Source organism: Halobacillus sp. Nhm2S1 (assembly GCF_019599545.1).
Lineage (GTDB): Bacteria > Bacillota > Bacilli > Bacillales > Halobacillaceae > Halobacillus.
The window spans coordinates 1-49,579 of sequence record NZ_JAIEZV010000008.1 but is presented as its reverse complement, the minus strand read 5'-3'; the positions used below and the strand labels follow the sequence as shown (position 1 = coordinate 49,579).

General features: G+C 44.2%; 50 protein-coding genes, 2 tRNA genes and 2 rRNA genes. 3 read left to right on the top strand and 51 right to left on the bottom strand.

Annotation, left to right across the window (positions count from 1 at the left end; translation table 11 throughout):
• From K2225_RS19875 to spoIIE, 14 genes are all read right to left on the bottom strand, one after another.
• Window positions 1-73: ribosomal RNA gene (locus K2225_RS19875) — 16S ribosomal RNA — on the bottom strand; the annotation flags it as partial.
• A 377-nt stretch (window positions 74-450) separates the two neighbouring features.
• Complete coding sequence (gene lysS, locus K2225_RS19870) at window positions 451-1,941, bottom strand: lysine--tRNA ligase (protein WP_220586293.1); 1,491 nt, start codon at window positions 1,939-1,941, stop codon at window positions 451-453.
• A 217-nt stretch (window positions 1,942-2,158) separates the two neighbouring features.
• Window positions 2,159-2,659, bottom strand: coding sequence for a 2-amino-4-hydroxy-6-hydroxymethyldihydropteridine diphosphokinase (folK, locus tag K2225_RS19865; RefSeq protein ID WP_220586292.1), 501 nt, complete (start codon window positions 2,657-2,659; stop codon window positions 2,159-2,161).
• Window positions 2,656-3,021, bottom strand: a complete 366-nt coding sequence (gene folB, locus K2225_RS19860) for a dihydroneopterin aldolase (RefSeq protein WP_220586291.1) — start codon at window positions 3,019-3,021, stop codon at window positions 2,656-2,658. The genes folK and folB overlap by 4 nt, the downstream gene beginning before the upstream one ends.
• Window positions 3,014-3,787, bottom strand: coding sequence for a dihydropteroate synthase (gene folP, locus K2225_RS19855; protein WP_370632790.1), 774 nt, complete (start codon window positions 3,785-3,787; stop codon window positions 3,014-3,016). The genes folB and folP overlap by 8 nt, the downstream gene beginning before the upstream one ends.
• A gap of 183 nt (window positions 3,788-3,970) precedes the next feature.
• Window positions 3,971-4,897 (bottom strand): cysteine synthase A, encoded by a 927-nt coding sequence (gene cysK, locus K2225_RS19850; RefSeq protein ID WP_174787839.1) that lies wholly within the window; start codon window positions 4,895-4,897, stop codon window positions 3,971-3,973.
• 151 nt (window positions 4,898-5,048) lie between these two features.
• Window positions 5,049-5,939, bottom strand: a complete 891-nt coding sequence (gene hslO, locus K2225_RS19845) for an Hsp33 family molecular chaperone HslO (protein ID WP_220586290.1) — start codon at window positions 5,937-5,939, stop codon at window positions 5,049-5,051.
• 5 nt (window positions 5,940-5,944) lie between these two features.
• Window positions 5,945-6,736 (bottom strand): type III pantothenate kinase, encoded by a 792-nt coding sequence (locus K2225_RS19840; RefSeq protein ID WP_220586289.1) that lies wholly within the window; start codon window positions 6,734-6,736, stop codon window positions 5,945-5,947.
• A 130-nt stretch (window positions 6,737-6,866) separates the two neighbouring features.
• On the bottom strand, window positions 6,867-8,891 hold the full coding sequence (ftsH, locus tag K2225_RS19835) for an ATP-dependent zinc metalloprotease FtsH (RefSeq protein WP_220586288.1): 2,025 nt from the start codon (window positions 8,889-8,891) through the stop codon (window positions 6,867-6,869).
• A gap of 117 nt (window positions 8,892-9,008) precedes the next feature.
• Window positions 9,009-9,548: a hypoxanthine phosphoribosyltransferase gene (gene hpt, locus K2225_RS19830; protein ID WP_115824762.1), complete on the bottom strand. Its 540-nt coding sequence runs from the start codon at window positions 9,546-9,548 to the stop codon at window positions 9,009-9,011.
• 11 nt (window positions 9,549-9,559) lie between these two features.
• Entirely contained in the window at window positions 9,560-10,954 is a 1,395-nt protein-coding gene (gene tilS / locus K2225_RS19825; RefSeq protein ID WP_220586287.1) for a tRNA lysidine(34) synthetase TilS, read from the bottom strand.
• 157 nt (window positions 10,955-11,111) lie between these two features.
• On the bottom strand, window positions 11,112-12,032 hold the full coding sequence (locus tag K2225_RS19820; RefSeq protein WP_220586286.1) for a protein kinase domain-containing protein: 921 nt from the start codon (window positions 12,030-12,032) through the stop codon (window positions 11,112-11,114).
• A complete protein-coding gene (locus tag K2225_RS19815; RefSeq protein ID WP_220586285.1) occupies window positions 12,013-12,750 on the bottom strand; it encodes a vWA domain-containing protein in 738 nt (245 codons plus the stop codon). Before K2225_RS19815 ends, K2225_RS19820 begins: the two co-directional genes overlap by 20 nt.
• Window positions 12,751-12,814: 64 nt before the next feature.
• On the bottom strand, window positions 12,815-15,262 hold the full coding sequence (gene spoIIE, locus K2225_RS19810) for a stage II sporulation protein E (RefSeq protein ID WP_220586284.1): 2,448 nt from the start codon (window positions 15,260-15,262) through the stop codon (window positions 12,815-12,817).
• Window positions 15,263-15,539: 277 nt separating this feature from the next.
• Here spoIIE and K2225_RS19805 point away from each other — a divergent pair.
• Both K2225_RS19805 and K2225_RS19800 read left to right on the top strand, forming a co-directional pair.
• Window positions 15,540-15,616, top strand: a tRNA-Met gene (locus K2225_RS19805).
• A gap of 21 nt (window positions 15,617-15,637) precedes the next feature.
• Window positions 15,638-15,709 (top strand) — tRNA-Glu (locus tag K2225_RS19800).
• A 738-nt stretch (window positions 15,710-16,447) separates the two neighbouring features.
• On the opposite strand, the gene K2225_RS19795 is transcribed toward K2225_RS19800, so the two are convergent.
• The 25 genes from K2225_RS19795 to metG form a co-directional block, all read right to left on the bottom strand.
• On the bottom strand, window positions 16,448-16,834 hold the full coding sequence (locus K2225_RS19795; RefSeq protein WP_220586283.1) for a S1 domain-containing RNA-binding protein: 387 nt from the start codon (window positions 16,832-16,834) through the stop codon (window positions 16,448-16,450).
• A 78-nt stretch (window positions 16,835-16,912) separates the two neighbouring features.
• Window positions 16,913-17,296, bottom strand: a complete 384-nt coding sequence (locus K2225_RS19790; protein WP_089654587.1) for an FtsB family cell division protein — start codon at window positions 17,294-17,296, stop codon at window positions 16,913-16,915.
• A gap of 15 nt (window positions 17,297-17,311) precedes the next feature.
• The gene (gene yabQ / locus K2225_RS19785; protein WP_220586282.1) at window positions 17,312-17,899 is read right to left on the bottom strand and encodes a spore cortex biosynthesis protein YabQ; all 588 of its coding nucleotides are present in this window, start codon (window positions 17,897-17,899) and stop codon (window positions 17,312-17,314) included.
• On the bottom strand, window positions 17,896-18,201 hold the full coding sequence (gene yabP / locus K2225_RS19780; protein ID WP_220586281.1) for a sporulation protein YabP: 306 nt from the start codon (window positions 18,199-18,201) through the stop codon (window positions 17,896-17,898). The genes yabQ and yabP overlap by 4 nt, the downstream gene beginning before the upstream one ends.
• A gap of 347 nt (window positions 18,202-18,548) precedes the next feature.
• On the bottom strand, window positions 18,549-18,812 hold the full coding sequence (locus tag K2225_RS19775) for an RNA-binding S4 domain-containing protein (RefSeq protein ID WP_146818725.1): 264 nt from the start codon (window positions 18,810-18,812) through the stop codon (window positions 18,549-18,551).
• 3 nt (window positions 18,813-18,815) lie between these two features.
• Window positions 18,816-20,282 carry a bifunctional methyltransferase/pyrophosphohydrolase YabN gene (yabN, locus tag K2225_RS19770; protein ID WP_220586280.1) on the bottom strand — a complete coding sequence of 489 codons (1,467 nt, stop codon included), beginning with the start codon at window positions 20,280-20,282 and terminating at the stop codon, window positions 18,816-18,818.
• Complete coding sequence (locus K2225_RS19765; protein WP_220586279.1) at window positions 20,279-21,865, bottom strand: putative polysaccharide biosynthesis protein; 1,587 nt, start codon at window positions 21,863-21,865, stop codon at window positions 20,279-20,281. The genes yabN and K2225_RS19765 overlap by 4 nt, the downstream gene beginning before the upstream one ends.
• Window positions 21,866-21,958: 93 nt before the next feature.
• Complete coding sequence (gene spoVT / locus K2225_RS19760) at window positions 21,959-22,495, bottom strand: stage V sporulation protein T (protein WP_220586278.1); 537 nt, start codon at window positions 22,493-22,495, stop codon at window positions 21,959-21,961.
• A gap of 335 nt (window positions 22,496-22,830) precedes the next feature.
• The gene (gene mfd, locus K2225_RS19755; protein ID WP_220586277.1) at window positions 22,831-26,367 is read right to left on the bottom strand and encodes a transcription-repair coupling factor; all 3,537 of its coding nucleotides are present in this window, start codon (window positions 26,365-26,367) and stop codon (window positions 22,831-22,833) included.
• Between the two features lie 49 nt (window positions 26,368-26,416).
• On the bottom strand, window positions 26,417-26,647 hold the full coding sequence (fin, locus tag K2225_RS19750) for an anti-sigma-F factor Fin (protein ID WP_115824771.1): 231 nt from the start codon (window positions 26,645-26,647) through the stop codon (window positions 26,417-26,419).
• A 76-nt stretch (window positions 26,648-26,723) separates the two neighbouring features.
• Window positions 26,724-27,287 carry an aminoacyl-tRNA hydrolase gene (gene pth, locus K2225_RS19745; RefSeq protein WP_220586276.1) on the bottom strand — a complete coding sequence of 188 codons (564 nt, stop codon included), beginning with the start codon at window positions 27,285-27,287 and terminating at the stop codon, window positions 26,724-26,726.
• A gap of 304 nt (window positions 27,288-27,591) precedes the next feature.
• The gene (locus tag K2225_RS19740) at window positions 27,592-28,245 is read right to left on the bottom strand and encodes a 50S ribosomal protein L25/general stress protein Ctc (protein ID WP_220586275.1); all 654 of its coding nucleotides are present in this window, start codon (window positions 28,243-28,245) and stop codon (window positions 27,592-27,594) included.
• Window positions 28,246-28,324: 79 nt separating this feature from the next.
• Window positions 28,325-29,278, bottom strand: coding sequence for a ribose-phosphate diphosphokinase (locus K2225_RS19735; protein ID WP_146818732.1), 954 nt, complete (start codon window positions 29,276-29,278; stop codon window positions 28,325-28,327).
• A 15-nt stretch (window positions 29,279-29,293) separates the two neighbouring features.
• Window positions 29,294-30,673 carry a bifunctional UDP-N-acetylglucosamine diphosphorylase/glucosamine-1-phosphate N-acetyltransferase GlmU gene (gene glmU, locus K2225_RS19730; RefSeq protein ID WP_220586274.1) on the bottom strand — a complete coding sequence of 460 codons (1,380 nt, stop codon included), beginning with the start codon at window positions 30,671-30,673 and terminating at the stop codon, window positions 29,294-29,296.
• A 157-nt stretch (window positions 30,674-30,830) separates the two neighbouring features.
• Window positions 30,831-31,130 carry a septation regulator SpoVG gene (spoVG, locus tag K2225_RS19725; RefSeq protein ID WP_075038302.1) on the bottom strand — a complete coding sequence of 100 codons (300 nt, stop codon included), beginning with the start codon at window positions 31,128-31,130 and terminating at the stop codon, window positions 30,831-30,833.
• Window positions 31,131-31,301: 171 nt separating this feature from the next.
• A complete protein-coding gene (gene purR / locus K2225_RS19720) occupies window positions 31,302-32,120 on the bottom strand; it encodes a pur operon repressor (protein WP_220586273.1) in 819 nt (272 codons plus the stop codon).
• Between the two features lie 53 nt (window positions 32,121-32,173).
• Window positions 32,174-33,046, bottom strand: coding sequence for a 4-(cytidine 5'-diphospho)-2-C-methyl-D-erythritol kinase (ispE, locus tag K2225_RS19715; RefSeq protein WP_220586272.1), 873 nt, complete (start codon window positions 33,044-33,046; stop codon window positions 32,174-32,176).
• 114 nt (window positions 33,047-33,160) lie between these two features.
• Complete coding sequence (locus tag K2225_RS19710) at window positions 33,161-33,340, bottom strand: small, acid-soluble spore protein, alpha/beta type (RefSeq protein ID WP_146818736.1); 180 nt, start codon at window positions 33,338-33,340, stop codon at window positions 33,161-33,163.
• A 168-nt stretch (window positions 33,341-33,508) separates the two neighbouring features.
• Window positions 33,509-33,769, bottom strand: a complete 261-nt coding sequence (veg, locus tag K2225_RS19705; RefSeq protein WP_035511778.1) for a biofilm formation stimulator Veg — start codon at window positions 33,767-33,769, stop codon at window positions 33,509-33,511.
• Between the two features lie 259 nt (window positions 33,770-34,028).
• Window positions 34,029-34,913 carry a sporulation peptidase YabG gene (yabG, locus tag K2225_RS19700; protein ID WP_220586271.1) on the bottom strand — a complete coding sequence of 295 codons (885 nt, stop codon included), beginning with the start codon at window positions 34,911-34,913 and terminating at the stop codon, window positions 34,029-34,031.
• Window positions 34,914-34,982: 69 nt separating this feature from the next.
• Window positions 34,983-35,852 (bottom strand): 16S rRNA (adenine(1518)-N(6)/adenine(1519)-N(6))-dimethyltransferase RsmA, encoded by an 870-nt coding sequence (gene rsmA, locus K2225_RS19695; protein ID WP_220586270.1) that lies wholly within the window; start codon window positions 35,850-35,852, stop codon window positions 34,983-34,985.
• Window positions 35,842-36,405 carry a ribonuclease M5 gene (gene rnmV, locus K2225_RS19690; protein WP_220586269.1) on the bottom strand — a complete coding sequence of 188 codons (564 nt, stop codon included), beginning with the start codon at window positions 36,403-36,405 and terminating at the stop codon, window positions 35,842-35,844. Before rnmV ends, rsmA begins: the two co-directional genes overlap by 11 nt.
• Before the next feature lie 99 nt (window positions 36,406-36,504).
• Window positions 36,505-37,752, bottom strand: a complete 1,248-nt coding sequence (locus K2225_RS19685) for a G5 and 3D domain-containing protein (protein ID WP_220586268.1) — start codon at window positions 37,750-37,752, stop codon at window positions 36,505-36,507.
• 213 nt (window positions 37,753-37,965) lie between these two features.
• Entirely contained in the window at window positions 37,966-38,736 is a 771-nt protein-coding gene (locus K2225_RS19680) for a TatD family hydrolase (protein ID WP_220586267.1), read from the bottom strand.
• Window positions 38,737-38,816: 80 nt separating this feature from the next.
• A complete protein-coding gene (gene metG / locus K2225_RS19675; protein ID WP_220586266.1) occupies window positions 38,817-40,772 on the bottom strand; it encodes a methionine--tRNA ligase in 1,956 nt (651 codons plus the stop codon).
• A gap of 415 nt (window positions 40,773-41,187) precedes the next feature.
• Between metG and K2225_RS19670 the strand changes: the two genes are divergently transcribed.
• Entirely contained in the window at window positions 41,188-41,463 is a 276-nt protein-coding gene (locus K2225_RS19670) for a transition state genes transcriptional regulator AbrB (protein ID WP_075038313.1), read from the top strand.
• Between the two features lie 125 nt (window positions 41,464-41,588).
• Here the strand turns inward: K2225_RS19670 and rsmI are convergent, their stop codons facing one another.
• From rsmI to rrf, 12 genes are all read right to left on the bottom strand, one after another.
• Window positions 41,589-42,464, bottom strand: a complete 876-nt coding sequence (gene rsmI, locus K2225_RS19665; protein WP_220586265.1) for a 16S rRNA (cytidine(1402)-2'-O)-methyltransferase — start codon at window positions 42,462-42,464, stop codon at window positions 41,589-41,591.
• Complete coding sequence (locus tag K2225_RS19660; protein ID WP_220586264.1) at window positions 42,433-42,732, bottom strand: GIY-YIG nuclease family protein; 300 nt, start codon at window positions 42,730-42,732, stop codon at window positions 42,433-42,435. The genes rsmI and K2225_RS19660 overlap by 32 nt, the downstream gene beginning before the upstream one ends.
• Entirely contained in the window at window positions 42,722-43,465 is a 744-nt protein-coding gene (locus tag K2225_RS19655; RefSeq protein WP_220586263.1) for a tRNA1(Val) (adenine(37)-N6)-methyltransferase, read from the bottom strand. The genes K2225_RS19660 and K2225_RS19655 overlap by 11 nt, the downstream gene beginning before the upstream one ends.
• A 255-nt stretch (window positions 43,466-43,720) precedes the next feature.
• Window positions 43,721-44,065, bottom strand: coding sequence for a DNA replication initiation control protein YabA (gene yabA / locus K2225_RS19650; protein ID WP_115824783.1), 345 nt, complete (start codon window positions 44,063-44,065; stop codon window positions 43,721-43,723).
• Between the two features lie 15 nt (window positions 44,066-44,080).
• Window positions 44,081-44,908, bottom strand: coding sequence for a PSP1 domain-containing protein (locus K2225_RS19645; RefSeq protein WP_160916833.1), 828 nt, complete (start codon window positions 44,906-44,908; stop codon window positions 44,081-44,083).
• 7 nt (window positions 44,909-44,915) lie between these two features.
• Window positions 44,916-45,902 (bottom strand): DNA polymerase III subunit delta', encoded by a 987-nt coding sequence (gene holB / locus K2225_RS19640; protein WP_220586262.1) that lies wholly within the window; start codon window positions 45,900-45,902, stop codon window positions 44,916-44,918.
• A gap of 13 nt (window positions 45,903-45,915) precedes the next feature.
• Entirely contained in the window at window positions 45,916-46,356 is a 441-nt protein-coding gene (locus tag K2225_RS19635; RefSeq protein ID WP_220586261.1) for a YaaR family protein, read from the bottom strand.
• Window positions 46,357-46,374: 18 nt separating this feature from the next.
• Window positions 46,375-46,704: a cyclic-di-AMP receptor gene (locus K2225_RS19630; protein WP_146818749.1), complete on the bottom strand. Its 330-nt coding sequence runs from the start codon at window positions 46,702-46,704 to the stop codon at window positions 46,375-46,377.
• Window positions 46,705-46,758: 54 nt separating this feature from the next.
• Window positions 46,759-47,388 carry a dTMP kinase gene (gene tmk / locus K2225_RS19625; protein WP_220586260.1) on the bottom strand — a complete coding sequence of 210 codons (630 nt, stop codon included), beginning with the start codon at window positions 47,386-47,388 and terminating at the stop codon, window positions 46,759-46,761.
• 2 nt (window positions 47,389-47,390) lie between these two features.
• Complete coding sequence (locus K2225_RS19620; RefSeq protein WP_220586259.1) at window positions 47,391-48,806, bottom strand: aminotransferase class I/II-fold pyridoxal phosphate-dependent enzyme; 1,416 nt, start codon at window positions 48,804-48,806, stop codon at window positions 47,391-47,393.
• Between the two features lie 295 nt (window positions 48,807-49,101).
• On the bottom strand, window positions 49,102-49,284 hold the full coding sequence (locus K2225_RS19615) for a sigma factor G inhibitor Gin (RefSeq protein ID WP_220586258.1): 183 nt from the start codon (window positions 49,282-49,284) through the stop codon (window positions 49,102-49,104).
• Window positions 49,285-49,458: 174 nt separating this feature from the next.
• A 5S ribosomal RNA gene (rrf, locus tag K2225_RS19610) occupies window positions 49,459-49,572 on the bottom strand.
• Window positions 49,573-49,579: the final 7 nt, after the last annotated feature.

Genomic DNA, 49,579 nt, shown 5'->3' with positions numbered 1-49,579 from the left:
TCCCGCGCTCGACTTGCATGTATTAGGCACGCCGCCAGCGTTCGTCCTGAGCCAGGATCAAACTCTCCATAAAAGTTAAGTTTGACTTGCTCATTTGCACACCGAATGTGCTTTGTTTCAAATTTCTTCTATAAAGAAGAAATGTTTTGACGTACTGGTTGGTTCGTTCAGTTTTCAAAGATCAAATGTTTTGTTCGCCGCTTCAAAACAGCGACTTAATCAATATATCATGTGTAGTTGTTTTCGTCAACAACTTTTTATGATTTATTTTGTTAAGCCGTTTGCGGCTTGCCGCTCTCTTAACGCGACAAGTAATAATATATCATGGGATCCAAAACCACGCAATAGGTTTTTCGTAAAAAGATAATTCAGATTATTACTCTTCATATAATAAGTGATCCAACGGGTAAAAAACAACCCCACCAGATGCATCTGGTGGGATTGGAAAGCTTATGATTCACGATTTCTCATTTGCGGGAACAGCAGAACGTCACGAATGGAAGGAGAGTCTGTCAGCAGCATAACTAGACGATCGATTCCAATTCCTAAACCACCCGTTGGAGGCATGCCATATTCAAGGGCTTCCAGGAAGTCTTCATCCATCATATGTGCTTCATCATTTCCTTCTTCTCTTTCTTTCAGCTGAGCTTCAAAACGTTCTCTTTGATCGATCGGATCATTTAACTCAGAGAATGCATTGGCATGCTCACGGCCAACGATGAACAATTCAAATCGATCCGTAAATCTTCCATCCTCAGGATTCTTCTTCGCAAGAGGAGAGATTTCGGTCGGGTGCCCATATATAAATGTAGGCTGAATTAACTTTTCTTCTACGCGCTGTTCAAAGAATTCATTTACAATATGACCAAATGTCATCGTATCTTTAATATCTATACCATGTTCTTTAGCAAGATCTTTCGCTTGATCATCAGACATTTGCTCCCAGAAGTCTACACCGGTGTGTTCTTTGATCGCATCTACCATATGAAGTCGAGCCCACTCCGGCTCTAGATCTATTTCTTGTTCATTGTAAGTGACTTTTGTTGTACCAAGAACCTCTTTAGCGATATGAGCAACCATGTTTTCCGTCAGGTTCATGATGTCGTGGTAATCAGCATAGGCTTCATACAGCTCAATCATCGTAAACTCAGGGTTATGGCGAGTGGAGATTCCTTCATTACGGAATACACGTCCGATTTCATATACTTTTTCCAACCCACCGACAATCAAACGCTTCAAGTGCAGTTCGATAGCGATACGCATATACAACTGCATGTCCAACGCATTGTGGTGTGTAATGAAAGGACGGGCGGAAGCTCCACCTGCGATTCCGTGCATCAATGGTGTTTCTACCTCTAAGAAACCTAAACCATCTAGATAGCGGCGCATAGACTGAATGATCTTACTGCGCAGAACAAATGTGTCTCTACTATCAGGGTTTGTAATGAGGTCTAAGTAACGCTGTCGATATCGTTGTTCAACATCCTGCAAACCATGGAATTTCTCAGGAAGTGGACGTAGAGACTTCGTAAGCAATTGGTAGTCTGCTGCTTTCACGGAAAGTTCCCCTACGTTTGTCTTAAACATCACACCGGAAACTCCTACGATATCTCCTAAATCAGCAGATTTAAAAAGGTTGTCGTATGCTTCTTCACCAATTTCATCTTTACGAACATATAGTTGAATTTGTCCAGTCAGGTCCTGAATATGTGCAAAACCTGCTTTTCCTTTTCCACGCTTCGTCATGATTCGTCCAGCGATGGTTGTTGGGAACTGCTTTTCCTCCAGTTCCTCTTTCGTATATTGATCGTACTTCTCTATTAAGTCTTGGGCGTAATCCGTGCGGTCGAATTTGTCACCGAATGGGTCGATGCCCTGCTCGCGGTGAGTATTCATCTTATCGCGACGCACCCGCATATGTTCATTGAGTTCTTCTGTCATTGCTATCACTCCATTCCCTGATCTTTTTTGGGTACTTACCGTTACAATAACAAAAACTGCCAGCATGGGACTGGCAGCATCTAACTATCGTTTAGTATAAAAAAGTACTATGGGCGTGTCAATGTTGAAAGGGTATGGATTCTTGCATTTACACCTCTAGTTCAACTTCCATTGAATACAAATCCGGTGTGCATCGTATCCTTGGGCTTACACTCTATTACTGAATTCTCCCCCACTTGCTCATGCTTCTCACTTCTTCTGAAGGAAGCAACCCAAGAACTTCTCCCGCTGTTTGTTGTAAATGAGGGAGATAAGCTTGAGCATCCACATCTGCTAAAGGAACCATTACAAATGCCCGTTCGTGCATATGGGGATGAGGAATGGTTAATTGTTCTGTTTCCATAAGTTCCTGATTATAAAGCAAGATGTCGAGGTCGATCGTACGCGGTCCCCATTTTATCACGCGCTTTCTCCCTAACTCCTCTTCAATGCCCTGGCAGTACTCCAACAACAAGGAAGGGGATAACTCCGTGTCCACCTGAATGGCCATATTTAAAAAGTCGTTTTGTTCTGTGTAACCAACAGGGGCCGTTTCATAAACCGCCGATTTTTTTAGGACGGTTATATCTTCATGCTCCTCAAGCAGAGAAATAGCGTCTTTGAGAAATGATTCCCGCGGTGAAATATTCGAACCTAAAGCAATATAAGCGATATTCATTTTTCTGGTCTCCGATAGATTTCAATAGCCACGGATTTATAATGCCCCGGAATCGGAGGATCGGGCTTATATACTTTTACGAGGCACCCTTCCAATAGCGGAAATTCCGTGAATAGTTCACTTGCTACCTTTTCCGCTACCGTCTCGACGAGTTTGTGGTGTTTCCCTTCCACTGTCTTCTTCGTCACCTCGTAAATCGCACCGTAATCAATTGATTTGGTCATATCATCAGATTCAGCTGCCGGCTTCAAGTCCAGCTCAAGCTCAAGATCTACATAGAACCGTTGCCCAAGTTTATTCTCTTCCGGAAAAAGACCGTGGTAACCCCAGAACTCCATTTGATTTACATAAATTTTATCCAATTCCTTCACCCTTCCCGAGCATAGCATCCATCATTTTTGTCATTCGCACAATAGGCTTCACATCATGTACCCTCACAATATCCACGCCTTGGGCCACTCCATAACAGACGGTTGCACCTGTCCCTTCCATCCGTTCATCTTTCGGAAGATCCAGGGCTGTACCAATAAATGATTTCCTGGAGGTTCCTAACAAAACCGGGTAGCCGAGTTCCTTTAATGCTGTTAAGTTTCGCATAACCTCCAAGTTTTGGGCTTGGGTTTTTGCAAAACCAATCCCTGGGTCGAGGATGATATTTTCATCTTTGACACCCGCATCTCTGGCTATCTTAATGCTTTTTCGAAGGTCTCTTTTCATGTCCTCCAATAAAGACTCGTAATTTCTGTCTGACCGGTTATGAGTAAGGATAATCGGTACATCATAACGAGCAGCCACTTCAGCAATGGCAGGTTCTTTAATCGCCCCCCAGACATCATTGATGATTGAAGCGCCTGCCACTATAGCCTCTTCCGCAACATCTGCTTTATAAGTATCAATGGAAACAGGAAGGTGAATCGCCTTTTTGACGGCCTGGATGGCAGGGATAACTCGTGCCAGTTCCTCCTCAGCCGTGACAGGTTGATGACCGGGCCGAGTGGATTCACCACCGATATCTATGATATGCGCGCCTTCTTGCTCCATCATCTTTGCTTGTTTTACAGCGTGATCGAGATTGTAATAAAGCCCTCCATCAGAAAAAGAATCCGGCGTAATATTAAGAATCCCCATCACGAGAGTTTCATTTGTTAGATCGAACGTTTTTTTGAAGTTCTTAATTTGATGTTCATTTGTTTCCCTCGTTTCCATCATTCTCTTCCCCTATCTTACATCATTTCAAAATTTCTATCACACGTGCACGGTTGGAAACATAAATAAAAAAACTGCACCCCCTTGGGGTGCAGTTGTCTAACCTTATTCTTCATCAAACTGATAAAGCGGAGTAGATAGATAACGCTCACCATTACTAGGAATGATCGCTACAACCTTCTTCCCTTTACCAAGTTTTTTAGCGACCTGCTTCGCCACATGGATAGCGGATCCGGAAGAGATTCCTCCAAGGATTCCATCTTTTCTAGCAGCTTCCCTTGCCGCTTCGAATGAATCTTCTTTCGTCACTTTAATGACTTCATCATAGATTTCCGTATTCAGGATGCCGGGTACAAAGCCTGCTCCAATTCCTTGGATTTTATGTGGACCAGGATCACCACCGGACAAAACTGGAGATTCTTCTGGTTCAATCGCATAAATCTTGATATCGGGATATTTTTCCTTCAATACTTTACCCGCACCAGTAATAGTTCCACCTGTTCCGATACCAGCAACGAATGCGTCTAATTGATCACCCATCTGCTCAACAATTTCCGGTCCTGTTGTTTTTTCGTGAATGAGTGGGTTTGCTTCATTGTTGAACTGTTGAGGCATAAAGTAACCCTTCTGGTCTTGGAGTTCAGCTGCCTTTTTAATGGCGCCTTTCATCCCTTCACTTCCTGGGGTGAGCACAAGTTCTGCTCCGTAGGCACGAAGAAGGTTACGGCGTTCTTGACTCATCGTATCCGGCATTACAAGTATGGCTTTGTAACCTTTGGCTGCTGCGATCATAGCCAAACCAATCCCTGTATTCCCGCTTGTCGGTTCTACAATGGTATCTCCTTCTTTTAGGCTGCCATCTTTTTCAGCTTCTTCAATCATGGAAAGAGCAATACGGTCTTTAACGGAACTGCCCGGATTCATGTATTCCAGTTTAAGATAGATATCTGCACTGTCTTCTTCCGCGCTTCCATTCAGCTTGACCAATGGAGTTTGCCCGACTAATTCGCTTACGTTATTTACGATTCTCAATAAACTCACTCCCAAAACCAAGTATTTTAATAGGATTTAAACCTAATGTACTGAATAAGAACGAAATTGTCAAACATTTCAATCATCCTGACATTAAAGGAAAAGGCGAAACCACAGTTTCGCCTTTTATTATATCATGAACGGTTTTAGATTATGATGTGGAATCCGTGTCTTGAGATTGCAGTTCCTTTAGGTCTTCTACGTCGAACTGATAATCTTCGTTACAGAAGTGGCACTTCGCTTCTGCTCCCTGATCCTCGTTAATCATTCGCTCAATTTCTTCATTTCCAAGACTGGCAATGGCCATTTCCACACGTTCTCGTGAGCAGTGGCACTGGAACTTCACGGGCATCGTGTCCAGTACGCGTACATTTTCTTCCCCTAGAACCGTGTGCAGTATTTCTTCTGGGGTTTTTCCTTCACGAACAAGAGAAGAGATCGCAGGCATTTCTGAGAGTCTCTTTTCAATTTGACTTGTCGTCTCTTCATCAGCCCCCGGCATCATTTGAACAATGAAACCGCCAGCAGCAAGAATCGAGTAGTCCGTATCGACAAGCACGCCAGCTCCCACAGCTGAAGGCACTTGCTCAGAATTTGCAAAGTAATAGGTGAAATCTTCACTGATCTCACCAGAAACGAGAGGAACTTGACCTGTAAAGTGATCTTTCATACCCAAGTCCTTCACGATACTCAATGTCCCTGACGTTCCAACCGCCCGGGCTACATCCAATTTCCCTTGGGCATTCGATTCGAAATCAACATGAGGGTGTTTGATATATCCACGAACTTCCCCTTTAGAGTTTGCATCTGCAATAATAGCTCCGGCAGGTCCGTCTCCTTCGACCTTCACTGTGAGCTTATCATTGCCTTTAAGCATTGCTCCCATCATGCCGCTGATGGTTAACGTACGTCCCAGTGCTGCTGATGTGGTTGCCCACGTATCTTGCCTGCGTCTTGCCTCTTCGACTGTTTCTGTTGACTGGATGGCATAAGCTCTGACCTGGCCGTCGAAACCTATGGCACGCACTAAATAATCTGACATGCTATTCATTCTCCTTTAAACGCTTTTTTCTCTTTGTTCCTTTGGTATATCTTATGAAGACCTTTTAACGTCAAGTAAGGATCGACATGATCGATGGTCCTTGATTGACCGGCGATTAAATTAGCAAGACCGCCTGTCGCTATGACCGTCGGTGTCTGATCGGATGTTTCCTTCATACGACGAACGACTTCATCGACCTGACCTACATATCCATAGTAGACGCCGGACTGCATGGCTTCGACTGTGCTCTGACCAATCACATGTTCCGGACTCTTAATTTCGATTTTTGGAAGCTTGGCTGCTTTTGCGTAAAGAGCTTCCATCGATATATTGACCCCTGGGGCAATAGCGCCTCCGAGATATTCTCCTTCAGCATTAATATAACAATAAGTCGTAGCTGTTCCAAAATCTATGATGACTAAAGGAAGAGGGTACTTATCAATAGCACCTACCGCATTAACCACTCGGTCGGCTCCGATCTCATTCGGATTTGGGTATTTCATTGGCAATCCGTGATCCACCATCCCCTCTCCTATGATCATCGGTTGCTTTTTAAAATAATATCGGGACATACGATCAAGTGCAAACATAATCGGTGGAACAACGGACGAAATAATGACGCCGTCCATATCTTCAAAACGCAATCCTTCATGATCGAAGAGTGATTTAATCAACATCCCAAACTCATCTTCTGTTTTATGACGATCGGTTTTAATCCTCCACTGATACTTCAAAGAGTTATTTTCAAATACGCCTAACACAGTATTGGTATTTCCCACATCAAGGACAAAATTCATACATGAAGCCTCCCGTGTCATTTCCTTCGGCTACCATCATATCACAAGAACCTGCCGTTTCGCTCTTTTTAGGACACAGAAAAAGCCACACCTCCCGTTTCAGGGCTGATGTGGCTTTACTCATGAACCTTTAAGAACGACGATCCTCTGAATCAGATGGACCTTCCTCTTTCTTTTCTTCTTTCGTTTCTTCATGAGTCTCTGTTTCTTCCGTCTGTTCATCTTCTTTGGATTGAATAGTCACACGGACATCCTCATTGTTGGAAGACGTGTTGTTCTTGATTTTCGCATTGTGTTCACGTGCGATTGCCTCAAGCTCTTCATCCGTCGGAAGACGACCTTTATCAAATAGAGAACGGATTTGAGTTGCATCCAGTGTTTCGACATCTAATAGTGTCTTCGCGATCAACTCAAGCTTATCTTTATTTTCAGTAAGGATCGTTTTCGCACGGTCGTAACAGTACTGAATGAAGTTCTTCACTTCCTGGTCAATTTCATAAGCGATCTGGTCACTGTAGTTCTGTTCGTTCTGGATGTCACGTCCAAGGAAGACCTGACCACCGGAATTAGAACCAAATTGAAGCGGACCAAGTTTTTCACTCATGCCATATTCTGTGACCATTTTACGTGCGATGTTGGTTGCACGTTGGAAGTCGTTGTGAGCTCCCGTACTTACTTCACCAAAGATGATTTCTTCGGCTACACGACCACCGAGTAATCCAGTGATCTTATCGAACAGTTCTGGTTTCGTCATAAAGTAACGATCTTCCTTAGGAAGCATAACGGCATATCCACCCGCCTGCCCACGTGGAACAATTGTAACTTTATGGACCATGTCCGCATCATCAAGCACCATACCAATGACGGTGTGTCCACTTTCATGGTGGGCAACAATATCGCGTTCTTTCTTAGAAATGACACGACTCTTCTTGGCAGGCCCTGCGATCACACGGTCAATCGCTTCATCTACGTCATCCATATCGACTTTCTTCTTATCTCCACGCGCAGCTACTAGAGCGGCTTCGTTCAATAAGTTCTCCAAGTCGGCACCAGAGAAGCCAGGTGTACGGAGCGCAATCGTCTTCAAGTCAACGTTCTCAGACAGCGGCTTGTTCTTCGCGTGTACCGCAAGTACCGCTTCACGACCTTTGACATCTGGACGATCGACTGTAATTTGACGGTCAAAACGACCTGGACGTAGAAGTGCGGGGTCCAGGATGTCCGGACGGTTGGTCGCAGCGATGATGATAATTCCTTCATTGACACCGAAACCGTCCATTTCAACGAGCAATTGGTTCAACGTTTGTTCACGCTCATCATGGCCTCCGCCAAGACCAGCTCCACGTTGACGACCTACAGCATCAATTTCATCAATGAAGATGATGCCTGGTGCGTTCTTTTTCGCATTTTCAAACAAATCACGGACACGGGATGCACCGACACCGACGAACATTTCAACAAAGTCCGAACCACTGATGGAGAAGAACGGTACTCCCGCTTCACCAGCCACGGCACGTGCAAGCAATGTTTTACCTGTACCTGGAGGTCCTACTAATAAGACACCCTTAGGAATACGGGCACCGACAGCAGAGAATTTACGGGGGTCTTTAAGGAAGTCAACGACCTCTACAAGCTCCTGCTTTTCTTCATCTGCGCCAGCAACATCCTTGAAACGCACTTTCTTCTTCTCTTCTGAATACATCTTCGCCTTACTCTTACCAAAGTTCATGACACGGCTTCCGCCGCCTTGCGCCTGGTTAAGCAAGAAGAAGAACAAAATAAAGATAATGACGAACGGGATGATGGACGTTAGAAAAGTCACCCATGCGCTAGGCTGCTCTTCTTGTTCGACAGTCAGATTACTTTGTTCTTGAGCTGTCTGTGTGATTTGAGCAATCACTTCATCATTAGCCGGAAGCTGCGCGACGAAAGTTTCGCCCTCTTCCGCTCCCTGTTCTTGACCAGTAACACGAATCACCCCATTGACAGGCTGAATCGTCATTTCCTGGATTTCACCATTATTCAATTTATTGTAGAATTCATTGACATTATATTCTGTTTGCGGATCACCTTGACCTCGGAATAGACCGACCACGCCGATAACCACGAGGAAGATAAGTAAGTAAAATATGGTATTACGAAAGATCCGGTTCATTGCCTACCTCCTCCCAAACGAGAAAAACTATAGTAAATACTACCATACCAAAAACAGCCGACACAACTAATTACCCCTGACATGGACACTTTCAAACTTGCCATCGCAGGTTGATCTTCAGCCTCCATAAACCTCAGGCTTCAAGACTCCAACGTACGGAAGGTTACGATACTTTTCTTCATAGTCCAAGCCGTACCCGACAACAAATTCATCAGGCACTTCAAACCCGACTGTATCTGCTTTGATATCCGCACTTCTTCCCGTCGGTTTATCAAGCAGTGTAACGATTTTAATTGACTTGGCCTTACGGTACTTGAACAAGTCGACAAGATAAGCTAGTGTCCGACCACTATCAATAATATCTTCAATAATCAAAATGTCCCGACCTTCCACCTTCGTATCAAGGTCTTTAACAATTTTGACTTCACCTGAAGATTCCATACCTCCGTGATAGCTGGAAACATCCATGAAATCCATTTCCAAATGGGTTTCCATGCGTTTCAGCAAATCAGTCATGAACGGAAGGGCGCCTTTCAGTACCCCGATCGCCAAAGGAAAACGATCTTCATATTCTTTCGAAAGTTCCGCTCCCAACTCTTTACACTTCGCCTGAATTTCCTCTTCGGAAATTAAGACCTTTTCAATTTCGTTATGCATGATTGCTCCTCCTACGTGTCTGCTTTGTTTTTATAATGTAACCGAAGCCATGGACCTGATGAAAGGCTGGTACGTTCCCCGCCTTTTTTCAAACCGACGACCCAAAGAATCTTTCCTGTTTGATCTGTTACGATCGGCCAGGTAGGGCGCAGACGGGCCGGGATTTTTTGGTCGATAAAAATATCTTTTACTTTTTTCGAGCCGTTCATCCCTCTCAATCGAATCCTGTCCCCCTCCTGTCTCGTGCGAACGGAAAGAGGAAGTTTTACGTGATGCGAATCACATAGATACGTAAAAGGATCTTCAGTGCCGTCCCCGCTGAACCAATCCGCCCTAAGTTCCGAACCATCAGGAAGTTGGACTTCCTCCCCCATTTCGAGAATGTAGGAGTACCCATTACCATCGTGTTCTTTCGGAAATGAAAAGGTGATGTCATCGTAGGCACGGATGATTTTTAACCCTTCCGGAAAGTCCAGGGAAGCATTCGGTTTCGCATCATTCATTAGGTTCATGAACATTTCTTCATGCAAGTAAGAAATGTCTTCGTTTTGCTTCACATACAGATAGTTCAATATTAGATGAAAGGCTGTCCTTTGTAAAGCAAGCGGGAATGTTTTGAAAGTTTGTTTTGATAATTGTACGAATTTCTCAACATTTGAAGAAAAATGGACAGTTTCCAATACTTTTTGGGCCTGCTCATTTATGTATGACCTTTCTTCTCTCGCTCTCTCGCTCCACACCTGCATATGCTTATGAAACTGAGGGTTGTTTTCTTTCATAAAAGGCAAGAGGTGCTGCCTGATCGCATTCCGAGTGTACTCGGTCTCCTCATTGGACGGATCCATCCTTACTTCTATCGCTTGATCTTCCAGATAAGAAGCGATTTGATCTTTAGAAGCCGTAAGGAAGGGACGAATGATCTTTCCACAAGCGAAACGCCTTGTGGCAGGCATGCCCTGAACCGCTTCCGGTCGTGCACTACGCATAAGCTGCATCAGAATCGTTTCTGCCTGATCGTCACCGTGATGCCCCATAGCAATTGCATCCGCTTTATAGGCATACATCATCTTTTCAAAGAATGCATACCTTAATTCCCTGGCTGCTTCCTGTGTGCCTTTCCCCGTATCTTTCTTATACGCATGGACATCGACGGAGGTTCCGACAAATTCAACCCCCATAGATTCACACATGTCCTCAACAAAGCGAAGATCTGCTTGAGATTCTTCTCCTCTTAATTGATGATCGACAGAAAGGGCAATTAAACGCAGGGAAAGCTTGTGTTTCATAGCACACAAAAAATGCAAAAGAGCAACTGAATCCGGGCCTCCGGACACAGCCACCAATAGGGTCTGATGCGGCTGGATCATTTGATGTTTGGATATGAAGGTGTGGACAGCATGATCCATCAGGTGTTTTCCCCCTGTCTCTGTCTGTATATCTCTTCCTATCGTATCACTATTCGTAAGCACTTCAAAAGATAAGCATCCATTTCCCCGTTATTTTTGCTTGGGAGAAGTCTTCTCCGCTCCGATCCAGCCAGTCTCCACATCCAAAGGTATCTACTTAAAGAAAGAAGCTTGCAATCGACACCGCAAAAAACAAACCAGATGCCACCGTTAAAGCAGCAAGTTCGACATTCTCAGTTTTTTTATTCTGCACGCGCCTCTGACGGGACGAAGCGGGAGTTTTTTTGCGTTTCATGAGTACACCAGAAAGGGAATCTTTCATTTGTGCCGCGCTTTGTATATCCCCTTTCCAACATTGCTGAATCACCCGTTTATAGGGCTTCAGGATGGGCGACGAAACAAGTCTATGTTCCAGCGTCTTTTGAGGGTGAGTCCCTTTATCGAACCTTTTCGGGTGGCCCATTTCCATCATGATCATTGTGACAGCAAATAAATCATACGTCGGCTCTGCTTTTCGGGAGCCCATGTTCCAATAACCACGATCGTAAAATTCGGTGTATTCTTTAATGGCACGACCTATAGCCGTAACTCCACCCACATCAATCCAGCGGACTTTTGATCCGGATACTAATAAGTTATCCGTCTTTAAATCGCCAAATACATACCCTGCATTATGAAGGTTCTCAAGATCCGAAAGTAATTGGACAGCCAGAATCCCGATCCAGTCCTTCGTCTTTGCCTTCAAAAAATCGGCCACGGAAGCTCCTTCCACGTATTCCATTACATAAAAAGGGTGCGTCCGTCCTGACCGGTCCACCCAATCATCCACATCAACAAAAGAAGGCCCAAGTTTCACCCCTTGGACCTTACTGAATTTTTTGAGCATATTCACTTCCAACATCATTCGTGAACTGTCTTCCCCAAGCTTAAGGGCACACGTCTCCCCTTGATGGGAACGGCATAAAAAAACAGTTCCGCAGGCTCCAGCACCCACTTTTTTGATGATGGTATAAACACGACCGCTCCATTTACCGGTTACTCGACTTCCAGGGGATAAGTCAAAAACCTGTTTCTTCATATGGATCTTCCTCATTTCTCAACCGCTCATCGAGAGGTTTCCCTGCAAACGCATAAAGCGCTTCTTTCAATGCAGGCCCTGTCGGTGTGTATCCTCCACTATTCAACTTAGAGAAGATCCCATGTATTTCACCTAATTCCGGTGTCCATCCTACCATTTTCGTAATGGTTTTTTTCGGATCCGGAAATGCATACACGCTGAATTGGTTTGATCCCGATCTCGCATTCAAGCTGAGGGACAAATCGAAAAGAGCATCCTTCACGGTAGGCAGCTTATGGTGCATACTTGCACTTGTATCCACGAGCACAAGCACCTCCAGATCACAGCTCTCTCCGAGTTCATCCACCACTTCCACCACTTCTCCCCGCTGCTCCGGGGGAAGTTCTTCAATGGTCTGTTTTTTACCGAGGATCTCTTGTAATTCTTTATTAACAACCCCTTGAATCGTTTGGGTCATGGCTTGTCTCGTCACCATTTGCACGGTTTGGGACAAACTTTTCTGATATACAATTTGACTGACGCCTCCACCTGCCTCGGCAATCGATTCTACTTCTTCAAGCCCTTGTGGCCTGCCACTTTGCCGATCGTCAAGAACGCCAATCACATTGACCGTTATTCCCTGATTCCTCGCAAGCGCTGCGACGACGACAGGGTCTTCTCCATGGTTCGAGCATCCATCCGTCAATAAAAGAATCTGCTTTAATCGGCCTGGTTTCATTGTGCATATCCCTCCTGATTCGTTGCTTCCATCATCGCCGAAAAGGAGGAATTCTATACTTTAATCAAGCCTCTTTTTTCACCGAAGGAATCGACTTCCACTCCGGCATATAACGATCAATCCGCGCTACGATGATCGTCATATCATCCACGATCGTCCCAGATTGTGTACGGATCACCTCTTCCAATAAAAGATCAGCCATCGCCTGCGGATCTTCATCTGATATTTCCCTGATCTTCCGCTTGAGCCACATATCCACATTCCCGATTTGCTTGGGACCTTCCAAGATTCCGTCACTCATCATGATCAGGAAATCTCCTGCCTTTAATTGTTCACTCCTCATATCCACATCGACATCCGGAATGATTCCCATTGGCAGGTTCCCGGCCTCGACGGTGAAAATTTTATCTCCTCGTTTTATATAGCTCGGCGTGCTGCCGACCTTAATGAACTTGGACGTCGCCTGGTGCAGGTCAATCACCGCTAAGTCCAACGTTGAAAAAATTTCATCATTTGTCCGTAAAGACAATATGGAGTTGATCGACTGAATGGCTACGGACTCCTGGATGCCCGATTGTAAAATTTGCTTCAATAGCCTCAGCGTTTCCATACTTTCCTCATGGGCACGTTCCCCGTTACCCATTCCATCACTGATCGCTAATGCATATTTCCCCCTTCCAAGCTCCATCATTGTAAAGCTGTCCCCTGATACGAATCCCCCTCCCTTAGCGGCGTGCGCCACTCCTGACTCAATGGAATAATGTTTCGCTGATCCAAATGATAAATAACACCTTCCGTTTGGATATGGAGAAATTTCTTCCATTGTAACGACAATGGTTTCTCCCAGAATATCCGAAAGGACAGGTGCAATGATTTTCGCTCCTTCCCCTCTATAATTATCAATCTCTACAATTAACTCGAGATCCATGTTCCCCGTATCCAAGGAATAGATTTCTAATTTTTGAATGACCATCCCCATTCGTTCAAGTGCATGATAGATCACCTGTTCTTTATGTTCATGGTGCTCTCGCTCTTTCACAATTTCTTTTGCAAAGTTGTTCATGACATCAGAGACGCCCTGGAGCTGCTCAGCTACAAACCTCCGACTTTCATGTACCTGACGCTTCAATTCTTTATTCGCATGGTAAAAAGATAGTTCATGATTCATCGTATCGATCAACTTTTGTGGTTTGACGCAGTGCTGATCGACATTCTTTCGCATGACACGGCTGGGCTCCCCTCGTTCATCCAACTCATGCATAAGGTCCGTCATTAAGTTATGGGTGTCGTCGAATTGATTGACCCAACATTTTTCTTTCTTAAAACATGATTGGCAGGTTTTTTCCGTGACATGACTTAAGAAGTAATCCACTTCCTCTGCTTCCCCGCTATCCTCCTTTGGAGATTCTAAATGAGTGAAACTTTTCGATAAAGCCTGAAAAACGTCCGAAAACTTCCCGACCCTGACAGCCGTGACGTCTCGCACTTTTTGTAAGTATTTTTGTTGTTCCGAATGATGTTCATCCGTTCCCGGTACGTACCTGGACAACTGCTTGACCCATGAATTTGGAGTCAGCATAAATAAAGCCACCGCCCAGGCCGAAGCCCATAATGAAGATGGAAGATCAGCTCCACTACTGACATAGAAACCGATCAGTAAAGTACCAACGATGAGTCCAGCGCTCACCCCGGCTTTTTTTCCTTCTTTTAATAACCCCCCTAATAAGCCTGAAAAAGCGAGCAGGCTCATCTGATAAATGTGATCCATATTGGATAAGCTTAAGACCAGTCCGGTCACTACACCGACCGTTGATCCAATTGCGGCCCCGGCAATATAGGCCATCAATATAACTAAGTAGCGAGCAAAAATATCGACGACGGCAACGCCCTGTACCTGCCAGCCGATCATCCCTGTTAACACAGAGGCCAATAATATAATTAAACAGACAATCTCTTCATTTGTTAACGACGGTTGATATCTTTGTGGTGTTAAAAGCGGAATGCTTTGCATAAAGATGAGTACAAGGATAAAAGCTAGTACTCCTTCTGCCACCATCAAAGTAAGTTCGTAGAGCTGCCAACGATCCAGTAAAGCGAGACTCACTGTTCTCGGAATCAAGCTTGCCATCAACGCGATCATCGGCAGCCATTTCTGGGGGTGACTTGTTTTGCGCAATGCCAGACTTAAGAGCAAAAAAGTCGTCGACGCCCCTACAATAAAACCCGCGTGACCGTAGCTGTATGTAGAAGCCCCTGCGGCCATCATTATTGTGACGGGTATGACAAGCGGACGCTTTAGCCACCAGATCACCGCTAAAAAAGCTACGCCAAAAGGGGCCATGGAAGATAATATGATGGCTCGTCCTAATAATAATGCCAGCACCATGTGGAAGACCCCTTTGTTTGCCATAAAGGAAAACGTACCGAATGAAGCTTTTTGTAACCCTCTCACGATCCCGGACCCTCGAACGGCTGATTGACGACTTTCTCGTTTTGATACAGTTCCTAACATTTTCATCACTCCTTCTTTGTGAAACCTATTAAACCACACCCAGAACAAGCATTTTGTCAAAACAACAGGAGAGCAGAAACAAAAACTTCGATGGTTTTCACAAGAAGAAAGGTCCATTCTACAAAATCTCCCCACCCGCACCCCTCTACTTTCCAAAAATCTTCCTCATTCCCTAGCGAAATAGACAGAGTTATCTGATATTTTTATTTCTTGTTGACAGTTTATTTATCATGGTGTAATATATTTTTTGTGCTTCCGAGAGAGCATTCAACAAAATGGCGGTGTAGCTCAGCTGGCTAGAGCGTACGGTTCATACCCGTGAGGTCGGGGGTTCGATCCCCTCCGCCGCTACCATTATTTTTTGCCATACATATTGGCCCGTTGGTCAAGTGGTTAAGACACCGCCCTTTCACGGCGGTAACACGGGTTCGAATCCCGTACGGGTCATCAGAAACATTCTTGTCCTAAAAAAGTCGCGTCTCTAATACAGAGACGCGACTTTTTTCTTTATTTATACTTATTAAGAATATGGCAGGATGGCGGAAAAGCGGTTTTGAGATGTTTGTTTGCGTTTAGTGGCTCCGGGAAACAGTTCGCTTTCCATGGGGCGGGCGGTGAGCCTCCTCAGGCTATGCCTTCCGGGGTCTCACCTGTCCCACACGTCCCATAGGAGTCTCACCCTTTCCCTCCGCCACTTGGCCGTATAAGCGTCTCAAAACCACTTCTAGAATATGCAGTTATTCAGCTTAATAGGAATCTAAGGTTAAATCTCCCCCGCCCAGTTTCATGAATCTTGAAAGTTTGATACCGAGCATTCTATGCTTCTAGCTTCTAACAGTCAGGTAGTGGAAGACATTCAAGCTTGGTAAAGGGGTTCGTTTCTCACATTCAACTAATGGGGCGGTTGGGAAGCTGAGAGACTCCCGCGGGAATGGATTGGCTGGAGAGGCCCCACAGAGCGGAGCACGAGGAGGCTCTCCGTCATCCCCGCAGGAAAGCGAGCGGCTTCCCAACCACCCCTGACTGCCAACAAGGCAAACGAACCCTGATTATCTCAAAACGGAGTCTTCCACAATCGGGAGCTTTAGCGGAAGAAATGAGTGCATACAAAAAAGCAGATCCGTAATGGATCTGCTTTTTATTTATGAAGACGTGCACCTTTTACTCATTGTCCTAGACAGCAAGCTATCCTCTTTTAGCACCTCGACCTCCACGTTTGGATTCCGTGTGCTTCTTCAGTGATGCTAGACGCTCGTCACTATCCTTCATAAAACGGTTCATTTTCTGTTCGAATGATTCAGCCGGCTTACGAGGTTTCTGTGGGCGACGACCGTAATTCTCTTTTGCTTTCTTAATGGAAAGACCAATCTTCCCATCATCTCCGACATTAATGACCTTCACGTCCACCTGGTCTCCCTGGCTTAAGTGTTCATTAATATCCTTTACGTAGTTATCGGCAACTTCACTAATGTGAACTAGACCCGTCTTACCATCTGGAAGCTCGACGAACGCTCCGAAATTAGTGATTCCCGTTACCTTACCCTGCAGCTTGCTGCCTACTTCAATTGACATAAAAAAAATGCTCCTCCTTAAGTTTTCGATAAAAAAATTATCCTTCTTATATATTATATATAAGCTTTGAAAAGAGTGTCAATATGACGGGTCCTCATTCGGCATTTTAAATATAATTTCTCCTTCTTTTGAAAAGAAATAGTTTGTCCGTGCAATCTGCAGCACATACTCTTCATCCTTAAGAAGTTCAATTTCCTGCTCTAAACCTTTTTCCTCTTTTTTCAAAGCGGTCATCTCTTGCTGCAACTGTTCGTATTTCTCCTGCTTATCTGCATACAAGGACTGTTGTTTCATAGAATAAAACACCATGGAGCCAGCAACGATCGACACTAACAGGGCAAACATAACGAGACGGCGGACTAATCGCTTTTTCTTGCGTTGGTGTCTGTCCATATAGGCATCGTAGTGCTTCATGTATGTAGAATCCAGACGTGCCACAGACTCCGTTTGTCTCTTTGCCATGAAAGTAGGCCTCCTTTACTTCTTGATTCGTTTCACCCAATTGTTCATTGTATTCTTCATTTTATCCAGAAACCCTGCTAAATCCCTTAAGTATTTTTTCATGTTTTTCGGCAAGAGTCGCCAAATGATTCGAAAAATTAGCCGGATCGGATAAAATACGACAAGAAACAATATAATGATACCCTTTAAAAGTATCTTATAAACGCCAAGAAGTAAAGAAATTATAAGGAAAATGATGGATTTCGAGGGGATAAAAATTAAATAATACACGGTCTTCTTCAAGAAGCGGAAAACAGCCATACTGATTCGGATCCACATTTCAAGTGTTTTTAAGTAAAGTTTCTGAAACAATGCACGATATGCGGCAAATCCACAAACAATCGCCACAAAGACATAAACCCGCAATTCTCCATAATTGGCGAGATACAATAAATAAAAGAGAATAGAGGCTTGAATGAGCCAAAAGCTCAGTTGATAAATGATTTCAAGCCATCCCCTCTTCCTTTTTCCGAAAAAGCGCTCAAACGTATCTAATGAAGCACCGACAAACATTCCTCCCCCCATCATGGCAACGATTGTTATGAATTGAGTGGTGAGGGTCATTTGAACAGCTTGCTAAAAAGGCCTTTAGCTTTTTCCCCTTGATGCTCGTCCAAATAGGTCATTTCATACATTTTCCCTTTGATGGCAACGACTCCAGAGTCCAGGTCGAGGTTTTTCATTTGAAGGTTTTGTCCACGTACAACAAGATACCCCATTGATGTCTGGAGGAGGAATTCTTCACTATCAAAACTATCCACCTCTTTAACACCTGAAATTTCTATATTTCTTCTATTCCATACCTTCACATTATGCTCTACCGGTTGCTGACTGCGTATCCCTTGATTCTTTTCATAACCTTCCATCTCATCACAGCCCCCTTCTCTAGTACAAGCTATGAGAAAAAAGAGGAGATTAGAACACGGAATGTGGAGGCGACTTGGGAGACACGACAAGCATAAGACAAGCCGCGGAGTGGAGAGATTTTCCTCCACGTAGTGGCTTGTCTTATGACCTCGAGTGTCTGGGAGCCGGAACTGGACCCTAGAATACGGAAGCGCCTCGGACACCCCGACTAAAAGCTTTCCAGTGCCTGGCACCCTTTTACACACGGGCGGTACCTGGCACCAATGAGAGCTATGCCGGGGTCAGGCATATAAAAAATATATAAAAGCCAGATAAAAACCACTGCCGTGTCTGGCAGTGGTTTTTGTTAGGATTGATTGACGGGCTCTTCTTTTTTAATTTCATAAAGAGTCGTAGCTTCATTTTTCGTAACATTCTCTTTTAATGATTTCACTTCAATGGTTAGTACTTTCTGTCCGAACTGAATGGTCAATTCATCTCCGACCGCTACGTTACTAGCTGCTTTACTTTGGGCACCATTGATGCTGATACGCCCTTGATCGGCTACCTCTTTCGCAAGCGTACGCCTTTTGATTAAACGGGAGATTTTCAAAAATTTATCCAAACGCATATGTCATTCCGCTCCTTTATGTTTTGCTTTCGCTTTTATCCATAATTCCTCTAGTGAATCTAAATCATAATCTGTTAATTTCCGGCCTTCTGTGCGTGCATCCTTTTCCATAGATGAAAGGCGGGTTCTGAATTTGCGGTTCGTCCGCTGCAGCGCATTTTCACTACTAATCTTGTAATGTCTGGCAAGATTAGCGATGGCAAACAGCCAGTCTCCGTATTCTTTTTCCATCTCTTCACGGTCTCCGGAATCGCGGGCTTCCTTGAATTCCCGCCACTCTTCTTCCACCTTTTCAATGACAGGAGCAACGTTATCCCAATCAAATCCTACTTTAGCTGCTTTCTTCTGCAACTCTTCCGCTTGAAGGAGGGCGGGAAAACTCCCGGGGACAGAATCTAGAATGGAATCAGGCTGTTCCCCTTTTTCCTCTGCTTTAATGGCCTCCCAGTTGGTGACCACTTCATCTGAGGAGTCCACTGTCATTTCACCAAACACATGAGGATGCCTGCGGATCATTTTTTCCGTTATGGATACTATTACGTCGTCGATTGTAAAAAATCCTTCATCTTCGCCAATTTGGCTGTGCAGCATGACTTGAAGCAGCACATCACCAAGCTCCTCCACCATATGATCGTCGTCCGTGCGATTAACGGCATCAATGAACTCATAGGCTTCTTCAATCATATATTTCCTTAGTGATTCGTGCGTCTGTTTGCGATCCCAAGGGCACCCTTCCGGACTTCTCAGAATCTTAATGACTTCTCTCAGGCGGAAGAACCGGTGATTGAGCACTTCTTTTTTGACAGGGGGGATATAAACACTGGTTAGATTATTCACTTCCACGCGCCGGTCCAGTTCTTCCAGAGGGATCGTCACAATCTTTTCGTGTTCACTCCCTGCAGCTGTGACTATGGTTACCGGATGATCTGCCGGTAAATCTTCAAGCAAAGTCAATTTAACATCCGATGCGATTAATGAATCGTACACCTGACAGAGGATCAGGTGATTCAAAAATTGGAGCTCTTCCCGTTTCAAATCTGTAGCGTCCGCAAACTGAAATCCCTCAATAGGGTCGATTTCAAGCGCGGTGAAAGTGGCATCAAGGAAACTTTGTCCACCTTTAATGTCGAGGGCTACTTCCCCGTTGTCCCTTGCTTGAATCAGTAATTGCACTGTTCGTTCAGCAAGCATAGGGTGTCCAGGGACAACATAGGTTATATTCTGTCCTTGAGAAAGGGTAAGGAGACGGGAGACGATTTCTGTGTACACATCTCCAAAATGATCATGGGATTCATATACGGAATCAAAACTTTCAAATGTGACGCCTTCTTTTTGCAGTGCCTGGATGACGGGGTGGTCGAGAGTGCGCGCATAGAAGTGGGAGTGATTTTGTGTCAAATCACGGTAGACCCCGAGCGGAAGCTGTTCCAAATCCGCAGCCCCAAGTCCGATAATTGTTATGGTATTCATTGGTCCAATCCTTTCGGCGAAAGTTTCCATACGACCTTACGAAAAGGTATGACATGTAATTCTTCATTCGTGAAGCTGCCTGTTCGCAGAAGAAGTACGGCATAGATCAATGCACCAAATCCTGAAACAGACAACGTGTATAGCAGTAAAGGTAACCGTTCATTTAAATCAAAAAACAGAAAAGCAAGCATTTTAGCCAGCCATAGTCCGAATATCATTCCTACAAGAGAAATTAGAATCCCTTTCCAGGGAAGGCTGGTCCATTTTTCCCAAGGAACTTCATGTCTTAAGGTTACGATATTTCCGATTAAAACAAAAGCGACAGCCATCACTGAGGAGATTGCTGCTCCGTGTAAACTCAAAAAAGGAATGAAGAGCATATTTCCAGCCCACTTGATGATCAGCCCCCCCGCAATCATCATGGCCGTTTGTTTCATATAATCAAGTCCCTGTAATATCGAAGAGAGCGTAATAGAAAGGGAACTGCCAAGGATGACGATCATCAGGATTCTTAATGCACTTGTTCCCTGAGCGTCCTGAAAAAATGACTGATTGATGGCAGGAAATAAGAAAATCAGCCCTGCCGTCGCTCCAACACAAAGAAAGACAGTCATTTTCACGGCACTCACGACGGACTTTTTCACTTGATCAGGATTCTGGGTCATCCTCGATCTGGTGACAGAAGGAATGAGAGCAAGAGCAAGTGAAGAAGCAAGAACCGTCCCTAATTGAATAAGAGGCTGGCCCCTGTCGAATATCCCTTTCCACATACGCGCATCCTCAAGCGATACACCCGCTTTTTGGAGATTCGGAACCATTGTCAATGCATCGACGAGCTGCAAAGACAAAAGCAGCATATAGTTTAGACAAATAAGAATGCCGTGCAGAAAAATTGTTCGTTTATACGATACGTGTTTGTCCCACCTTCGCCATGTCCACATCTCTCTCTTTTTCATCAACCAATAAAAAAGAACGGAAAACGCAGCAGCTGCACCTGCCATTGACCCAAGGGATGCTCCTATCCCTATTGTATAAACGTCCGTCCCCCGCATGACTAAAATAGCGGAACCAATGATGATTCCCACTCTGAAAACTTGTTCGATAATTTGTGAAACAGCTGTCGGCCCCATATCATTATGTCCTTGAAATGCGCCTCGAGCGACTGAAACAAAAGGAACAAGCAGGAAGACAGAAAATGCCGTCTGCAGGGATTTTGTTAATTTTTCATCTCCCATAACAGAAGCAATCCAAGGGGATGATAAAAAACCAGTTACAAAAATGAATCCAGAAGCCATCATCACCCACCAGAAAACAGGTAAATAAAACGATGGAATAGATAGAGGCGAGGAGTCATCGCCGATGTCTGAGACGATTTTTGAAATGGCTGCAGGAAACCCATACAAGGCAAGAATCAGGGCAATGCCGAGAATGGGATACACTTGTTGGTAGACGTAAAAGCCGAGATCTCCAGTTAAATTCTGAAGCGGGACGCGATAGCCCGCACTGATGACCTTACTGATTAATCCGGCTAGTGTTAGTATGAATGCTCCTTGTAAAACAGAGCGTGAACGTAATTTGGTCATATTGGACCCTTTCTCATTTATATGTATTCAGAACATTCATTATATCATAGGAAAAGGTCAGACCCCGTACCCGCTCGGATCTGACCTTACTTGCTACTCCATTTGTTTCGCTAAAAAGCTAGCGGCTGTCTGAACAGCTTTACTGGCCCCGTCTTCTAATGGAGAACCTTCTTTATTGAAGGCAACGACGCAGCCGATGGGGTCCCCTTGTGCAATGATAGGATAAATAAGATATGAGATCACATCTTCTTCCTGACCCCGAGTCAATTCAACCGGCTCCGGATGTTTCTCAGTAGACATGGTTCTAGAATCCATGACTTCTTCGACCTTAGATCCGATCGATCGGTTCATATAATCCTTTTTCGCACTTCCCGCCACCGCTATATACTCATCACGATCGCATATCAACACAGGAGCTTCTAAAGACTCACTGAGCGCTTCTGCGTACTCTTTTGCAAAATCACCCAACTCGCTAATAGGTGAATATTTTTTTAGTATGACTTCACCTTCACGGTCTACAAAAATCTCTAAAGGATCACCTTCACGAATCCTCAGCGTACGGCGGATTTCTTTCGGGATAACAACACGTCCTAAATCATCAATACGGCGTACAATACCAGTTGCTTTCATTCTTTATGCTGCCTCCTTTTCTGTGATGACTGCCTATCTATACCTGTTGAAGCGCAAGCAGAACAAGCGGGTGATTAAGGATAGTATGATTCAGCAATAAAAACCTATACACCCTTTGGATGGATTTTTTCATAAAAAATGTAAACTTAGAATGTGGAGGTGCCTTGGGCAGCTTCGACAAACATATGCGAAGCATCTTTTGTGAGGTGCTTTTTCCTCACAAAGGTGATTTGCATATGACCTCGAGGGTCTGATGGCCGGGACTGGAAGACTTGAAATGTGGAGTTGGCCTGGAAGATAAGAAAATCCTCATCCCTATCAGGGATGAGGTATGATCAAGCAGTCGATACTTCCCGCATCATCTCAGGAAGTTTGCTGATAAATTCTTCAACAAGCTCATATCGTTTAAACTCTGTCTTACGATCCCATGTGAAGGTTACCTTCAATTGGGAATCTTCCGTACCCAGTTGGACCATACGACCGTATTGATTGGCAAATTCGAACAGCTTGGTTCCATCGATCTGCTGACTTTGTTCGGCTTCCATCAGCATTTCGATTTTCTTTTTCTTCTCTGTCACGCTTTCAATCCGTGAACGTTTTGCTTGAAGTCGAATAGAAGAAACACGGAACAAGTTATCCACCTCCTGCGGATAATCCCCGAATCGATCGATCAATTCATCTCGCAAGTCATGGATATCTTCAACCGTTTCAATCGCCTGGAACAATTTGTACATGTCAATTTTTTGCTTTTCATCAGCGATGTATTCATCTGGGATATAAGCATCCAGCATCATATCAAGTTCCGGTTGGAATGGCTGTACACTTTCCGGTTCTTTCCCCTGCCTTTTCGCTTCTATAGCGTCTTTCAGCATCTGGGAATACATATCGAATCCGACAGAATCAATATATCCATGCTGCTGTGCTCCTAAAAGGTTCCCTGCTCCACGAATGGACAAATCGCGCATGGCGATTTTAAACCCGGACCCGAGCTCCGTGAATTCCTTAATCGCCTGCAGTCGTTTCTCGGCTACTTCTGTCAGCACTTTATCCTTTTGATAGGTAAAGTACGCGTAGGCGACCCGGTTCGATCTTCCGACACGACCACGCAGTTGATACAGCTGACTCAAGCCCATACGATCGGCATCATAGACGATGAGTGTGTTCACATTTGGAATGTCGACACCTGTCTCGATGATTGTCGTACTGACAAGCACATCAAATTCACCTTCTAGGAAGGAGAACATGACATTCTCAAGCTCTGTCTCATTCATCTGTCCATGAGCAAAAGTGACTCTCGCCTCAGGGACAAGTTCGGCAATTTGCTGCGCCATCCGTTCGATGTTTTCTACGCGGTTGAAAAGGAAAAATACCTGTCCACCCCGGGCCATCTCCCGTTCCACCGCTTCCCTGAGGAAAATCGGATTGTATTCAAGCACGTACGTCTGGATAGGGAAACGGTTGGCAGGCGGTGTTTCAATGACGGACAAGTCCCTGACACCAAGCATGGACATGTGCAGGGTTCTCGGGATTGGAGTCGCCGTTAACGTCAGCACATCCACATTGTTTTTCAACTGCTTGATTTTCTCTTTGTGTTTAACTCCGAACCGTTGTTCTTCATCGACGATCAACAATCCTAAGTCTTTGAACTGCATATCTTTCGATAAGATTCGGTGTGTCCCCACCACCACATCGACGAGACCCTTCCTCAGCCGATCTGTGGTTTCCTTCTGCTGCTTTTTTGTACGGAAGCGGCTCATAAGGCCGATGTTAATCCCAAAACCTTGGAATCGTTCTTGAAGAGTCTCATAATGCTGCTGCGCCAGAATCGTTGTAGGTACAAGCAGAGCCACCTGTTTTCCATCGACGATCGCTTTGAAAGCGGCACGAATCGCGACTTCTGTCTTTCCATACCCCACATCTCCACAAAGCAGACGATCCATCGGGCGCACACGTTCCATATCGGATTTGATTTCTTCGATACAACGAATTTGATCTTCCGTTTCTTCGTAAGGGAAAGCCGCTTCAAAGTCTTTTTGCATTTCTCCATCTTCACTGAAAGCAAACCCTTTGGAAGCTTCGCGCTCAGCATAGAGTTGAATTAAATCGTCAGCAATATCTTCGACCGAGGATTGGACACGACTCTTCACTTTTTTCCACTCACTGCCGCCAAGCTTATAAACTTTCGGCTCTTTCCCTTCCGAGCCTACATATTTTTGAATCAGATCAATTTGGTCAATCGGTACATACAGCTTGTCATTTCCAGAGTAATTGACCATCAGAAAATCTTTATGGTTTCCAGCCATTTTCAGCGTTTCAATTCCTAGATACTTCCCGATTCCATGGCTTGCATGGACGACGTAATCGCCGACCTTCAATTCCTGATAGTTTTTAATCCGCTCGGCGTTCGACATTTTTTGCTTGCGCTTCGGTTTGGCGGTTCGCTTCTTGAACAGTTCATTTTCGGTCATAACTGCAAGCTTATGCATCGGCCATTCGAATCCATGGCTGATATTGCCTGTGATAATCGTCGGTTTCACCAAAGGAAGCTGGACGTCCCCTTCTGCAATAACCGCTTCCATATCATAATCACGAAGCACGCCTTCAATCTTGGACTTCCTATTTTCATCGGGAGCAAGGATGACGACAGAGAAATCCTGCTTTTCCCAGCGATCCATTTCATTTTTTAATAAATTCATCTGTCCATGGAATTGCTGCATCTGACGACTCGAGATGTTTACGATATTCTGTGGTTGCGTATTGGGGATGTGCCTCATAAAAACAGACAGGTAAAGACGAGGATGCTCAATCTTCATCCAAGCATCCTGCCAATCAAAAGAAAGATGCAGCTCTCGTACTGTCTGATTGGCTTCCAGCATACTGTTGTGCCATTCCGCTTCTTCCTGGTCAAGGCGATTGGCCGTTTCCTGGATTCGGCTCATTTCATCAAGAATGACGAGACCCGTTTCAGGCAGGTAGTCTAGTAGACTGACAGGTTCTTCATAGAAATACCCAATGTACTTATAAATTTCCTGGAAATGTTCTTTGGCTTTCAAAAGATCCAAATCATGCTCGATCACTTGAGCGAGTGTCTCTTTTGCATCCTGTTTGGTCAATTTCTTCAAGGAATGGCTCAGGGCATTCTCCAGACGATCATGGGCTCTGGCAAAATCTTCGTCCTTTAGTAACAGTTCTGTTGCCGGCCCAATTTGGACCGAATCCAGCTTGTCATGAGAGCGTTGCGTCTCAGAATCAAACGTCCGGATCGAATCCACCTCTGTATCGAACAACTCAATTCGATACGGAAACTCAGCGGTCAGTGGGTACACATCCATGATTCCGCCACGTAAAGAAAACTCTCCTGGTGTTGCAACCATCTCTGTTCGGTCATAACCCATATTCACTAAGCGTTCTAAGTATTGATCGAGGTTAATTTCTTCCCCAACACGAAAAGGGAGCTGACTCTGCTCCCAGTAAGATTTCGGTGGCATCATTCGTTTTAGTGCAGCCACAGGCGCAATCAGAATCCCTTTTTCCTGGGACAGCCACTGACTTAATGCGTCGATACGCTGACTTCTCAGTTCAGGGCTCGCAACCGCGATTTCCGATGCAATCAATTCATTGACCGGATACAGATGAACCTGTTCAGCATCGGTCAATTCTTGCATATCCTCATACAATTGTTGTGCTTGTATCAGTTGATGAGTCACGATGATGACAGGTCGCTCCAGGGACTCTTGAAGCATGGAGACCATCAAGCTTCTTGAAGCCCCGGATAAACCAGCGACCATTTGTTCCTTCATTCCTGTTTTAAAGCCTTCGACAACAGAATGAATATCATCCTGCGGAAATAAATAATCCTTAATACCTTGCATAACGAATTCCTCCACCACCATGATTTCCGATTGATTCAGAAATCAAGATTTACTGTATAAAAAAGTCAAGCTCATGGTAATGTGGATTGTCGTCTAATGATTCTTTGCACGAGTCACAAATGGTCCTGATGTCCATGTCGCCACTCGCAGTCATATGAACCATTTGCTCTTGGTCCTGATCATTTAGGATATCAAAGCCCAACTGGGACACATCCACATGTTTTGCATCTAATTCTCCGACCTGATTTTCACAATGGCGGCAAAAATAACGTATTTTCATTTCCATCCTCCTCGAGGGGTTGATGGTAGATAGTTTTACCGTCATTCGGGAGTGTTATACGAACACAGTAATCCCGTCACTTCACATTAAAATCATTCATTACTTCGTTAAACGGTTGCTCGATCCATGCTTCACATGCTTTTACCGCATAATCAATGCTTTCTTCTACTGGTCCTTGTTCTTCTTTAGAGAAGCCACCTAACACATGATCGATGACTGTTTTTGAACCTTCCGGGCGACCTACTCCGACACGCAGTCGTTTAAATTCTTTTGTTCCCAGCTGATCAATAATATTGCGAATGCCATTATGGCCGCCATGGCCGCCTTTTTTCCGCAAACGAATCTTCCCTGGGGGCAGATCCAAGTCATCATATACCACCAATACATCTTCGATATCGATATCATAAAAGTCCATCATAGGGCGGAGAGCTTCCCCGGATAAATTCATATACGTTTGAGGTTTCATGAGGATCACTTTCTCCCCGTTGAAACGCTCCATCGTGAATAAACCGTTAAATTTTTTCTGACTCAGGGACCATTGATTTCGTGAAGCCAATTCATCTATAATCATAAACCCGATATTATGACGGGTGTCTTCATACTTTTTCCCTGGATTCCCAAGTCCTACTATACACTTCATACATAACTTCCTTTTCTGTCTTTATACTATTGGTTCATTATATCAAAAGGAAACGCGGAAAGATGTCAAAATGCGTTTCCTCCATGCAAAAACTTGCTCCTAATCTGTCGTGTGTTTATACAATCCCCTTAACCCAGAATCTTAAACCGCAGGAAAAGGTGAATTTGGGTACACCAAAAGCATAAGCCCATCAACAGTAATAAAGCCCTTTAACACCATTGATTGACTTATGACCACAGGAATATAAAAGGTGAATGATTAAAAAGGGCGTGCCCTCTTGGCCACGCCCTTTGTGTGTATCCCATTACTCTTCTTTTTCTTCGGAATCTTCTTCTGCTTCCTCTGATTTCTCATTAATGACTTCAGGTTCAGCATCAGCATCTGTGTCCGGCTCGTCTTCCGGCATCTCTTCCGGAGGAGTTACAGATACGATCGTCGTATTTTCATCTTCGGTAATCTCATACTTGCGGGACTCTTTCAAGTCACCAACCATGATGCTGTCACCGATATTCAATTCTGAAATGTCAACAACGATTTCCTCAGGAATATCGCGTGGCTTCGCACGAACAGCCAAATCGTAAAGTGGCTGTTGGACGACGCCGCCTTCTTTACTTCCTGCCGCTTCACCTTCTAAGTGTACGGGAACTTCGACATCCATTTCCTCAGACATGTTTACAACATAGAAGTCTGCGTGGATTAATTCATCTTTCAATGGATCGACTTGATATTCATGGAGCATGACATCCACGGTGTCTTTTCCATCAATATCAAGGGAGATAATCGCGTTTTTACCTTCATCACGAACGGTTTTAAGTAACTCTATGCTGTTAACAGCAACCGTGATCGGTTCTTTATCCTTCCCGTATACGACACTAGGAACATTTCCTTCCAGGCGAAGTTCACGGGTTACAGATTGCTTGAGATTTTGTCTTTGATTTGCTTTTAATGTAATAGCCAAATTAATCAACCTCCAGTAATTTACCAATCATTAATTCAGTTTCCCGTTAAAAACAAGAGTTAAACCTAATTACTCAAAATTAATCAAATAAAATACTAATGGATTGACGTTCATGCACACGAACAATGGCTTCACTAATCAAGCCAGCTACAGAAAGCTCTGTAATTTTCTCGCTTGATTTCTCTTCACCAAGTGGAATCGTGTTTGTGACCACAAGCTCTTTAATTTTCGAGTTATCGATACGCTCGATGGCAGGTCCGGATAGAACAGGGTGCGTACAACAAGCAAACACTTCTTTGGCACCGTTCTCGACAAGAGCATTGGCCGCCAAAGTAATGGTACCCGCTGTGTCAATGATATCATCAATCAAAATTGCGGTCTTGCCTTCAATGTTACCGACGATGTTCATGACTTCTGCAACGTTTGGACGTGGACGGCGCTTATCAATGATTGCAATAGGGGCTTTTAGACGATCCGCCATTTTACGCGCACGTGTAACGCCTCCATGGTCAGGAGAAACGATGACAACATCCTCAAAATTCTTCTCCTCAAAATAATCGGATAGAATTGGAACACCAACAAGGTGATCAATAGGCAAGTTGAAGAATCCTTGAATTTGTGGTGCGTGCAGATCAAGCATCAATACGCGGGAAGCTCCTGCCGTTTCAAGCAGATCCGCAATTAATTTCGCTGTAATCGGTTCACGGGCACGCGCTTTTCTGTCTTGCCTTGCATAGCCGTAATAAGGCATGACAATATTGATTGATCTTGCTGAAGCACGTTTTAGAGCATCGATCATGATTAGGAGTTCCATGATGTGTTGGTTGACAGGTTCACATGTGGATTGGACAACATACACATCGCACCCACGGATACTTTCTTCAATGTTGATTTGAATCTCTCCGTCACTAAAGCTCGTGACTGTACATTTACCTAGCTCGACTCCGATGTTATCAGCAATCTCTTTCGCTAACTCAGGATTTGAGTTGAGTGAGAATACTTTCAGTTTTGAATCCTTATATCCAGTTGCCATGGATGGAACCCTCCGTTAATCTTTTTTGATCGATTTCATTTTACTTGCATAACCTTCTTTATTCGTCTGACGGGAACGGGCAATCGACAAAGCCTCGGACGGGACATCCTGGTTAATCGTGGAGCCCGCAGCCACATAAGCTCCTTTTCCTACGGTGACAGGAGCAATCAAGTTTGAATTGCATCCAATGAATGCATCGTCTTCAATCGTCGTCAAATGCTTGTTCTCTCCATCGTAGTTTACCGTTATGGTTCCACAGCCGATGTTGACACCACTTCCGACTTCCGCATCCCCGATATAACTTAGGTGAGAAGCTTTACTTCCATCGCCGAAGGAAGCTTTTTTCACTTCCACAAAATTTCCAACTTTCACATCGTCACCTAGAGACGATTGCGGACGGATGTGAGCAAATGGCCCAATCTGTACACGGGATCCGATTTTACTATCAGCAGCGACACTCTGCTTAATGGTCGTCCCACTGCCTACGTAACTGTTTGTAATCGTAGAGTGTGGACCAATAAGGGCATCATCTTCAATGGTCGTCTTCCCTTCCAAAACGCTTCCAGGATAGATGACAACATCTCTTCCTATGGTCACATCCGGACCAATATACGTTTGTTCAGGATCGACAAGCGTAACCCCGTTTCTCATATGTTGCTCGTTTATCCGTTGTTTCATCAGCTTTTCTGCTTTTGACAAAGCAACACGATCATTGACACCAAGAGATTCCGAAAACTCCGGCGTTTGATATGCGCTGATTGTTTCGCCCTGACCTTTTAAAATTTCAACGACATCAGGCAGGTAGTATTCACCCTGAACATTATCGTTGGAAACGTTTTTGAGTGCATCGAACAACATAGCATTATCAAAGCAATACGTACCTGTATTGATTTCTTGAATGGCCTGTTCTTCATCAGACGCATCTTTTTGCTCAACGATTCGTTCCACCTGGCCATTTCCGCCACGGATGACACGTCCGTAGCCATGTGGGTCTTCAGCATGTGCAGTCAGGACCGTCGCCTTTGCTCCTTGTGCATCATGATGATCAAGAAGTTTTTGCAGTGTTTCACCTGTCAACAATGGTGTATCACCACAAACGACTACAGTCGTACCTTCTTTATCAGCCAAAATATCATCCGCTTGCAAAACAGCATGGCCTGTTCCCAACTGTTCCTCCTGAATGACGTAATGACTGTCTTCACCAAGCTGTTCCTGGACTTTTTCAGCACCAAAACCTACAACGGTGATTAATTCTTGCAAATCTAATGTATTCAACTGGTCGACAACGTGCTGAACCATCGGCTTCCCACATACAGGATGCAAAACCTTATAGAGTTTTGACTTCATACGTGTACCTTGGCCAGCGGCTAGAACGACAGCATATCGATTAGTCATGAACGTACCTCCATCCTAAATATCCACTTTGAATCATATCTCAATACAACACGTATTTCAACATTTAGAGGAGGAACACGGCCGGAAATCCGACCAAGGTCTAAGAACAAAAAAAGAGTCTAACCTGGTTCGGTTAGACTCTTGTTGTGCGTAAGTATTAGGAAGCGCCGGCTTCTTCGAATTCCACCTCAGCTTCTTCCTCATCACCAGCACGGTGATAAGCTTCAAGTACAGCGTCCTGGATCTTTCCACGAGTACCTGAATTAATCGGGTGTGCAATGTCACGAAACTCCCCATCCGGAGTGCGTTTGCTCGGCATCGCCACGAACAGTCCATTGTTGCCATCAATCACCCGTATGTCATGGACAACAAACTCCTGGTCCAAGGTAATAGAAGCAATTGCTCGCATTCTTCCATCGGTATTCACGCGTCGCAGTCTTACGTCAGTTACTTCCATTAGATTCACCACCTTTTATACAAAAGAACTTATGTAAGACAAATTCCACAAAACGGGAAAAAATCCTGCTAATTTTTCTAAAAAATTTTTATGATTCTGTATATTTAGGTGCGAAACCATGAGAAAAGCCCTCATACAAAAGGATGAGGGCTCTTCTTACAACTGTATTTTTTATATATTCTCCAATAAATTTCCCGGTCGGACTTCGATGGAGGATCTGCGTTCATCTGCATTCATAATTTGTACAACAGACAAATAATCGTCCACGACACGATCTTCTTCATCATCTTCCGCTTCAGCAAGCACGCCGATTCCTGCTAATTCAGCGTCGAATTCTACCAACAAGTTCCGCATCCCATTGATGGTTCCACCAGCTTTCATAAAATCATCAATGATGCAGACCCTTGATCCTTGAGGCAGGGAACGCTTCGTTAAAACCATGGTCTGAATCTTTCTGGTTGAACCGGAAACATAATTGATGCTCACCGTTGAACCTTCAGAAATTTTAGGATCTCTTCTTGCAATCACGACAGGAACGTTCAAGTAGGAGGCCACGGCATAAGCGAGAGGAATTCCTTTTGTCGCAACCGTCATGACTACATCGATGTCTTTATCACGAAAAGCAGAAGCGAACAGTTTACCGATGTTACGTGTTGTTTCCGGATCACCGAGCAAGTCACTCATGAATAAATAACCACCTGGAAGGAGCCGCGCCGGGTCCTCCAACTTCTCACATAGCTCTTCGACGAAACGATGGCTTTCTTCTTTTGAGAAAGCAGGGATATATTTTACTCCACCCGCTGCTCCTGAAATCGTCTCTAAATAGCCGATTCCTTCATGTTGAAACATTTTGTTGATGATTCCTAAATCTTCACTGATGGATGATTTTGCAGCATCATACTTTTCCGAGAAAAAAGGAAGGGAAATAAGCTCTCGTGGTCGATCGAGAATATAGTGAGTCATGGCGACAAGTCTTTCGCTTCTTTTCATACAAAGACACCTCTAAATCCGAATGTTTTCATTAAATATAACAAATTCGTACGTTATTTATCAAGTGGTTCTCTGTATCCAAGCATTCGAACCATAAAAACTTCCGTACAAAAGCCCTTTAAGCTATTATAAATTCTCTGAGCTCGCGCATCGTGTTCAACGAGGGAAAATACAGTTGGACCGCTTCCGCTCATGAGAACCGCATCTGCGCCCGCCTGTTTCATCTGATCTTTAATTTGACCGACTTCCTCGTGCATCTGCAGCGTCACACCCTCCAGTGTATTGCCGACGTTCTTACAAATGCCGTAGTAATCTCCTTCTTTCAGTGCTTTCACCATGGCTTCCGTATTCGGGTGCTCAGCAGCACTCAAGTTAAGATTCTTATACACCGACTGAGTAGATACACCAAGCGTAGGTTTAGAAAGGACTACCCAACATGGCGGAGGGGCAGGAAGGTGTTCGATTTTTTCTCCTCGACCCGTCGCGAGTGCCGTTCCTCCGTACACACAGAAAGACACATCCGAACCAATTTCAGATCCTAGTTCGGCCAATTCATCCATGCTCAAACCTAACCCCCACATCCGGTTTACACCACGCAGGACAGCTGCGGCATCACTGCTCCCTCCAGCAAGGCCAGCAGCTACAGGGATGTTCTTTTCAATGAAAATTTTAACTCCCTGGGTTACACCGAAGCGGTCTTTCAATAATTGAGCCGCACGGTAGGCTAAATTACGCTCATCATTCGGGACGAAACGGCTTTCCGATTCCACTTTGATTTCATTCTCAGAGAGAAGAGTCAATTCAATGCGATCCGCAAGATCCACAGTCGTCATGACCATCTCTACTTCATGAAATCCGTCCGGACGTTTATGTAAAACATCGAGAGACAAATTAATTTTCGCAGGAGCTTTTTCAAGTATTTGCATGCAAGCACCTCATTTTCCATATGATTCTGAAAGCATTGTACCATATTTGATGGGGTGGTGAGAGGCACGAGAAAGGAAAAAGCCCCTGGAGCATCAAGCACCAGGGGGAAAAGCTTACTGTTGGCTGTTCACCATTTGTTCTTCTGCCATTTGAATTGCTCGTTTTACCATATTGCCGGCATCCCGCCCAGAAATGCCGCCCCATCCGTCTTTTTCTACCTTGTCGTAAAACCCAAGTTCTTTCGCGATCTCTTCTTTCAACGAATCGGACATCATGCTGCGCTTACGTCCCATCGTCTTCAGCTCCTTTCGCTTTCACTCAGCTACGACAATGGTAGTATGTGCGGAACACGGCACGGACAAGCAAGGGAGTTGTATGTAAGGATGGTAATGATTCCTTCTTGATCTTTATGAATGATATTCCTTTTTGCAGACAAAATAAAAAAGCAGCAAACGGTTGGTTCACTGCTCAAGTGCCATAGTCTGTAGGTCGTCGAAATTTAATTCGACTGTCTCTGTAAGTACATCTGCATAGCTGTAAGATACACGTTCAAAAGCATTTTCTTCTTGATCCAGCTCTACAATGAAAACAGCAGGATATGTTTCTGCCAATACACCGGATCGCTCAATTGTTTTACGGCGTCCGCCGTTTGCTTTCAAAGTTAGGCGTTTACCAATTTGCCCTTCAAGGGATTGCTTGATTTCTACTAACGTTTTAGCCACTGCACTCCACCTCACTGTAAATTATTTTACCACAGACCTGGGACAAAGTCAAATAAAATTATTAATTATACCAACTGAGCATTAACAATGCAACAGAATGATATAAATAATCGGTCCTGGTTAGCTTATCCATTTCAAGGAAAAGTATGTAAACTTTTTTTCATTTTCTCAAACACCCATACATAGGACTCTCCCCCCAAAGCCCCCATTGATGGAATTGAATATAAAAAAGCCGTCATGGTGAGATGACGGCTTGGCTTTATGTTTCTTCGGTTTCTTCTGTTTGGTTTTCGGTGTAAGGCATACCTATGCGGAGCAATCCTTTGGTTTCAATTCCCCCAAGGCCATCTTCTCCGCTTATGGTATTGCGAATGACTTCCCATATGTTGATATGGTCCATGAACGAAGTGTAAGCCACACGGGCAGCAACATAAACCGGGTCAATGGCATGGATGTTGACCCGGGCAGGGGAGCTCGCGAAGTTGGCTCCGGCCCTGATGATCGATTCAAAATGGGATTGGCAGGCTCCCGCAAAGACGACCATTTGATCGAAGTTCGGATATTTTCTCCTTATGTTCCTCACAGCTTCTACAAAATACTTGGAATGACGATAAGACTCCAACTCCCTGATGGTTCCTTTCGCTTTGGAGTAAGAGTCGTGTCCCGTCAAAACGACAATTTCCGGGTGTACTTTTTCAATTAGGGACAGGACTTGGTTTGGCATCTCCTTTTCATGAAGATATTGTCCATGGACTTGTAAACCAAGTTGTTCATATAAAGCGATGCATTTCTTTAAAAACAATGGATCTCCATCTATATGAAGAATACGGGGCGGAATTTGAAAATAGTTCGTTTCTTTATTGCTTGTGTAGCCGCTCCCCGCTTCTGCTTCCCTTTTTTCTTTCAGCAGCCTGTAATCCTGACGAAACAAACGGTAGGAATAGGCTTCTTTCTCATCCACTTCACTTTTTCTACGGTGATACTCAGCTCCGGTTACTTTTTCAAGATCATCGAGAGGGGCGTCGGCCTCGAGTCGTACATGTTCGCCCATCAATTTTAAGAGCGGTCCCTTCTCTGTCTTCACTCGAAAAATGATGTCGTGCTGATAGGATTTCCGTGTTACAAGGTCTCCACTTGATATCATCACTTCCCCACCTCACTCTATACACTACTGTAGTGTATGTGTGAGCATGGGCTTTGTGTCTATTTACAACTACTTATACAAAACGTTGGCTAGATCGGCAAATTCCTGCATCGACAAAGATTCCCCGCGTCGAGATGGTTCGATATTGACCTTCTCCAAGCGGCTTCTCAACTCATCCTTATCCATTTCCCCATTAAAATGACGGGCTAAGTTATTCATTAATGTCTTCCTGCGTTGACCGAATGTTGCTTTCACAACGTCGAAGAAGAATTCTTCATCCTCAACATCAACAGGCGGTTTTTCCCGCATTTCCAGATGCAAAACCGAAGAATCGACATTCGGCTGGGGCATAAAGACGGTCTTAGGTACATTTAAGACGACATTTGCTTCTGTATAATACTGAACGGCAATGGAAAGAGAACCGTAGCTTTTCGTATTCGGTTCAGCAGCCATACGATCCGCCACTTCTTTCTGGATCATGACAGTTATGCTGTCGATCGGCAATCGATCCATCAGAAGTTTCATCAGAATAGGCGTCGTAATATAATAAGGAAGGTTGGCTACGACACGGACCGGTTGACCCGGTTTGAATTGGTCAGCGATCACACGTGCAACATCTGCTTTCAGAATATCCTGATTGATGACTTCAACATTGTCATAGGAACCAAGAGTTTCTTTCAGAATGGGAAGGAGACGCTGGTCGATTTCAAAAGCAACGACACGATCGGCGTGCTGAGCCAGCTGTTCTGTTAAAGCCCCAATCCCTGGTCCAATCTCTATCGCATTTGCTGAACGGTCGATCCCCGCCTCTGCGATGATATTTTTTAAGATGTTGACATCAATTAAAAAGTTTTGTCCCAAGCTTTTCTTAAAGGAAAACCCGAAGGTCTGCAAAATTTCTTTCGTTCTTGTAGGTGTGGCTACTGCTTTACTGTTCATCTCTTTCCTCCTGTATGATCTTATCCATCGCTTCATTCAGCTGGTGGGATGTAATATGGAACATATTCAATCGTTTCAATAACTGTTTTCCGTTCGTCTTGCCAATTTTGAGGGCAATCCCCAATTTTTCACGCCGTTTACCTGCTTTTGGCCCTCCGATGAGCCCGTGGTTAACGAGATCAGTTTTTACAATTTCACCTTCTTGAATATCCATTAGTTCATAAACCGCAGACAAAGCCTCTTGGATATCAGCAATGGACGCATGTTCGATTCCAATTCCTTTGTCATGTTTGGCCCTTGCCCGATGTTTTGGTAAAAAGGCATGCTTGCACGCAGGAACATGCTGGCTTACGATATGTCTGATCCGCTCTCCCGGGTAATCAGGATCTGTAAAAATAATGACCCCTCTTTTCTCCTGGGCATGTTTGATTTGCTCAAGAACGTGCTCATCAATCGCAGATCCATTCGTTTCGATGGTATCGGCATCGACGGCTGATTTAATTCGGGCCGTATCATCTTTCCCTTCCACGACAATCACTTCTTTAATTTTCACGTACCTTCCTCCTGTTGCGTTCCCTTCATCATCTTCCCATAGCATACCATGAGTCTATACACGGAAAAAAGCAGAGGAACGATTCCTCTGCTATCTCCATTAGTCCAATATTTTCACTTTTACATTACGCGAACCGAATTTAAGAGCTTCGCTCCTGGAAGGAACGAATAGATCAATTCGGTTGCCGTTAATGGCTCCGCCTGTGTCTCCGGCAATGGCATACCCATATCCCTCTACCCAGACGCGACTTCCAAGTGGAATAACGTTCGGGTCAACCGCTATAACTTTTTGGTTAGGATTTGCTTTCAAATTAATGCCTGTAGCCGTAATACCAGAACAGCCCGAGCAATTTGCCGTGTAGGCTGTGGCATGCATATATAAGGTCTTCGCTCCACTTGTATCGTTTCGAGATACCGTTGTAGATGCTTTACTGGAGGACGAACTAGAAGAGCTGGACGAGCTTGAAGCAACTGTCGCTTTTTTCTCTACTTTCGTTCCAAGAGCAACGACTTCTGTCTTACTCTCCTGTTCCACTGTTTCTTTGACCAGTTCACGGCTTGCTTCCTCGCCGTTTTTCAAGATCACTTCGTATTCTTTCGTAATCAAACCTTTTTCACCACTGGAAACGACTTTCTTTTCCCCTTTTGGAAGAGATTTGTCTTTCTTCGTTTCTACTGTGAAGTCAACTTCTTCTTCAACAATATCCGTCACTTTTTCGACTCTAGTGATTGTGACATTTTCGTCAGAGGAAAGCTCTTCTTCTTGACTGAGATTCAACTCATCGAGTTCGTTCAGGGTAATTCCCTCTTCTTGAAGCAGTTCGTCAACCGTTGACGCCGTGGTCCAGACTTTTTCAGATTCCCCGCCATCATTGACGGTCACTTGGAAGGCCTGCTGGACTTCGATGTCCATGCCTTCTTCGATGAGAGCATCAGGATCATGGGAAACTTTATCCCGTTTATTGAACTCCAGACCCTCCTGCTCAAAGAACTCCTCCACCGTAGAGGCAGTTGTAAAGTATTCTTCTGTATGGTTACGATCGATGGCTAGATTGATAGACTTAGATGCTATGTAGGTGACATCCATTCCATATTCAACCGGATCGGATAAGTTATGTGATAATTCATCATGTTGTTGGACAGTGACATCGAGCTCTGATAATAAATCATCGATTGTATCAGCATGAGTGCGGATCAGTTCTTTCTGCCCATTTTGTGTCACTTGCACAGAAGCTTTAGTAGCTTCATACGAAACGGTTACTAAAAAGGCGATGCATAGGACGGCAATCACAGTTGCCCATACCATCATATGACTAATGGCTGATTTTAACAGGTTTCCTATTTTCATCCTTTGGCCTCCTTTCTAAAGCACGCGTTTTATTGTAGTCAAGTGACAAACTCATGTCAAATGGATCCTCTTTACACAAAAATAGAGGAGCCAGCATGACCATCACTGACTCCTCTATTATGCTATTTTACCTAGACGATTAACATAACAAACATGTTACATTTCCCATACAATTGGATGGCTTTTGTAATAAACCTTCCAAGATCTCCGTGATTACGACTGAATTCCAAAGAATTCGAGAGCATTCGAGGTTGTCGTTTTACTGACCTCTTCATAGGAAATACCCTTCAACTCGGCAATTTGTTCCGCCACCAGTTGCACATACGCAGGTTCATTTCGTTTCCCACGGTTTGGATGCGGAGCAAGGAACGGGCAGTCCGTTTCAACTAATAAATGCTTTAGGTCCACTGCTTTGGCCACTTCTTTCGGTAATTTTGCATTTTTAAAGGTGACAGGACCTCCCAAGGAAATCATAAAGTTCATATCGATACACTCAAACGCCGTTTCAACCGGCCCGCTATAACAGTGCATGATACCGCCAACCTCCGCAGCATTCTCTTCCTTGAGAATTTCAACGATATCATCGGTCGCCTCCCGATTGTGGATGACGATTGGCATCTTCACTTTCTTTGCCAGTCGGATCTGTTTACGGAACACTTCTTTTTGTACGTCTTTGGGTGACTTATCCCAATGATAATCAAGTCCCATTTCTCCGATCGCGACAACTTTTGGGTGCTGGGATAATTCTTCGATCCAGTGAAGGTCCTCTTCCGTCATATCAATGGCGTCAACGGGATGCCAGCCTACAGCGGCATAAATATCTTCATATCTCTCAGCAATGTCCATCGCTTTCGGGATCGTTTTCCTGTCGAAGCCTACAACGGTCATATACTGGACACCAGCTTCTTGAGCCCTTTCAATCGTTTCTTCCAAGTCCTCTTCGAACTGATCTGCATTCAAGTGGACGTGCGTATCAAACAACATTCTTATTCCCACCTTCATCAAATAATCATCATGTAAAAAAGGGAAAGCACTATGGAGAGCTTTCCCTTTTTGTTGGTGTGTTATTTCACTTTCGTACCATTCTTTAACGTCTGATCCACAGATGCCAAAGATAAACCATTGTCATCTTCTCCTGCAAGAATCATCCCTTCAGACAATTCCCCGCGGAGTTTGACCGGCTTCAAGTTGGCTACGCAAATGACTTTTCTACCAACAAGGTCTTCCGGAGTGTAGTGTTCGGCAATGCCTGAGACGACTTGGCGTTGCTCATATCCGAGATCCAGTTGGATTTTCAGCAGCTTATCTGCTTTTTTCACCTTGTCGACTTTCACGACTTCGGCGACACGGAAATCAAGCTTCATGAAGTCATCAATGGTTACTTCTTCTGCTTGATCTTTTTTCTCCTCTTTCTTTTCTTCTTTTTGAGGAGCAGATTTCTTCATCATGTCTTTAATGATTTGGGTTTCTTCTTCCGCATCAAGACGTGGGAAGATCGGCTGGTCTTTTTGTACCTTCGTCCCAGCTGGAAGAACTCCAAATTCACTTAAGCTTTCCCATGCTTTATGCTCATCTGCTGTTACTCCAAGCTGCTGGAAGATACGCTCGGGCGTCTGCGTCAAGAACGGCTGAAGCATAACGGCGATTTGACGCAGAGATTCAGCCAGGTGAGCCATCACATTACCAAGGCGTTCTTTTTGGTTTTCATCTTTAGCCAGAACCCAAGGCTGCGTCTCATCAATATATTTATTCGTACGGCTGACGAATTTCCAAAGATCTGCAAGAGCCACAGAAAACTCCATGTTCTCCAGGGAGTCTTCGACAGAAATTCTCGTCTCTTGGGCAAGTTTTTCAAGGCTTTGATCAAATTCATCTTCGCCTAGTTTCAGAGCTGGAATTTCACCATCGAAATATTTACTGATCATCGCCACTGTACGGTTCAACAGGTTTCCGAGGTCATTCGCAAGGTCATAGTTCGTACGTTCAACGAATGCTTCTGGTGTAAAGACCCCATCAGAGCCGAATGGTACTTCACGAAGCAAGTAGTAACGTAAAGCATCGAGACCATAACGATCGCTCAGCTGAACCGGGTCCACGACGTTCCCTTTTGATTTGGACATTTTTCCATCTTTCATTAAAATCCAGCCATGGGCAAATACCTGTTTCGGCAAAGGAAGATCAAGAGCCATCAGCATAATCGGCCAATAGATGGTATGGAAACGTACAATTTCCTTCCCTACAAGCTGAACATCTGCCGGCCAGTATTTTTGATATTTGGAATCATCATCACTTTCGTAGCCAAGCGCTGTAATATAGTTACTCAACGCATCAATCCATACGTAAATGACGTGTTTCTCATTTCCTGGTACTCCAATTCCCCAATCGAATGTCGTCCGGGAAACAGCCAAGTCTTCAAGGCCTGGTTTGATAAAGTTGTTGATCATTTCATTCTTACGGCTTTCCGGCTGAATGAATGTCGGGTTCTTTTCATAGAACTCAAGCAATTGATCCACATAGTTGCTCATCTTGAAGAAGTAGGACTCTTCTTTCACTTTTTCTACTTCCCCGCCGCAATCCGGGCAGCGGCCGTCTTCAAGCTGACGTTCTGTGAAAAAGGATTCACACGGAGTACAATACCAACCTTCGTACTCATCTAAATAAATGTCGCCTTTTTTCATTAAGTAATCGAAAATTTTCTCTACCACTACTTTGTGGCGATCCTGTGTTGTACGAATGAAATCGTCATAGGAAATATCAAGTTTATCCCATAATTGCTTAATTCCGCTCACAATATCATCAACGTAAGCTTGTGGGGAGACTCCTTTTTCCTCTGCCTTCCGCTGGATCTTCTGTCCATGCTCATCCGTTCCGGTCAAATACATGACATCGTATCCTCGCAAACGCTTGTAGCGGGCCATTGCATCACCAGCTACGGTTGTATAAGCATGTCCAATATGCAAATTACCACTAGGGTAATAAATAGGTGTCGTTATATAAAACGTCTTGTTTTCCTCAGGCATCCTATTCCCTCCTCAAAATCTTCATACCATAAGTCATAAAAGGTCATGGTATCATTCTATCGATTTATCTTCTTTATTTCCATTCCTAACATTAAAATATACCGAATTTTACGTAAAACTGTCAAAAGAACCAAACATTATAATTTCACATCTGTAAATACTCTGGTAAAATAAAATGTATATAGACAGGTTGGATAAACCAACCAGATATGGGATGAAAGGGATGGGTTGAGATGGAATGAGGCCTGGATGAAACGCTTCACTCACCCTTTTTCAATACCTGCACCAGTATGTGGAGTTGGAAATTCTTATCCCTTTTTAAGTAATTGACACGTCTGGGAATGGTTGGTACTATATTGTCGAGACATATGTCGAAACATGACAGCAAAACTTTTGATTGAGGGGAGACAGAAATATGAAATCTACAGGTATCGTACGTAAAGTCGACGAGCTCGGTCGCGTGGTTATTCCGATCGAACTACGACGCACATTAGGCATTAACGAAAAGGACGCGTTGGAGATTTATGTGGATGATGACCGCATCGTCCTTAAAAAATATAAGCCCAACATGACTTGCCATGTCACAGGGGAAGTTTCAGATGAAAATATGAAACTGGCAAACGGCAATCTAGTCCTAAGCAAGGAAGGCGCACAAATGCTCCTTTCAGAACTACAAGACAACCTTAAATAAATTAGATTTAGAGATAAATAGAAAAAAAGAGACGATTTACTGGTAACAGAGAGAAAAAAGACATATGTTAAAGCAACCCCTTACTGTTTACAGGCCTGACAGTAAGGGGTTTTTTGATGCCTTTTTTAATTTTCTTCTACATGATAAGCCTGATAGACCTCCCTTTTCGGGAGCTTCCGGTCTAAAGCTGTCTGCTTGATTGCTTCTTTATTCCTCAATCCATCATTTTCAATGTAGTGTTGGACGTGATCGATGACAGATAAGCTGGCCCACCACTGAGTTTCCGCAGGTTCTACATCATCGGCTCCTTCAATCACTATACAAAATTCTCCACGAACTTGTTCAGAATGAGCCCAATCGACTAAATCTCCCAAGTCCCCGCGCACATATTCTTCATACCGTTTCGTCAATTCCCTTACTAACGAGGCTTTTCTGTCTCCAAGCACTTCATGGACATGGCTCAACATCTCTTTCAATCGATGGGGAGATTCATAAAAAATCAGGGTAGCTTGAATGGATTGCAACTTCTGTAAGACACCCGTACGTTCTTTCTTTTTTCTAGGAAGAAACCCATGAAAGTAAAATTCTTCTGTAGAAAGCCCTGATCCGGCTAGGGCAGGTAAGGCAGCATTTGCGCCTGGCAGAACAACGACTGGTACATCTGCTTCTATCGCTCTTTGGACGAGATCTGTTCCAGGATCTGATATTCCGGGCATACCGGCATCGCTGACAATGGCAATATTCTGACCGTTATCGAGTCTGTCAATCAACTCGGGCCCTTTTGTATGTTTGTTATGTTCATGGTAACTGACCAGTGTTGTCGAAATTTCAAAATGATTGAGCAATTTTCTCGTATTTCTCGTATCCTCGGCGCCAATCATATCCACTTCTTTTAGAGTTCGGACGGCCCGGAAGGTCATATCTTCCAGGTTCCCGATTGGAGTGGGAACAATATAGAGCGTTCCTCGTTCACGATCCATGAAACTTTTTTGTACGTTCATCCACGCTCACCCCTTCCTTTCTTCGTTCAATCCAGCATTCTTTCTCTTTCCTTGTCATTCGTTTTAGCCGGTATTCTTGCTGTAAGGCTTCTGACTTCGTTTCATACACCTCATATGCCTCTAATACGAGTGGGCCTCTCCCTCTTGTATATTTGGCTCCTTTGCCGCTCTGATGCTTTGCTAGTCTAGCTTCCAGATTGTTCGTATATCCGGTGTAAAGGGTACCGTCGTTACATTTGAGCATATAAACAAAATGACTATTCTCCATAAAGAATTTCCCTTAACTCTTGTGTATATTCGTCCCCATTCGTAAGAGCGTACAACGGAGGTAAGAATTTCAGACCTGGCTTTCCGTCTCTGACACCTTCAATCAGTAGAATATTGGCTTCTTTTCCTTCTTTCGGATACACAAGACGCATACGCTTCGGTTCGAGCTTGTACTTCTTAAATAGTTGGATGATTTCCACCATGCGCTCAGGGCGATGAACCATAGATACTTTGCCCCCGGATTTGGCGAGTCTGCTGCAGGACTCTACCACGTCTTCTAAACTGCAGTGGATTTCGTGCCTTGCGATCGCCAAATGCTCGTTCAAGTTCTGTTCATCCGCTTTGGGAGTAGGAAAATAAGGAGGGTTACATGTGACAAGATCGAACTTGTCATTTCCGTAATGACCAGGCATGTCCTTCAAATCCCCATGAATCATATCCAGTTGATCTCCGAGGCCATTCAGCTCGATATTGCGGAGGGCCATGTCATAAAGACGCTCCTGAATTTCCACTCCAGTAATCGGAACATTGGAGCGCGTGGAAAGAAAAAGAGGGACAACCCCATTGCCTGTGCATAAATCCAGGATTTTTCCGCGCGTTTTTGGTACGTAAGTAAAGTCTGCGAGTAACACCGCATCCAACGAAAATGCGAATACGCTCGGGCTTTGTATAATCCGCATGTTTTCTTTCGCTAATAAAAAATCAATTCGTTCATCTCCATATAATTGAACCATTGCCGCTTTCCTTTCTTTTTTTCACTCTATTTTCTATGATATATAATTTTAATACTCAGTTTTGAGACAATGGGATTTGCAGGGCAGCTGTCCCCCGTAGAGCATAGCGTGAGGAAGCTCAGCGTCCCCCATGGAATGCGCACCTTTTCCCGCAGCTCCCTAACTCAGGCAAATATTTCGAAAGCCACTCTTAACCCACTCATGATATAAAGAGAGCCCTTCCTCGAACGAGCAAGGAAAGGCTTGGACCTGGAATTATTTCTTTTTGTTCAAAAAAGATAAGCAAAAGAGACAATCTTCATCTCTCGGGCTGCCAAAATGAAGATTACAAATGTGAAAGCCTTCTTCGTATAGTCTCGCGAGGTTATCATAGCCTTCCCCGACGACTGCCCCCTTGTCCTGCTTGGATCCTGAAGAAGATTGCTCTTTTTCATTTTCTTTCTCTAAACGTTGTCGCAAATGATGATTTTCAAGCGATAAGTGCTGGTTTTCTTCTAAGAGATAGGCCAGCTGTTTTTTTAAATCGCCGAGCTGCTCATAGAGCTCACCGATTTGACTTTCAAAATGGGATACTTGTTCAAATATGGCTTTCTTCTTCACGATCGACTCCACCCTTTATTCTGAGGCTTCGGTTTGAAGAACTCCTTCATCGATCAGCTCTTGCAGAGAGTATTCAAGGACGCGCTCTTTGTCTCGGAATTCAATCTGCACCATACGCTCCAGCATATTAAGCCCTACGACTTTTCCTTTACCGAAGGATGTCGCAATGCTTTCACCGAGGTCAGGAAGCTCTTTCTTCGCATTTTCGTAATCATCATTCTCATACTTGAGACAACACATCAAGCGGCCGCAAAGGCCGGAAATTTTCGCTGGGTTCAAGGATAAATTCTGATCCTTGGCCATTTTAATAGAAACAGGTTCGAAATCACCTAAAAACGTTGAGCAACAAAGCATCCGTCCACATGGACCGATCCCCCCGAGCATTTTCGCTTCATCCCTGACACCGATTTGGCGCAGTTCAATCCTCGTCTTAAAAACAGACGCAAGATCTTTGACTAATGTACGGAAGTCCACACGGCCATCAGCCGTAAAGTAGAAAATGACTTTATTACGATCAAACGTGTATTCGACATCCACAAGATTCATGTCCAATTTATGTTCACGGATTTTCTTTTCGCAAACCCGGTAAGCTTCTGCGGCGTTGTCTTTGTTTTCATCCACCGTCACTTTATCTTTATCATCTGCCATACGGATGACTTTTTTAAGAGGTAAAACAACGTCTTCTTCATCTATGGATTTATTAGCAATGACAACTTTTCCGAATTCGATCCCGCGTACGGTTTCGACGATGACATAATCATCCGTCGTCATCCGCAGTTCCCCCGGATCGAAATAGTATACCTTACCCGCCTGCTTAAATCGGACACCTACAACTTCGATCATTCGATCATCACCTCTGTAGTTGAAGGGTAAGTTGTTCCATCACTAAATTAGGATGGACATTTTGATTTATCTTTCGTTTCGCCTCAAGAATATCCGTTAAGCTCCGCGCTGCTGACTGACGTGACCAACGCATCGCTGCCTGGTTTAATTTTTCTCTCTCTGTCGTGAAAATAATCGATTCTTCCCGGTCCAAAAGTTGGTTAATTACATCTTGAAACCAGAGCATCAATACATCCAGACCACGCTGCAACTGCGTTCGCTCTTTGAAATGAGGCATCCACTGATGGTTGATAAACAAAAGTCCTTCATTTGGTTTATTTTGAAGCACTTCAATTAATTGTATCACTAGTTTTCGCACATTCGCAAACCACTCATCTTCATTCATCTCTAAGGCTTCTGTCAAATTATTTGTTAACGATGACAAAAGTTTCGCATTCGATTCAGAGACGCCTTCTTCGACCAATTTTTCCTGAATACGCAAGGGATTCAAAGGCTGAAAGGCGAGCAATTGACAGCGGGACCTGATGGTATCAAGAATGGTCGAACCGCTCTCTGTCAGCAGCATAGCTGTCGTCTGCTGGCTCGGTTCCTCTAGAAATTTCAATAACCGGTTTGAAGCGTTGACCGTCATTTTTTCTGCATCGACGATCACATAGACTTTTCGATTTGACTCAAGACCTGTATAAGTAAATTCTTTTTGCAAGTGAAGGATTTGTTCTTTTTTTATGGATTGCCCGTCAGGCTCAATCCAGTGCAAATCAGGGTGGTTCCCTGAATCGATTCGGTGGCAGTCCCGACAGCTCTGACAAGGTTCCGCCCCTTCTCTATTTTTGCAGAAAATGCTTTTGGCAAAAAGAATACTCATCTCCCGTTTACCGGTCCCGCGATTTCCCTGGAACAAATAGGCATGTGAGATCCGATCCTTTTTGAAACTGTTCATCAGCATTTGCGCAGCTAGAGGCTGGATGTCTTTCATTTGTGTCCAAGTCTGCATACTACTTCCGTCCTTACGTATATAAATTGATGAGCAAACCTTTGATTTCACCGATCAGTCCAAGCAGGTCAACCGTTCGCTTTTCTTGATCCATAACTGCCTCTGTCAGTTCAGATAACTTCTCATCGACAGATTCTACAATCGTTAACTTACGAGTCTGTCCATGTGCATTCCAACTGTGGGAATGCTTCAAATTCATCCCATATTGAACGGATTCTTTCATGAAATCTTTGATGAGACGCTTGTATTTAGCCAAATCACGGAAGGACCGAGCCCTTGCCACCCGCTCCCCCTGTGCCGTTATCCGATTCATCAGCCGGTTCAATTGGGCTTCTTGCAGCTGCCTTGTTTGGGACTGGACCATCGCATCAAAACTAGGCTTGCCGTTCGTCTGATGAGAGGATTGTTTTTTTGCCGCATCCAATTGTGTCCGTATTTCTTGATTGATCTTCATACTTTTACCCCTTCTAAGTTAAAACTGAAAAAAGGAATCGACCGGCAAAATAAATACAGTGGCTCCTCCTACCTCGACCTTTACTGGCTTTGGAATGTATGAGTCCGCATTTCCCCCCATGGGTGAAATCGGAGCGACCATCTGTTCACGCTGGCTGCAATTATCTTTAATAATATCCAATGCATCATCGACTTCATCATCTTCACAACCGATCATGAATGTGGTATTTCCTTCACGTAAGAACCCACCTGTCGTTGATAGTTTGGTCGTTTTAAAGTCATTCTCTGCTAAGGCATCCGTCAAACGATTGCTATCTTTATCCTGAACGACCGCAATGATCATCTTCATGCAATCATACCCTCCTGTTGGGTGTTTTCTCCTATTATAACAAATGCCTGGGAATTATGATGGCAGGTAATTGCTCAAAACATGGTACGCCTCTTTTTTCACAGATTCAAACTCCTGATCAGCATTGATTACCTTGATCCGCTCCTTATTATGTTCGGCCAGTCGCTGATAGGCATCATAGACTTTTTCATGAAAACCGATATGTTCAAGATCAAGACGGTTTTTCTCTCTTCCCTGGTTCGCAGCAATTCTCTCCAACCCTCGTTCAGGCTTGATATCAAATAACAAAGTCACATCCGGCATGTGATCATCGATCGCGAATTCGTTGATCTTAAGAACTTCCTCCAGACCAAGATCGCGGGCCGCTCCCTGATAGGCAAGGCTGGAGTCTACAAAACGGTCGCAAAGCACAACTTTCCCTTCATTTAAGGCCGGGATGACTATTTCTACGAGATGCTGCCTGCGTGCAGCTGCATAGAGCAGAGCTTCTGTACGCCCATCCATTTCTGTATGAGAAGGGTCAAGGATCACTTCTCGTATCTTTTCTGCGATACGAATCCCGCCAGGTTCTCTCGTTTCGAGGACGGAATACCCCTGCTCTCTCAATTCTTTTCCAATCTCACGCAGGATGGACGATTTACCAGCTCCATCGCCACCCTCGAACGTTACAAACAAACCTTTCACATCTATTCTCCTTTAAAAACAAGAACACCTTGTTCCATACCAGTATTTTGAAAGCGTGCACCCTGACTCACCAAGGAATGCACCTGAGCTATCTGTTCCTCATCCAACCGCTCTCCCTTCATGACTAAAGGAATGCCTGGTGGATAAGGGATAATTGCTTCTGCTGCCACGCATCCTGCAGCTTCTTGCCAATCCACTCTCACCACGTCCATTCTTTGCATGAATGAATAGCTGTATTCCAGTTTTTGAACCGCTGGAAAATGGATTTGATCCTCTATTATTGTAGCACGGTTTGTGTGCTTTTTTAATTGGGAATCCAAGGTGTTGAGTCGTTCCTTCAAAAGCATTAAATCCATACTCGGGGCGAGTCCAAACACGAGCAGAATTTGATTCGTTGTAGCAAGTTCCGGGACGATTCCCACGGCATCCAGGGCGTCCGCCCATTCAAAACCGGTTCCTCCTCGAACTTCAAGTGTAAGCTTCAACGGATCATTCGTCGTTTTTACATCCCAATAGTCATATGAGCTAAACAAGGACTTCACCTGTTCTAAGAAAGAAAACAACTCTTTCTTGTCCGAAGAATTCCAAGAAGCTAAATAAGCCCTCGCCACGTCTAAACTCGCCATAAGGGGATAGGAAGGACTGCTCGACTGAAGCATTTGCAAATAATGACGAACCCGGGTGAGATCGATTCTGTCTCCTTGGACATGAAGGAATGAAGTCATGGTCATCGCTGGAGCCATCTTATGGGCAGACTGGGCCACACCATCTGCCCCTGCTGTTAAGGCAGCCACAGGGAAGGGCTTTCCGAGTTGAAAGTGAACCCCATGAGCCTCATCCACCAGTAAGGGGATACGGTAGCTATGAACGACTTCTACGATTTTTTCCAAATCATACGTTCTTCCAAAGTAATCCGGGTAAGTCAAAAACACAGCTTTACTATCAGGATGGTTCTTTAATGCCTGCTCGACATCCTCCACAGAAACTTGACTATGTCGTCCTGTTTTCCTTTCATACCTTGGAGAAATAAGTACAGGGGATGCACCCGAAAGTTCGAGAGCGTTCAGTACAGACTTATGACAATTTCTCTGGACAATAATCTCATCCCAAGGATGACAAACAGATAAGATCATAGCCATATTTCCGACTGTTGTACCATTCACTAGAAAAAAGGTGTGGTCACTATTAAAAAAGTCACTGGCCATGTGTTGAGCTTCTTCAATCACACCTTCTGGAGCGTGCAGATCATCCAGCCCTTCGACTTCTGTAGCGTCCAATTGTAAGATTGATTGATATGTTTCATAGGCCTGTTTATTAAACACCGTTCCATACTTGTGACCAGGGACATGAAAAGATACAGGATCTCGTTCTATATTCCGTTTAAGCGCTTCGTACAGCGGCATATATGTAGGATTCATATAAATCACCTTCTTCCATGTTCAAGCTTACATAAATAGCTACAGACAAGCAATACACCCTTAGGCATAGTAAAAATTCAAGCCTCCTTGGACACGAGGAGTATATAAAGGAGGAAAGCAGGTAGTCATCCGTATGATACTTAGCTTTGTAGTGAGGGTCTGACACTGGAGGCGGAGGTGTGTTTTCCGCTGAATTTCTTCTCAGCGCGGAATGTTCTATGGCTGGACAGTAAAAAATCCACCCTGCATACGAGGATGGATGTATTCTTCTTCATAGCTGCTACGCTCATTTATATTAAGACGGGATCATAGAACGATGGGCTTTGGCCATACGCTTCACAAAGTAATCATATTTCGGGTCATCGGCAGGCGTGTCGATCATTTCTTTCTCACAATCTTCACAAATAAAAACCCTTAATAGATAAATTCCCTTTTCTGTTTCTTTATCACATATGCTGCAATAGTCTTTCCGGCTCATTCGTTCTCCTCCTCTCTGTACTTCCTACGCCTTTACAAATAGTATCTCCGAATCTATCAACCTTATACATATAAAATAAAGAAAATAGATTTTAATGAAATAGTAGAGAAAGAAAAGATTCGAATATAAAGCACAAAAAACCTTCAGGAGCGAATCCTGAAGGTTTTCTCAATGATGTGGCGGCGTCCTACTCTCACGGGGGTAAACCCGACTACCATCGGCGCTGAAGAGCTTAACTGCTGTGTTCGGCATGGGAACAGGTGTGACCTCTTCGCCTTCACCACCACATCAATAT

Bases quoted from the DNA above. Each gene is read 5' to 3' on its own strand.
- yabQ (WP_220586282.1), bottom strand. From the start codon at position 17,899: ATGACCCTCACCACTCAATTCATAACAATCGTTGCCATGATGGGGGGA.
- K2225_RS19840 (WP_220586289.1), bottom strand. From the start codon at position 6,736: ATGAATTTTGTCCTTGATGTGGGAAATACCAATACTGTGTTAGGCGTA.
- yabP (WP_220586281.1), bottom strand. From the start codon at position 18,201: ATGGAAGGTTATGAAAAGAATCAAGGGATACGCAGTCAGCAACCGGTA.
- lysS (WP_220586293.1), bottom strand. From the start codon at position 1,941: ATGACAGAAGAACTCAATGAACATATGCGGGTGCGTCGCGATAAGATG.
- yabG (WP_220586271.1), bottom strand. From the start codon at position 34,913: ATGATATCAAGTGGAGACCTTGTAACACGGAAATCCTATCAGCACGAC.
- spoVG (WP_075038302.1), bottom strand. From the start codon at position 31,130: ATGGAAGTAACTGACGTAAGACTGCGACGCGTGAATACCGATGGAAGA.
- K2225_RS19765 (WP_220586279.1), bottom strand. From the start codon at position 21,865: ATGACCAAATTACGTTCACGCTCTGTTTTACAAGGAGCATTCATACTA.
- K2225_RS19685 (WP_220586268.1), bottom strand. From the start codon at position 37,752: ATGAAAATAGGAAACCTGTTAAAATCAGCCATTAGTCATATGATGGTA.
- mfd (WP_220586277.1), bottom strand. From the start codon at position 26,367: ATGCAAGGTATTAAGGATTATTTATTTCCGCAGGATGATATTCATTCT.
- K2225_RS19630 (WP_146818749.1), bottom strand. From the start codon at position 46,704: ATGAAGATGATCATTGCGGTCGTTCAGGATAAAGATAGCAATCGTTTG.
- hslO (WP_220586290.1), bottom strand. From the start codon at position 5,939: ATGTCAGATTATTTAGTGCGTGCCATAGGTTTCGACGGCCAGGTCAGA.
- fin (WP_115824771.1), bottom strand. From the start codon at position 26,647: ATGAAAATACGTTATTTTTGCCGCCATTGTGAAAATCAGGTCGGAGAA.
- K2225_RS19815 (WP_220586285.1), bottom strand. From the start codon at position 12,750: ATGAAACCAGGCCGATTAAAGCAGATTCTTTTATTGACGGATGGATGC.
- K2225_RS19795 (WP_220586283.1), bottom strand. From the start codon at position 16,834: ATGTCAATTGAAGTAGGCAGCAAGCTGCAGGGTAAGGTAACGGGAATC.
- tilS (WP_220586287.1), bottom strand. From the start codon at position 10,954: ATGGATCATGCTGTCCACACCTTCATATCCAAACATCAAATGATCCAG.
- pth (WP_220586276.1), bottom strand. From the start codon at position 27,287: ATGAAGTGTATAGTAGGACTTGGGAATCCAGGGAAAAAGTATGAAGAC.
- K2225_RS19710 (WP_146818736.1), bottom strand. From the start codon at position 33,340: ATGGGACGTAAGCGCAGCATGATGTCCGATTCGTTGAAAGAAGAGATC.
- yabN (WP_220586280.1), bottom strand. From the start codon at position 20,282: ATGAATACCATAACAATTATCGGACTTGGGGCTGCGGATTTGGAACAG.
- metG (WP_220586266.1), bottom strand. From the start codon at position 40,772: ATGCCTGAGGAAAACAAGACGTTTTATATAACGACACCTATTTATTAC.
- spoVT (WP_220586278.1), bottom strand. From the start codon at position 22,495: ATGAAAGCAACTGGTATTGTACGCCGTATTGATGATTTAGGACGTGTT.
- hpt (WP_115824762.1), bottom strand. From the start codon at position 9,548: ATGCATAACGAAATTGAAAAGGTCTTAATTTCCGAAGAGGAAATTCAG.
- ispE (WP_220586272.1), bottom strand. From the start codon at position 33,046: ATGCAAATACTTGAAAAAGCTCCTGCGAAAATTAATTTGTCTCTCGAT.
- K2225_RS19790 (WP_089654587.1), bottom strand. From the start codon at position 17,296: ATGGCAAAGAGACAAACGGAGTCTGTGGCACGTCTGGATTCTACATAC.
- holB (WP_220586262.1), bottom strand. From the start codon at position 45,902: ATGCAGACTTGGACACAAATGAAAGACATCCAGCCTCTAGCTGCGCAA.
- folK (WP_220586292.1), bottom strand. From the start codon at position 2,659: ATGAATATCGCTTATATTGCTTTAGGTTCGAATATTTCACCGCGGGAA.
- K2225_RS19820 (WP_220586286.1), bottom strand. From the start codon at position 12,032: ATGAAGAAACAGGTTTTTGACTTATCCCCTGGAAGTCGAGTAACCGGT.
- rsmA (WP_220586270.1), bottom strand. From the start codon at position 35,852: ATGAACAGTAAAGCAGTAGCCACACCTACAAGAACGAAAGAAATTTTG.
- folP (WP_370632790.1), bottom strand. From the start codon at position 3,787: ATGGGGATTCTTAATATTACGCCGGATTCTTTTTCTGATGGAGGGCTT.
- ftsH (WP_220586288.1), bottom strand. From the start codon at position 8,891: ATGAACCGGATCTTTCGTAATACCATATTTTACTTACTTATCTTCCTC.
- glmU (WP_220586274.1), bottom strand. From the start codon at position 30,673: ATGACTAATCGATATGCTGTCGTTCTAGCCGCTGGCCAAGGTACACGT.
- K2225_RS19645 (WP_160916833.1), bottom strand. From the start codon at position 44,908: ATGATCGAAGTTGTAGGTGTCCGATTTAAGCAGGCGGGTAAGGTATAC.
- K2225_RS19735 (WP_146818732.1), bottom strand. From the start codon at position 29,278: ATGGCAACTGGATATAAGGATTCAAAACTGAAAGTATTCTCACTCAAC.
- rsmI (WP_220586265.1), bottom strand. From the start codon at position 42,464: ATGAACGTACAAAAAAGTTTCATGGATCGTGAACGAGGAACGCTCTAT.
- spoIIE (WP_220586284.1), bottom strand. From the start codon at position 15,262: ATGTTAGGAACTGTATCAAAACGAGAAAGTCGTCAATCAGCCGTTCGA.
- K2225_RS19615 (WP_220586258.1), bottom strand. From the start codon at position 49,284: ATGAGCCGGAAAGACTATTGCAGCATATGTGATAAAGAAACAGAAAAG.
- K2225_RS19620 (WP_220586259.1), bottom strand. From the start codon at position 48,806: ATGAATCCTACATATATGCCGCTGTACGAAGCGCTTAAACGGAATATA.
- K2225_RS19680 (WP_220586267.1), bottom strand. From the start codon at position 38,736: ATGTTGTTTGATACGCACGTCCACTTGAATGCAGATCAGTTCGAAGAG.
- K2225_RS19635 (WP_220586261.1), bottom strand. From the start codon at position 46,356: ATGAAGATCAATCAAGAAATACGGACACAATTGGATGCGGCAAAAAAA.
- K2225_RS19660 (WP_220586264.1), bottom strand. From the start codon at position 42,732: ATGGAGAATAGTCATTTTGTTTATATGCTCAAATGTAACGACGGTACC.
- K2225_RS19655 (WP_220586263.1), bottom strand. From the start codon at position 43,465: ATGGTTCAATTATATGGAGATGAACGAATTGATTTTTTATTAGCGAAA.
- K2225_RS19670 (WP_075038313.1), top strand. From the start codon at position 41,188: ATGAAATCTACAGGTATCGTACGTAAAGTCGACGAGCTCGGTCGCGTG.
- K2225_RS19775 (WP_146818725.1), bottom strand. From the start codon at position 18,812: ATGCGTTTGGATAAATTTTTGAAAATCTCCCGTTTAATCAAAAGGCGT.
- purR (WP_220586273.1), bottom strand. From the start codon at position 32,120: ATGAAAAGAAGCGAAAGACTTGTCGCCATGACTCACTATATTCTCGAT.